Origin of the sequence: Glaciecola sp. XM2 (assembly GCF_018595715.1) — a bacterium.
In the GTDB taxonomy this organism is placed as follows: domain Bacteria; phylum Pseudomonadota; class Gammaproteobacteria; order Enterobacterales; family Alteromonadaceae; genus Glaciecola.
The window spans coordinates 1-57,671 of the sequence record NZ_JAHEOJ010000018.1 but is presented as its reverse complement, the minus strand read 5'-3'; the positions used below and the strand labels follow the sequence as shown (position 1 = coordinate 57,671).

The 57,671-nt window shown below is 44.5% G+C and carries 53 protein-coding genes and 2 pseudogenes; 19 read left to right on the top strand and 36 right to left on the bottom strand.

Annotated elements, in window-relative coordinates:
* Window positions 1-71: 71 nt before the first annotated feature.
* Window positions 72-1,034, top strand: a pseudogene (locus KJ365_RS03835) (cisplatin damage response ATP-dependent DNA ligase); the annotation flags it as partial.
* Window positions 1,035-1,108: 74 nt separating this feature from the next.
* Entirely contained in the window at window positions 1,109-2,269 is a 1,161-nt protein-coding gene (locus KJ365_RS03830; RefSeq protein ID WP_214450312.1) for an alanine racemase, read from the top strand.
* Window positions 2,270-2,355: 86 nt separating this feature from the next.
* Here KJ365_RS03830 and KJ365_RS03825 read toward each other — a convergent pair whose 3' ends face one another.
* On the bottom strand, window positions 2,356-3,213 hold the full coding sequence (locus tag KJ365_RS03825; protein ID WP_214450311.1) for an N-acetylmuramoyl-L-alanine amidase family protein: 858 nt from the start codon (window positions 3,211-3,213) through the stop codon (window positions 2,356-2,358).
* 473 nt (window positions 3,214-3,686) lie between these two features.
* Here KJ365_RS03825 and KJ365_RS03820 point away from each other — a divergent pair, with 473 nt between their 5' ends.
* Complete coding sequence (locus tag KJ365_RS03820; protein WP_214450310.1) at window positions 3,687-5,786, top strand: tetratricopeptide repeat protein; 2,100 nt, start codon at window positions 3,687-3,689, stop codon at window positions 5,784-5,786.
* A 65-nt stretch (window positions 5,787-5,851) separates the two neighbouring features.
* On the opposite strand, the gene KJ365_RS03815 is transcribed toward KJ365_RS03820, so the two are convergent.
* A complete protein-coding gene (locus KJ365_RS03815; protein ID WP_214450309.1) occupies window positions 5,852-6,241 on the bottom strand; it encodes a RidA family protein in 390 nt (129 codons plus the stop codon).
* Between the two features lie 157 nt (window positions 6,242-6,398).
* Between KJ365_RS03815 and KJ365_RS03810 the strand changes: the two are divergent.
* Window positions 6,399-6,698, top strand: a pseudogene (locus KJ365_RS03810) (ketopantoate reductase family protein); the annotation flags it as partial.
* Window positions 6,699-6,938: 240 nt separating this feature from the next.
* On the opposite strand, the gene KJ365_RS03805 reads toward KJ365_RS03810, so the two are convergent.
* The 4 genes from KJ365_RS03805 to KJ365_RS03790 form a co-directional block, all read right to left on the bottom strand.
* Window positions 6,939-7,673 carry a hypothetical protein gene (locus KJ365_RS03805; protein WP_214450308.1) on the bottom strand — a complete coding sequence of 245 codons (735 nt, stop codon included), beginning with the start codon at window positions 7,671-7,673 and terminating at the stop codon, window positions 6,939-6,941.
* A gap of 103 nt (window positions 7,674-7,776) precedes the next feature.
* Window positions 7,777-8,265, bottom strand: coding sequence for a hypothetical protein (locus tag KJ365_RS03800; protein WP_214450307.1), 489 nt, complete (start codon window positions 8,263-8,265; stop codon window positions 7,777-7,779).
* Between the two features lie 75 nt (window positions 8,266-8,340).
* A complete protein-coding gene (locus tag KJ365_RS03795) occupies window positions 8,341-9,081 on the bottom strand; it encodes a hypothetical protein (RefSeq protein WP_214450306.1) in 741 nt (246 codons plus the stop codon).
* Window positions 9,082-9,187: 106 nt separating this feature from the next.
* Window positions 9,188-9,910: a hypothetical protein gene (locus KJ365_RS03790; RefSeq protein ID WP_214450305.1), complete on the bottom strand. Its 723-nt coding sequence runs from the start codon at window positions 9,908-9,910 to the stop codon at window positions 9,188-9,190.
* Window positions 9,911-10,362: 452 nt separating this feature from the next.
* On the opposite strand from KJ365_RS03790, the gene KJ365_RS03785 reads away from it, so the two are divergent.
* Together KJ365_RS03785 and KJ365_RS03780 are read left to right on the top strand one after the other, a co-directional pair.
* Window positions 10,363-11,688, top strand: a complete 1,326-nt coding sequence (locus KJ365_RS03785; RefSeq protein WP_214450304.1) for a metal-dependent hydrolase family protein — start codon at window positions 10,363-10,365, stop codon at window positions 11,686-11,688.
* Between the two features lie 56 nt (window positions 11,689-11,744).
* Window positions 11,745-12,995, top strand: coding sequence for a DUF418 domain-containing protein (locus KJ365_RS03780; protein WP_214450303.1), 1,251 nt, complete (start codon window positions 11,745-11,747; stop codon window positions 12,993-12,995).
* Between the two features lie 80 nt (window positions 12,996-13,075).
* On the opposite strand, the gene KJ365_RS03775 is transcribed toward KJ365_RS03780, so the two are convergent.
* Together KJ365_RS03775 and KJ365_RS03770 are read right to left on the bottom strand one after the other, a co-directional pair.
* A complete protein-coding gene (locus tag KJ365_RS03775) occupies window positions 13,076-13,318 on the bottom strand; it encodes an EF-hand domain-containing protein (protein WP_214450302.1) in 243 nt (80 codons plus the stop codon).
* 703 nt (window positions 13,319-14,021) lie between these two features.
* A complete protein-coding gene (locus KJ365_RS03770) occupies window positions 14,022-15,995 on the bottom strand; it encodes a hypothetical protein (RefSeq protein WP_214450301.1) in 1,974 nt (657 codons plus the stop codon).
* 245 nt (window positions 15,996-16,240) lie between these two features.
* Between KJ365_RS03770 and KJ365_RS03765 the strand changes: the two genes are divergently transcribed.
* Window positions 16,241-16,414, top strand: a complete 174-nt coding sequence (locus KJ365_RS03765; protein ID WP_214450300.1) for a VOC family protein — start codon at window positions 16,241-16,243, stop codon at window positions 16,412-16,414.
* Window positions 16,415-16,419: 5 nt separating this feature from the next.
* Here KJ365_RS03765 and KJ365_RS03760 read toward each other — a convergent pair whose 3' ends face one another.
* Window positions 16,420-17,028 (bottom strand): glutathione S-transferase family protein, encoded by a 609-nt coding sequence (locus tag KJ365_RS03760; protein ID WP_214450299.1) that lies wholly within the window; start codon window positions 17,026-17,028, stop codon window positions 16,420-16,422.
* Between the two features lie 9 nt (window positions 17,029-17,037).
* Complete coding sequence (gene ubiG / locus KJ365_RS03755; RefSeq protein ID WP_214450298.1) at window positions 17,038-17,814, bottom strand: bifunctional 2-polyprenyl-6-hydroxyphenol methylase/3-demethylubiquinol 3-O-methyltransferase UbiG; 777 nt, start codon at window positions 17,812-17,814, stop codon at window positions 17,038-17,040.
* 50 nt (window positions 17,815-17,864) lie between these two features.
* Between ubiG and KJ365_RS03750 the strand changes: the two genes are divergently transcribed.
* Window positions 17,865-18,227 carry a DUF2237 family protein gene (locus tag KJ365_RS03750; RefSeq protein WP_214450297.1) on the top strand — a complete coding sequence of 121 codons (363 nt, stop codon included), beginning with the start codon at window positions 17,865-17,867 and terminating at the stop codon, window positions 18,225-18,227.
* On the opposite strand, the gene KJ365_RS03745 is transcribed toward KJ365_RS03750, so the two are convergent.
* The 12 genes from KJ365_RS03745 to KJ365_RS03690 all read right to left on the bottom strand — a co-directional run bounded on the left by KJ365_RS03745 (window position 18,215) and on the right by KJ365_RS03690 (window position 31,470).
* Window positions 18,215-18,691 (bottom strand): DUF4112 domain-containing protein, encoded by a 477-nt coding sequence (locus tag KJ365_RS03745; protein ID WP_214450296.1) that lies wholly within the window; start codon window positions 18,689-18,691, stop codon window positions 18,215-18,217. The genes KJ365_RS03750 and KJ365_RS03745 overlap by 13 nt on opposite strands.
* Complete coding sequence (hemH, locus tag KJ365_RS03740; RefSeq protein ID WP_214450295.1) at window positions 18,688-19,767, bottom strand: ferrochelatase; 1,080 nt, start codon at window positions 19,765-19,767, stop codon at window positions 18,688-18,690. The genes KJ365_RS03745 and hemH overlap by 4 nt, the downstream gene beginning before the upstream one ends.
* Before the next feature lie 80 nt (window positions 19,768-19,847).
* Window positions 19,848-21,458: an AbgT family transporter gene (locus KJ365_RS03735; protein WP_250884005.1), complete on the bottom strand. Its 1,611-nt coding sequence runs from the start codon at window positions 21,456-21,458 to the stop codon at window positions 19,848-19,850.
* A 204-nt stretch (window positions 21,459-21,662) separates the two neighbouring features.
* Window positions 21,663-22,544, bottom strand: a complete 882-nt coding sequence (hflC, locus tag KJ365_RS03730) for a protease modulator HflC (protein ID WP_214450294.1) — start codon at window positions 22,542-22,544, stop codon at window positions 21,663-21,665.
* Window positions 22,545-23,708, bottom strand: a complete 1,164-nt coding sequence (gene hflK / locus KJ365_RS03725) for an FtsH protease activity modulator HflK (RefSeq protein ID WP_214450293.1) — start codon at window positions 23,706-23,708, stop codon at window positions 22,545-22,547. It lies immediately after the preceding gene.
* A gap of 90 nt (window positions 23,709-23,798) precedes the next feature.
* Window positions 23,799-25,085: a ribosome rescue GTPase HflX gene (hflX, locus tag KJ365_RS03720; protein ID WP_214450292.1), complete on the bottom strand. Its 1,287-nt coding sequence runs from the start codon at window positions 25,083-25,085 to the stop codon at window positions 23,799-23,801.
* Window positions 25,086-25,099: 14 nt separating this feature from the next.
* Complete coding sequence (gene hfq / locus KJ365_RS03715; protein ID WP_214450291.1) at window positions 25,100-25,345, bottom strand: RNA chaperone Hfq; 246 nt, start codon at window positions 25,343-25,345, stop codon at window positions 25,100-25,102.
* A gap of 64 nt (window positions 25,346-25,409) precedes the next feature.
* The gene (gene miaA / locus KJ365_RS03710) at window positions 25,410-26,348 is read right to left on the bottom strand and encodes a tRNA (adenosine(37)-N6)-dimethylallyltransferase MiaA (protein WP_214450290.1); all 939 of its coding nucleotides are present in this window, start codon (window positions 26,346-26,348) and stop codon (window positions 25,410-25,412) included.
* Window positions 26,349-28,139 carry a DNA mismatch repair endonuclease MutL gene (mutL, locus tag KJ365_RS03705; RefSeq protein ID WP_214450289.1) on the bottom strand — a complete coding sequence of 597 codons (1,791 nt, stop codon included), beginning with the start codon at window positions 28,137-28,139 and terminating at the stop codon, window positions 26,349-26,351.
* 1 nt (window position 28,140) lies between these two features.
* Window positions 28,141-29,469 carry an N-acetylmuramoyl-L-alanine amidase gene (locus KJ365_RS03700; protein ID WP_502793479.1) on the bottom strand — a complete coding sequence of 443 codons (1,329 nt, stop codon included), beginning with the start codon at window positions 29,467-29,469 and terminating at the stop codon, window positions 28,141-28,143.
* A 34-nt stretch (window positions 29,470-29,503) separates the two neighbouring features.
* Entirely contained in the window at window positions 29,504-29,974 is a 471-nt protein-coding gene (tsaE, locus tag KJ365_RS03695) for a tRNA (adenosine(37)-N6)-threonylcarbamoyltransferase complex ATPase subunit type 1 TsaE (RefSeq protein WP_214450288.1), read from the bottom strand.
* On the bottom strand, window positions 29,971-31,470 hold the full coding sequence (locus KJ365_RS03690; protein WP_214450287.1) for an NAD(P)H-hydrate dehydratase: 1,500 nt from the start codon (window positions 31,468-31,470) through the stop codon (window positions 29,971-29,973). Before KJ365_RS03690 ends, tsaE begins: the two co-directional genes overlap by 4 nt.
* Window positions 31,471-31,476: 6 nt before the next feature.
* Here KJ365_RS03690 and queG point away from each other — a divergent pair, with 6 nt between their 5' ends.
* Window positions 31,477-32,643 (top strand): tRNA epoxyqueuosine(34) reductase QueG, encoded by a 1,167-nt coding sequence (queG, locus tag KJ365_RS03685; protein WP_214450286.1) that lies wholly within the window; start codon window positions 31,477-31,479, stop codon window positions 32,641-32,643.
* A gap of 23 nt (window positions 32,644-32,666) precedes the next feature.
* On the opposite strand, the gene hemE is transcribed toward queG, so the two are convergent.
* Together hemE and nudC are read right to left on the bottom strand one after the other, a co-directional pair.
* Window positions 32,667-33,731: a uroporphyrinogen decarboxylase gene (gene hemE / locus KJ365_RS03680; RefSeq protein WP_214450285.1), complete on the bottom strand. Its 1,065-nt coding sequence runs from the start codon at window positions 33,729-33,731 to the stop codon at window positions 32,667-32,669.
* 59 nt (window positions 33,732-33,790) lie between these two features.
* A complete protein-coding gene (gene nudC / locus KJ365_RS03675; RefSeq protein ID WP_214450284.1) occupies window positions 33,791-34,585 on the bottom strand; it encodes an NAD(+) diphosphatase in 795 nt (264 codons plus the stop codon).
* 161 nt (window positions 34,586-34,746) lie between these two features.
* Here nudC and KJ365_RS03670 point away from each other — a divergent pair, with 161 nt between their 5' ends.
* The 3 genes from KJ365_RS03670 (at window position 34,747) to KJ365_RS03660 (ending at window position 36,940) form a co-directional block, all read left to right on the top strand.
* Entirely contained in the window at window positions 34,747-35,202 is a 456-nt protein-coding gene (locus KJ365_RS03670) for a transcriptional repressor (protein ID WP_352109318.1), read from the top strand.
* Window positions 35,203-35,204: 2 nt separating this feature from the next.
* The gene (locus KJ365_RS03665) at window positions 35,205-35,669 is read left to right on the top strand and encodes a chemotaxis protein CheX (RefSeq protein WP_214450283.1); all 465 of its coding nucleotides are present in this window, start codon (window positions 35,205-35,207) and stop codon (window positions 35,667-35,669) included.
* A gap of 62 nt (window positions 35,670-35,731) precedes the next feature.
* Window positions 35,732-36,940 (top strand): OmpA family protein, encoded by a 1,209-nt coding sequence (locus tag KJ365_RS03660; RefSeq protein WP_214450282.1) that lies wholly within the window; start codon window positions 35,732-35,734, stop codon window positions 36,938-36,940.
* A 94-nt stretch (window positions 36,941-37,034) separates the two neighbouring features.
* Here KJ365_RS03660 and KJ365_RS03655 read toward each other — a convergent pair whose 3' ends face one another.
* From KJ365_RS03655 to KJ365_RS03635, 5 genes are all read right to left on the bottom strand, one after another.
* Window positions 37,035-38,390 (bottom strand): amidohydrolase, encoded by a 1,356-nt coding sequence (locus tag KJ365_RS03655; RefSeq protein WP_214450281.1) that lies wholly within the window; start codon window positions 38,388-38,390, stop codon window positions 37,035-37,037.
* 98 nt (window positions 38,391-38,488) lie between these two features.
* Window positions 38,489-39,868: a replicative DNA helicase gene (gene dnaB / locus KJ365_RS03650; protein ID WP_214450280.1), complete on the bottom strand. Its 1,380-nt coding sequence runs from the start codon at window positions 39,866-39,868 to the stop codon at window positions 38,489-38,491.
* Between the two features lie 199 nt (window positions 39,869-40,067).
* Window positions 40,068-41,030 carry a DUF4097 family beta strand repeat-containing protein gene (locus tag KJ365_RS03645; protein WP_214450279.1) on the bottom strand — a complete coding sequence of 321 codons (963 nt, stop codon included), beginning with the start codon at window positions 41,028-41,030 and terminating at the stop codon, window positions 40,068-40,070.
* Window positions 41,031-41,042: 12 nt separating this feature from the next.
* Window positions 41,043-41,537 (bottom strand): hypothetical protein, encoded by a 495-nt coding sequence (locus KJ365_RS03640; RefSeq protein ID WP_214450278.1) that lies wholly within the window; start codon window positions 41,535-41,537, stop codon window positions 41,043-41,045.
* Window positions 41,530-42,090 carry an RNA polymerase sigma factor gene (locus tag KJ365_RS03635; protein ID WP_214450277.1) on the bottom strand — a complete coding sequence of 187 codons (561 nt, stop codon included), beginning with the start codon at window positions 42,088-42,090 and terminating at the stop codon, window positions 41,530-41,532. The genes KJ365_RS03640 and KJ365_RS03635 overlap by 8 nt, the downstream gene beginning before the upstream one ends.
* Window positions 42,091-42,294: 204 nt before the next feature.
* Between KJ365_RS03635 and KJ365_RS03630 the strand changes: the two genes are divergently transcribed.
* A complete protein-coding gene (locus KJ365_RS03630; RefSeq protein ID WP_214450276.1) occupies window positions 42,295-42,948 on the top strand; it encodes an MOSC domain-containing protein in 654 nt (217 codons plus the stop codon).
* A 77-nt stretch (window positions 42,949-43,025) separates the two neighbouring features.
* Here the strand turns inward: KJ365_RS03630 and KJ365_RS03625 are convergent, their stop codons facing one another.
* Window positions 43,026-43,769, bottom strand: coding sequence for a fibro-slime domain-containing protein (locus tag KJ365_RS03625; RefSeq protein ID WP_214450275.1), 744 nt, complete (start codon window positions 43,767-43,769; stop codon window positions 43,026-43,028).
* 225 nt (window positions 43,770-43,994) lie between these two features.
* Between KJ365_RS03625 and KJ365_RS03620 the strand changes: the two genes are divergently transcribed.
* A complete protein-coding gene (locus KJ365_RS03620; protein WP_214450274.1) occupies window positions 43,995-44,348 on the top strand; it encodes a VOC family protein in 354 nt (117 codons plus the stop codon).
* Here the strand turns inward: KJ365_RS03620 and KJ365_RS03615 are convergent.
* The 3 genes from KJ365_RS03615 to KJ365_RS03605 form a co-directional block, all read right to left on the bottom strand.
* Complete coding sequence (locus tag KJ365_RS03615; protein WP_214450273.1) at window positions 44,345-46,057, bottom strand: putative bifunctional diguanylate cyclase/phosphodiesterase; 1,713 nt, start codon at window positions 46,055-46,057, stop codon at window positions 44,345-44,347. The genes KJ365_RS03620 and KJ365_RS03615 overlap by 4 nt on opposite strands.
* A gap of 81 nt (window positions 46,058-46,138) precedes the next feature.
* Window positions 46,139-47,728: a sensor histidine kinase gene (locus KJ365_RS03610; RefSeq protein WP_214450272.1), complete on the bottom strand. Its 1,590-nt coding sequence runs from the start codon at window positions 47,726-47,728 to the stop codon at window positions 46,139-46,141.
* 90 nt (window positions 47,729-47,818) lie between these two features.
* Complete coding sequence (locus KJ365_RS03605; RefSeq protein ID WP_214450271.1) at window positions 47,819-49,003, bottom strand: acetyl-CoA C-acyltransferase; 1,185 nt, start codon at window positions 49,001-49,003, stop codon at window positions 47,819-47,821.
* A 217-nt stretch (window positions 49,004-49,220) separates the two neighbouring features.
* Between KJ365_RS03605 and KJ365_RS03600 the strand changes: the two genes are divergently transcribed.
* Together KJ365_RS03600 and KJ365_RS03595 are read left to right on the top strand one after the other, a co-directional pair.
* Complete coding sequence (locus KJ365_RS03600; RefSeq protein WP_214450270.1) at window positions 49,221-50,756, top strand: sensor histidine kinase; 1,536 nt, start codon at window positions 49,221-49,223, stop codon at window positions 50,754-50,756.
* Window positions 50,753-51,172, top strand: coding sequence for a response regulator (locus tag KJ365_RS03595; RefSeq protein ID WP_214450269.1), 420 nt, complete (start codon window positions 50,753-50,755; stop codon window positions 51,170-51,172). The genes KJ365_RS03600 and KJ365_RS03595 overlap by 4 nt, the downstream gene beginning before the upstream one ends.
* 69 nt (window positions 51,173-51,241) lie before the next feature.
* Here KJ365_RS03595 and rplI read toward each other — a convergent pair whose 3' ends face one another.
* Genes rplI through rpsF form a run of 3 tightly spaced genes read right to left on the bottom strand, consistent with a single transcriptional unit; the run spans window position 51,242 to window position 52,360 of the window.
* Window positions 51,242-51,694, bottom strand: a complete 453-nt coding sequence (gene rplI / locus KJ365_RS03590) for a 50S ribosomal protein L9 (protein WP_214450268.1) — start codon at window positions 51,692-51,694, stop codon at window positions 51,242-51,244.
* A gap of 25 nt (window positions 51,695-51,719) precedes the next feature.
* Entirely contained in the window at window positions 51,720-51,947 is a 228-nt protein-coding gene (gene rpsR, locus KJ365_RS03585) for a 30S ribosomal protein S18 (RefSeq protein WP_214450267.1), read from the bottom strand.
* Window positions 51,947-52,360 (bottom strand): 30S ribosomal protein S6, encoded by a 414-nt coding sequence (gene rpsF, locus KJ365_RS03580; protein ID WP_214450266.1) that lies wholly within the window; start codon window positions 52,358-52,360, stop codon window positions 51,947-51,949. Before rpsF ends, rpsR begins: the two co-directional genes overlap by 1 nt.
* Window positions 52,361-52,622: 262 nt before the next feature.
* Between rpsF and KJ365_RS03575 the strand changes: the two genes are divergently transcribed.
* The 3 genes from KJ365_RS03575 to KJ365_RS03565 are packed head-to-tail and all read left to right on the top strand — an operon-like array spanning window position 52,623 to window position 57,537.
* On the top strand, window positions 52,623-53,771 hold the full coding sequence (locus KJ365_RS03575; RefSeq protein ID WP_214450265.1) for an efflux RND transporter periplasmic adaptor subunit: 1,149 nt from the start codon (window positions 52,623-52,625) through the stop codon (window positions 53,769-53,771).
* Window positions 53,772-53,779: 8 nt separating this feature from the next.
* Window positions 53,780-56,875: an efflux RND transporter permease subunit gene (locus KJ365_RS03570; protein ID WP_214450264.1), complete on the top strand. Its 3,096-nt coding sequence runs from the start codon at window positions 53,780-53,782 to the stop codon at window positions 56,873-56,875.
* A complete protein-coding gene (locus tag KJ365_RS03565; RefSeq protein WP_214450263.1) occupies window positions 56,872-57,537 on the top strand; it encodes a CerR family C-terminal domain-containing protein in 666 nt (221 codons plus the stop codon). The genes KJ365_RS03570 and KJ365_RS03565 overlap by 4 nt, the downstream gene beginning before the upstream one ends.
* Window positions 57,538-57,671: the final 134 nt, after the last annotated feature.

The window sequence follows — 57,671 nt, the reverse complement described above, 5'->3', positions numbered from 1 at the left end:
TAAACTAAAACAACACCAATAAATTAGGCGCTTTCCCATACGTCTATTTTTACGTCCATCGTGGTTAACTCGATGGCATTCGTGTGCAGCTCGTTGTCAATAATGCAGGTAAAGCGCTGTTTAGCCGAACCGGCGACGACATAAGCGCTTCATTTCCTGAAGTGTTAGAAGCCTTGTCACTTGATAAGATACATGGCGTGTTTGATGGCGAATTAGTCGCGCTTTACCAAACAAAAGAAGATGAAGCACCTATCGCAGGCGTATTGAGTGCAAATAAGCAGCGCGAAACACATTGGCATATTGGCGCATTCAACCAGCTTCAGCAGCGCTTAAACAAAAAACGGCCAAGTAAAAAACTGATTAGCGAAAACCCCGCTGGCATTATCTTATACGACGCATTAAACATCGCAAATGAAGATATGCGCGCAACTCCATTGCTCCAAAGAGTGGAAAATCTGCACGAGTGGTTCTCCACTCAGCCTTATCAGCATTTATTTGTATCTTCACCCTTAACGTTTGATGACAGTGAAACGCTAAGCTCGCTTCGAGACAGCGCCGCCGATATGGAGCAAGGTTACATCGAAGGGCTCATGCTCAAACGTAAAAACACCACCTATGTAGCAGGAAGGCCAAAAGGCCAATGGTATAAATGGAAGCGCGATCCAAGGCTCATTGATGCAGTAATCATGTACGCCCAAAGAGGCCACGGCAAACGATCCTCATTTTACTCTGACTACACTTTTGGTTGCTGGCAAGACGGAAAATTACTTCCCATAGGCAAAGCCTATTCTGGATTTACCGATGCCGAGCTCAAGCGGCTCGATAATTGGGTGCGCAAACATACTATTGGCCGTTTTGGGCCGGTCAAAGAGGTGAAAAAAGAATTGGTCTTTGAAGTTGCCTTTGACTCGGTGCATCCATCAAATCGACATAAGTCAGGGGTTGCTTTGCGCTTCCCGCGTATTCACCGCATAAGATGGGATAAACCAGCAGACGAAGCCGACCAGCTAGAAACATTAAAGATGATGATTTAATGCGCGTTTAAACAAACCGCAAAGGCTTATTTCGTGCTAATCTTTTAGGCAGTTTAATCTCCTTTATGATAGTTATGCTACCAAGTTCTATTTCTCAGTTACCTACACCATGTTTGCTTATTGAGCAGGCTACGCTACAGCGCAATATTGAACGGTTGTCATCACATATAGGCGCGCTTGGATGCACAATACGCCCCCATGTTAAAACCCATAAATCGGTAGACATCACCAAAGAAATCGTAAACGGCGGGCACACAAAAGGCATTACCGTATCGACCTTAAAAGAGGCACAACACTTTTTTAGCGCCGGTTATACCGATATTTTATATGCCGTCGGACTCGTGCCTAACAAGTTTGAACAGGTGAAGTACCTAATCTCTCAAGGCTGCGATATTAAAGTCATATTAGACAGTGTTGAGGCGGCAAGGTTATTACAAGACTTTACGCAACTGAACCAAACAGTATTTAAAGTCATGATAGAGCTTGATGTTGATCATCATCGTGCCGGGGTAGACCCACATGGTGATACCTTACTGGAAATAGCGACCATACTAAGCGACGCACAATTTTGTGAGTTGCACGGCGTCATGACGCACGCAGGAGGCTCATACGAATGCTTTGACCATGAGTCACAACTGGCCCTTGCAAGGCAAGAACGAGACTTTTCGGTTGCTGCTGCCAAGCGCATTCGCGAAAAAGGCATGCCTTGCCCCAACGTCTCAATAGGCTCCACCCCCACCGCCTTTGCTATTGATGATTTAACCGGTATAACCGAAGTACGCGCTGGCGTGTACGTGTTGTTTGATTTGGTCATGGCGGGTTTGGGAGTGTGCGATATTGATGATATCGCAGTAAGTGTGCAAGGCAGCATTATTGGCTTTCAACATGATAAACATATTGCCCTAACCGACGCGGGTTGGATGGCAATGTCACGGGATCGAGGCACCGCAGGACATAAAATTGACCAAGGATATGGCGTGGTATGTGACGCTAAGGGCGCAGCCTACTCACACTTGATTATGCAAAGCGCCAACCAAGAACATGGCATTATTGGCGTGCGCGATAATAACCCTGAAAACGAACAGCAGTTATCGCCTGATATACTTTTCAGTATTGGCGACCTCATCCGCGTTTTACCTAATCATGCTTGCTCAACAGCTGCGCAGTACGGCGAGTTTTATTTAGTAGACGGTGATCGCGTAATCGCAAACCTACCGTCTATTTCTGGATGGTGAAGCGCACAACAGAGCTACTGCAACGTCACTTGCATACCCTCTAAAAATAAGATGGTGTTAACAATGGTACAAGTTGTGCCACTATTCTAATTATTCGCCTCTAAATCATCGATGATTGCTTCTGCCATTGACCTTGCGAGGTCTTTGCGAACTGTTTTTGCCGTTGGCCCGGTATTCAGTAACGAGTCTACTGCTGGAACGTCAATGAATTCGAGTTCAGCTAAACATGCTCGCGTTTTTGAGTTGGTATTAGGATTTTGTAGGTGCACATCTTTGAGTACGCCAAGACGCTGGTGATCCTTTACTTTGCGATCAAAAGCGGCTGGATCGTGGCGTTTTAGCGTGGTAACCATGGCAGTTTGTATTCGTTGAGCGAGAGCACGATCTTGCTCAACATTAACGTTCCCATTTTGCTTGGAAATAATCAGCGTTTCAGTACCACGCACCGCGCCATTAAAACCATTGCAATGGATACTTAAAAATACATTTGCTTTTTTGGCTTTAGCGACGCGAGCTCTATCTGCTAAACCAATGTTTTCATCACTCGTGCGAGTTAGGTGAACCTTGAGATTGGAGCCAGGGCGTTGCGTCGCTAGCTGATTGAGCTCTTTACGAATAAGTTTAGCCATGTCTAATGTAATGGTTTTTTCGAGAACGCCGCTTGGACTAGTGGCATTGTTAGGTGATGAACCACCAACCTTCTGTGTTCCGCCATGCCCAGGGTCAAGCACCACTACTCCTTTTACAGGCCCGATGGTCGCATCTTCATCAAGTGCGCCCTCCTCCCCAAGTTGTTGTCCACCTTCGCTTAAATGCGACATGTAATCGGCATAGGCATTATTTGAACCCGAGTCCCAAAGGCCGTCTATATTGCCACTATAAAATCCTTTATCCCTTAAAGTAATTTGTGCTAGTTTTTTTATGTCTTCAATTGATGCCGCCATTTTTCTCTCCATAAAGTTAGGCTTTAGAAACAATCTCATTATTGCGGCAAACAACTTATACAAAGAAGACAACAGATACACCGCTTTAGCTACGCTTGAGAGTATCTTTATTTTTTAACCAACGCCATAGTTTACTTTTTAACCACCGCCATAGATTTCTATTGTTCTCTCAAGATAACTGAACGACAAATGTAAGTAGCGTTTGCGACCAATCACTTGACCCTTGTCACTTGCAAAAATAGTAAATCCGCTAATTATAGAGAGATTCTTTGAAAGTTAATCTTATTGGTGTAGCTCCTAGCGGTAATTTTAGTCAGCCCGTATGGTAATTGAATACGCATCAAACATAGAATATATTAAGACTTATACTTAAGCGTTGTAGGCATAGTATTGGCTCAGCTTTGCGTCTTAATCACGTCAGGTAATCACTAACCCATGCCGGTCTTTGTTCTCTGTATCTGGACACCAACACGATGAACTCTGTTTCAAATTCATGTATGCACTCATGGAAGCCAATAAAAGTACAACTATTTGGTCGTTTCCGTGTTACGGCAGCAAACGGCGATGAGGTTGTTATAAATGGTAAGCGAGTTCGAGCGCTGCTGGCGATTTTGTGTTTACAACCGGGTGAGGCTATTGAGCGAGAACACATTAGTCAGTTGTTGTGGCCGGGTAAGTTTAGAGCACAAGCCCGTGCTAGCCTGCGCCAGACCTTACTTGAGTTAAAGCAGCAGCTTGCTGAGGTTTGCGACGACCCGTTTTCAGTCGGTCGTGAGCAGGTTACGATTCGAGCCGAGCTTGTAAATTCTGACCTGATAGACTTGCACAAAGCACTGGTGAGCGGCCATTACGAGTCAGCAGGTTTACAACTGCAAACCATCGGAACACAAACACTTCTTGAGGGGCTTGATAACGGACAAGACTTAGGGCTAGACTTTGCTGAGTATCTCGATACGAAAAGAGCTCAATGTGAATCACGGTTGCTTCAATCAGTTGAAAAAGTATTCACCGAGACGAGCGCACGTGATCTCGACTACGCCCGCAGTTGCTTACGAGAAGCGGTGCAACTCAGAGGTCAAGATAGCAAAGCACACGAAGCCTTAATTAGAATTGCAGTATTGCCTTTTGCTTTGCAGCCATCAGACGAATCGTTGCAACTCTTCGCCAATGGTTTATTTGAAGAGCTAATCACCACGTTAGCACAGATTCCTCAACTGCGGGTGGCCGGTCGCGGCTCAGCGCGCCAGTTCGCTTCTTGCATATCCGCAATTGATACTGCCGCCAAATTAAAGGTCTCTAATCTAATTGAAGGCACGGTTCGCCGCCAAGGCAACACTATTATCGTGCACGCTGCTTTACTCGATGGTGGCGACGGCTGTCAGAGCTGGTCTGGTCGCTTTGAGGGGCACAGTGATGATCTGTTTTCTCTTCAGCAAACACTTGCCGTAACCCTTACCGAAGAGCTCGGGCGAGCGCTTAAACGCCAGATTAAACCGCCGCCAGCACGCCGGCGCAGCACCATAAACAAAGAAGCATACTCGTTGTACCTGCAGGGGCGCGCCTTAACCGTAAGAGCGATTGGTGACGGTGTACTGGCCAAGGCCATTGAACTACTTGAGGCCGCCCTTGCTATCGACCCAAAATTCGCCGCGTGCTGGACGGCATTGGCCGAAGCGCATGTTTACACCGCAGTCTACACGCCTTGTCTAGACCGGCTAGGACAATCACAAAAAATGGCTGAATGCGCTAAGCGGGCAATTGAGTTAGACCCAAAACAGGGTCATGCGCGGTCTATGCTGGGCATTCACCGCTGGACAGAGAACGATCCGCTTGGCGCACTCGACTTAGCTTTTGAGGCCTATCGTCTAGAACCAAACAATCCAGATGTATTACTACGCCTAGGTTCGTTTTTACTTTACATCGGCCGCACCAGCGAAGCTTTGCCTTATATTCAAGCCGCGGTCGATCAAGATCCAGTCAATGGGCGTAATTACGCGATGCTATCAGTGGCTCATCTGAACTTGGGCAATATCGACTTAGCCATAGACGCAGGGCAGCGAATGGTCGACTTAGGCTTGCCATCTATGTGGCTCGGTGTGGCTATTTCAGCAACAGGTAATCGCAAGCGCGCAATCAATGAATATCGCCAAACTATGAAGCTAATGAATAAGACCATGTTTCCACCAGCCGGCGCCAAACCGCTCAGCGGCCCAGCCCTTTTCGCGTTTTGGGAAGTGGCTGCTCGCGGTGTCTGTAGCGGTAAAACCCTACACCGAAAGCTTTACTGCGCTGTGCTTGACCGCCTCCACGGAACACTCCACGACCCATGTGACACCAGTATTGTGCAACCGGCAATTTGGATGGGATATTCAGGCATGGTTTTTAAGACTTTAGGCACTCAAGTCACGCCCGCCAATATGTTTTGCATGATGTCGCTTTGGGCTGATTTGGAGCCAATCAAGCAAGTTCGCTTACATCAGGATTTTCTATCCTTTGCAGAGAGGATCGGACTAGTGGCGGCGTGGGAGCGATATGGCTGGCCAGACTTGTTATCGCCTCCCCAGCAGAAATGACGCTACTTTGGCGCTAGCGATTGAAAAGCTAAAGCCTTGATTGTCCCATACTGTTTTATCTAACGCTACAGATGAGCAATGCATTTAATTTCAATTAGTAGTTCGGGCTGAACGAGCGCAACTACCTGCACAACAGTTTGGCTAACCTCGGGCATACTTCCGTATGCAGATTCTCTTTCCCCATATACGGCTTCGACGTTATCCATCAAGGCATTCATATCTGTGACGAAAAAGGTTTCATCAACAATATTTTCCATAGTTGCACCAAATTGCGATAGAACATGTTTCATATTTGAGTAAGCAATGGCGGTTTGTTCAGCAATGCTATCTGGTGTTATTCCGTTATCGTCAATCCCTACTTGCCCTGCCATATAAAGCACGTTTCCTACTTGAGTACCTTGTGCTATAAAATCTTTAAAAGGTCCATTTCGATAGGTTTTTTTGTGGAGTGTCATTATTGAATCTTCCTTTGATAGCTGGCTAGCTTTTGTCATCAAAAAAGATATGAGAAAGTTATTGAGACTACAATAGCGCAAGCGTCAAAGTAGCGTCAAAGTAGCGTCATTTTGATTCAAACCTGTAGATATCCAGAATTAAAGCTATGGCGAACTTCTTGAAAACACCCACTCCAGAGAACTTATTGTTGGCTTGGCAGACGAGACCTTGGCAGCCTTTGCAAGTGCATACAATTACAAACCAGCTGAAAACGGGCAGCAATACGTAGACAAAGTGCTTAGCCCGTTCATCTTTCCGCGCGCGCAAAGGCATCACTCGTCGATGTATCAGGATCTACAAGCAGGGCGTAAAAGTGAAATTGACTTTTTTAAACGGCGCTATTGCCAAATTATCAATACATCAAGGTTTGAGAGCGATAAGACACGAGAGCGTAATCCAGCTTATAAAGGCATGTGAAGCAGCCTAGGTTCATGGAGCTAATGTCCCACGCAGCGTAATATCGCTTGCTTTATTCCCAGAGTAAAAATGACGCTACTTTGACGCTTGCAATATTGAACCTCAGCTCACTATTGACTTGCAACGCTAACAGAATACCTATCATTACTAATGCTATCTCGCCAATGGTATATTTAAGATATTTTCTGGTCTTGTTTTCGCTTAAGAGACGTAGTCATATTTTTCTAAAAAATCTAATCATTACTGCACCTCCTTCTCAAGCCGCGCGACCAAAGCCTCAATGTCGCTTAATAATATGCTCATTTCAACGCGCGCAGTTAAGTACCAAGAGTTAGTTTCGGCTATGGCGTTGCGCATCGCCTTGCTGTTTGGATACTCAAAACTCCCTTTTGCCGGAATTTCTGCCTTAGCACCAGATGAATACAGCAGTTCAATATACTCAACGTCGTCTTGATATAAGGCTCGTAAATCACTTTTCTCTATAAGTAATGGCAGAGCCAAGGCTTTGTAAGCCGATCTAGCTTCAAGCTCTTCGTCCAATGCATCTTCAAATTCGGATTTGATTCCAGCGAGACCTGAACGAAGTACCGGATCATCGATTTTAGCCATGCGTCCAGACGATACCAAAGCATCGAGCGCACCGAATGACGCATCTAAAGTAGGTGACGGCGCTGTGCCTAGCCAGGCGAGTGAGGCAGGGACAGTAACATAGGCGTCCTTCTCGCTGGCTTGCATTGCATCCAGCAATGACTGTCTTGCAAGGGTGATTCTGCCTAGCACAGCGATTTCTAATTCTACCAGTGCTTGGTTTTCTCGAAGCTCGTCAAGGACACTAGTGAGCTCCATGTTTAGACTCTTTTGGGATTCTCGATTGTCCCACCAAGCATCAATTGCAAATGCCATCAGTATGCTGGCGACTATCGCAGAACTTTCTACCAAGAGGCGTTTCCATTTGAATACCTTTTGTTCTCTCATACAATACACTCTCCGGCTGTGCTGATAAATTAGACCCGTTCAAATTCCAAGCTTGGGAAGCCATTTGTTCTTACAACGAGGGGCTTTGTCACTACCTTGCCAACTATTTGATGTCTGCCAATCGGTCCCACAGATCGGTTGTATCGACATTTGCGAGCATGCCTTCAACCATCTCGACGAATTCAGGATTAAAGTAAACCGCGCAAATCCCCCACAAGGCTCGAGCCCGATCTGTTCCTAGCACGAAATGGATCACATCGCGGTACGTTTCCCACGAGCTTTGATCCATAACGCCGCTCTTGTACTGCAACCATTCATATTCTCTGGCGCGCATCTGTCCAATCATCCAAAAAAATAATTGCGTTTTCTCTGAAAACGTTGGCGTTTCTTCTTGAGAGAAAATTCGCCCCAGTTCCGGAAACTCGACGAATTTGTAGACACCTGTTTGGTCATTTTCGAGTTGCGTTTGACGAGTCTCAGAACGAAGCTGCGCAGCACCCTGTTTGATTTGAATCGTCAGGTAAATCAGGGTTATGGCTACGATAATCACACCCACTATCTGCGCAATTTGCGCTATTTGATCCAGTGTCATATAAACCTCCTCTGTGGCTTTGATATTAATGAATATCTTAGACTATCCCGTTAATTCCTCTGCTTAGATTTGTAACTAAGACGAGAGTCCTTCCGCCTCTAATTGTTCTAAAATCTTGATGGTTTCTTCAAGTAGTTGTTCAGCATAAAATGCGCAAGCCATTGTATTGCCTAGCCTCAATACCAGAAGATTATCCAACTGGCGATTGCCCACTATCATCTCTGCTGTGTTTTGAGATGGCCCTGTTGGGGTTTTATCGTCTAAAAATAAAAAATACGGCGCTATTGCCCCAAAAGAAAGGTCGGACACTAAATACGGTATAAGATTAAAATCCCGTTGTTCTATAGTGTCTCTTTCACCTCTCAACAGCCGTTTGTAAGCGTTATTCCAATTTACCAAGCGCGTTCTTAAATCGGAACTCGACAACTCACGAAACCCACCACTTTGCTCAATCTCAACAAACGTGGTTCTGTTTACCGTAAAAGGTGGAACACTCGTTACGTTCATAAGCATACGGTTGACATCTACTGCATTAAATTCAATATCAGGCTCAACAATTATTCTTCTCAGGCTGGCAATATCATCAGCCTGTTCGTTGAGTTTGCTTATATAGGCTTCAAATAGCGAAACGTTCTCAACAAATTCAGCATGAAGGCCAACTAGCTGTTCAGCTCGCTCTTGATGAGCCACCCTGTCTTCATTCCAATTGGCTACTTGAATACCAATGACGACGCCAATTACCACAATAACGAAATCCAAGGCTACTGCGGTCCAATTTTGCGCTTTGATATGTAGGCTTATTCTTCGTAAAAGCATGATTTTTGACCTTATTGGCAGTACTTAACTGAGTTGAATATCAGTTATTTAATAAAAAATGTTTATGACTCGTATGCAACTATCAACCATCACTTGCAGGCCGCGATTATTCAAGCACATCTTCAAGCGCTAAACGCAGATCGTTTAAGCTGGATTGAAGGGAGCGAATAGCATTAAGGTGTTGATTATATCCTGCTCGCATAAACTGAAGCCGGCTACGAAATTCCAGATTACTTCTCATTTTTATTGTGTCACAAATAAAGGCATCGACATCAACTGCTTCCGGCGATGCGTTCTCGGAAATTCTTAATAATTCCGGATAGCGTGGCATCAAGCCTGAAGTTGTAGCGTTGCGAAAAACTGCCTCGTTAATGTCTCGTGCACGTGCGGCTTGCAAGAGATAACTGCGAATTAATAATTTTAGCTTTTCGTCCTGCACCAAATATAAACGCCCTGTTGTTTGCAGTTCGTTTAAAATGGCAAGATCGCTTGTTGGATTGGAAAGTATTGATAAATAACCCAAACCGAAGCATTCTTCCTTGGTGAGCGTTCGATCATCTAAACCTAATACAACCGGAGCGGCTGAAGTGGCGCTTGCATACACGTTGTCGCGAAATTCTATTAGGCGTGTACGAGTCGCCTGTAGTGCAAGCACCTCATCATAAAGACGAGATAAGTAGGCCGCTTCTGTTTGCCTGTCTGCGCGATCTTGCGCCCATTGCTGTACTTGCAACGCAAGAACAACACCGATGACCACTATCATGATTTCAATCAGAACAGTAAACCAATCCTGACGACGGATGGCGCCTGCTAAACGGCGTAAAATCATTATGAAGCTTCCTTTATGTTCGCGATATCGGCGGCTATTAGGTTACTGCAACCCTAATGAAACGGCAAAGTGTTTCACATTGCATTGTGGTTAAGAGCAGCGTAATCAAGCGCACAGTTAACATAAAGTTTGGTGCCCGGTTTCCCGCCGTTTAGCAAGTCTACTAAACCGCTGTGGGCAATTTAGTGCATTGACCGCTTTATCACTCATGGCAGATTGTATTTCCCCATATTGGGATTCAAGGTTGTTCATCAACGAACTCATGTTTGTAGCAAAAGATATTAGAGAGTTATAGGGCTTACAACACCGTTAGCGTAAAAATGACGATACTTTGACGCTAGCAATATTGAGAACCCGCTCACTTTCTTCTAGATTATTGATTTCGTTATGTGTTGTACCTGCAAGCACAGGGCTAACCGGACTTCACCAGTGTTGTAAATAAGGACGTTTCCATGACATCTTTTAAAATCATTACCCTCCTATGCCTACTCACAAGCCTAACGCAAGTTCACGCTGCACAATGGGACATTATTCACGCAGGCAAACTGCTAGCGGTGCCGGGCGAGGCCGTCGCTGAAGAGCAAAGCGTCATCTTAAAAGACGGTAAAGTCTACGGTATTGAAAATGGCTACATCGATGCTGATGACTTGGCGTTCGGCAATAGCGATTCCCTTGAAATTCACAATTTAAAAAACCACTTTGTTATGCCAGGTTTTATTGATGGCCATGTGCACTTAACCTTAGCATTAGCGCCCGGTGCGGCCTTAAGCTGGGTGCAAATGTCAGACGCTGATACCGCGATGCTAGGCGCTAAACATGCCCGCGATACCCTGATGGCGGGTTTTACAAGCGTGCGAGATATGGGCGCATTCACTGATGATGCCATCTTTGCAGTGAGAGACGGCATCAATGCTGGTTACATTATTGGTCCAAGAACTTTTGTTGCCGGCAATCCTATTGCCATTAACGGCGGTCATGGCGATTTTACTCACAGCTTTAAAGAACCTGTGGCTGATGTATTGCGCACATCAGGAGTATGCGACGGGGTTGCAGAGTGTCGCAAAGCAGTGAGGGATCAAATTAGGCGTAAAGCTGACCATATCAAATTAACGGCCACCGCAGGGGTCATGTCTGACAGTAATGCAGGTTTAGAGCAGCAGTTTTTTGAAGATGAGTTAACTGCCATTATGGACACAGCCAAACTCATGGGGCGCAGGATAGCTGCTCACGCACATGGTGCAGAAGGCATAAATGCGGCACTCAAGGCAGGGGCAAACACCATTGAACACGGTACTTTTTTAGATGAAGAAAGCATTCGTTTATTTATTGCTAACGATGCCTATTTATCGCCAACGCTTTCAGCCTTTTCATCCCTCGAACCTGCACTTAACGATCCCAATAGTTTTTTAACCGACAACCAACGCGTAAAAGCAGAGCAAGCGATGACCGTAGTCAGAACGTATGTTGAAAAAGCCCATAAAGCGGGGGTTAAAATTGCGTTGTCCACCGATGCAGGCGTGGGGCCTCATGGTGATAATGCCAAGGAATTTGAACTACTGGTTAAATACGGTGGCATGACTCCAATGGAGGCGATAATTGCCGGGACGCTCTCAGGGGCTGAGAATTTAGGCAAACTCAATGAGTTAGGCAGCTTAGAAGCCGGTAAATGGGGTGATATTGTCGCAGTAAACGGCAATCCACTTGACGATATCACTATTTTGCAAAACATCAGCTTTGTTATGAAAGAAGGCGTCGTATATAAAAAAATAGCAGACTGATCTTCTAAATTGGCGCTGATTAAAGTAGCTGCAAAATAAATAGGAAGCATGAAACGATGAATGGACCCAATCCGGCCGCTGCCGATGCCGTCCCAATACCGGCAAGCACACGTTATGATATTTTAGATGCCCTACGCGGGCTTGCTTTATTCGGCATTTTTTTTGCGAATGTGCAATATTTTGCTGGATGGCTGTTCCTAGATTCACAAGCAAAGTCGGCCATAGGGGGCGCATATATTTACGACGCCTTTATCCTGATGGTTATTGATGGTCGCTTTTATACTATTTTCTCCTTTTTATTCGGCTTGGGCTTCGCATTACAATTATCGCGCTTAGAGAACAAGGTCGCTGCCAAAGCTAATAGCTTATATCTTCGCAGACTTAGTATCTTGTTGCTTATTAGCTTGATGCATATGTGTTTATTTTGGGTTGGCGACATTCTTTTTCTTTATGCATTACTAGGCTTCGTGCTGTTCTTTATGCGCAAATGTGCTGACCGGAGTCTGTTACTCATTGCTGCGATTTTGTTTATAGTGCCTATTCCCGGATATTACTTATTTTGGAAGCTCGGTATCGATCCATCTTTAGGTTTGTATCAAGTTGCGAGTTATTTAGTGGATGGTAGCGATGATATAAGTGGTTTTTTTGCAGGCTTCTACGAAGTAGTCCATACCAACAGTATTGTTCGTTATTTTGAATTAAACATGGAAATTTCCATTGGCAGGGTTGGATATTATTTTGATACTTGGCGTATACCAAAAGTATTAGGCATTATGTTGATTGGCATGTGGGCGGGACGTCAGCTGATTGCCGGTAAGTTACTAGAAAACACGGCGCTATTAAAAAAGACTATTTTATTTGGCTTAATTGTTGGCTTACCCTCAACTGTTGCATACGCCAATCTATCTGGGCTCAACTCATTTCAACCACATTCCTTAGATGGGTTTTTATCGGTGATTGCTTATATGCTTGCGGTCTTTCCCCTCGCCTTTGCATATATCGCCGTATTTACGTTGTTGTGGCGTAAGTACCCATCGATATTAAGCGTGTTTACGGCGCCCGGGCGGATGGCTTTGTCTAATTATCTATTGCAAACATTCTTAGGCATTAGCATATTTTATGGCATTGGCTTTGGCTTACACTTAAAGGGTGGGCCCTTGAGTTTAGCCGCCATCGCCATTGTAGTTTTTGTTTTACAAATTACTGTATCTAACCTGTGGTTTGCACGCTTCGCATATGGACCTGTAGAATGGATTTGGCGAATGTTATCTTATGGAAGAGGCCTACCTATTAGAAGGGAGCAGTGAATAAGTCTCGTATAAGCAAAATATGGGGCGCCTAGAAGTAAAGAGCGAGAGCCCTTATCGAAGAGCCCTCACGGAAAATACTACTCGTCTAAACCTGCAGCGGTAAACTCATCGTAACTGATTTCGCCATCGCCGTTTGCATCAACTTCACTAAAGATTTTAGTTAAATCTGAATGTGCGTTTGCTTCAGTTTTAGAGATACTGCCACTTTGATCAACGTCTAATGTATTAAAGAGTGTTTCTGACGCTAACGCTTGGGTAGTTAGGCAAGCAACGAAAAGGCCTGATAGAGTAAATGCAGTTAATTTTCTTGATAATGACATGGTAGTCTCCTTTCATTCATCATTTTGTTATGGCATCAACATTGATGCTTCAGGATCGACATATCACTTATCGTGCCACAAACATATTCATCATAAAATTCAATGACATAAGGAAGATATTTTGGCGTTCCTAAAGAATAGACATCGGAATATGTCTGCTTGAACAGACTCAATATACCTTCTAAAGAGATGTCATCACCTATATCATTGATATTTATATCATTTATTTTTTTAGTGACAGTAAGCAAAATAGCACTAATGACACCGCGTGCACCTGTCGCTATTTTTCTTCACTATTTGTTATTTGCCAGTAATTCAGCAGATGTTTAGGAAGACAACCCTTTACGTATCAACAATATAGGATTATTTTTTGTGCTGTCTTTAGCAACAGCCGCTTACTTTGGACACTTTCTTTGCGAAGCAACTTGAAAGCGAGTAAAACGCAACCGGCTGTTCAAAGATTACTTTCCTCGATGGAAGGTCAGGCTCGTTAAAAGTTGTAAGCACTTAGTTGTGTGCAATTGGAAAACCCATCAATTTCATGGTTTCGATTTAAGGGCGGATAGGTCAAGAAGTATTCAAATAAAAGCCTAAACCCAGCCAAACAATCCCAAAATCAAAGTATCGATTAAGAGTGCGGCTAGCCTCCTCCAAAACGGAAGACCATTTCTTTTGTTACTTTTTCATCTTATTAATCACTCACCTACTCACAAATAACGTCAAAATAATCATGCATATAGGGAATAGCTAGCTCTGGAAAATGTTTGATTAGAGCCTCATAATCATACTTGTTCTTCAATTTCTTTTTGTATGCCACGCGCTTATGATGTTGTAAGACGTTGATTCCTTGTTGCCTAAAATATTCGATGAAGCTTTTGTTTTTATCTTGCCCGTTTGTTAATTTAAGCGTATCAGAAGAGCTTAACGAAATTTGAATCGAGCGATACCCTTTTATAAAATAGTAAAACGGGTCATAAAGACTATGTTCTTCAAAATCGAGTTTTGACTTTATCTTTGAAAACCCTTCAAAATCTCCCTTTTCGGCAAGCTTATTAAGTAGTTGGTAATTATTTGCGTCGCTTCCATATTCGACCTCATCAATCCAAATACCGTTTGTATCGATTTCAACCAGAGCTTGTTTGACCAAAATACTTTTAGGGTTTGGAGCCCAATTTTCGGCGATTAGTTTACTGCGTATTGCTTCCTTGCTGAGTTTACCTGTTTGAAAAATTTCATTAGAGACCACTAGGCTAACGATTACCTGCGCATCTGAATCAAGATCTGTGATATCAAGCTGGCTAAAATCGATATCTCTAAGCGCTACTTTTTGCTTTGTTACAAAGTTACGGACTCTTGAAATTCCCTGTCTTGCAGAATCTCTGACTTGCTTTACATTTTTTTGTGAAAATGGCATTGCCGAGCATGTTGCATATTCAAACGAATCAACCACTGATTCCGTAAAGTTGTCTTGTTTGAGTGTGTTCCACTCATCTGGCGATTTTTCTCTGGATGCCACCCAATCCTCAACGGCATAACAAGTTTCTTGTTCATTGAGTAGCTCATCGGGAAAATATTCTTTAGTGGCTAGCATTATCTGAGATTCAGGAGGTTCAAGTTCATTGGCTATTTTGTATGTTATGTCAAATCCAAGAGCATTAAGCTTTTCTATTCCTTTTCTTTGATTTGGCTGCGCAAAAAAACCCGGCAATTCATATATCACAATGGACGCTGAGCCCAAGCCAGTTTTTTCAATGATTTTCGAAAGGCGCGTTTTATCTATTTGATCATTCAAACTCGGATATAGAGCGGCAGCAACCTCTTTTTGAAATGCTGTACTAAACTCGCTAGTCACTTCATTTAAAGATGGATATTTTTCAAGTAAGTTCAAAGCAACATCTGGTTTGTTCGCTAAAATGAGACCAACGATGAAAGGTTTAACTATCGATATTCTTGGGTTATTTAAAACAGTCTGTGGAATTGCTGACAATACATTGTCTATTTGCGTTAAAACAACCTCATCAGACTCAAACGCCGTTAAAGAGTCATTGATGCTCGTCAAATCAATTGGGGACCATATGTTCTCCTCTTCCCTAGAGAGTTCATCAAATATTCCTTTATATTCGTCGTTATTTCTTCTAACTTCGATCTCTGCGAGCGCAGATTGAAGCTTGCTCGTCTGATTAAAAGTTTCAAAGTCTGCAACATGACGTTTTATGGCTTCGTAAAGAGTGACATTGACATACCAGTCCTTAGCATTCCACCATCCAAGTTCAGACCAGATAGCATGTGCAATAACATCTTTTTTTTCTCCAGCAAAAAACAATTTGTTTGCAGTGGCTAACACATCATCTATCAAATCATCTTGATTTTGTTGAATCGCTAAATCAACTTCTTTACATCGCTCTTCATTGGAAATAACTTGTGGGAACGGCGCTAACTCAAATATGGCCTTTTCGCCTTTTTTATCTCCGAGCTTGTTTTCAGACGTTAAATCATCGATGCCTTTTTTTTCAACTTGCTCAATAAAAACTTCATTTCTTTTTTCAACTTGTTCACTAACAACTTCATTTCCAAGTTGTTTTGAGGCGCTATCATCTATATTGAAAAATAAAATTGTGGCAATGGCACTTAGCGCCACAAGAACTGTAAGAACAAGTATCCTTTTATAGTCTTGCATCATTCATCCATAAACTTTACTAATATTTATTTGGCTTGATTTAAACACAAATGTCAGTCAACACATCATCAGAAAATAATGCGCCGTGGCAATCATTATTCAACGCAACTACCATAATAAACTATTGCCGCCTCATCAATAGCCTGTTTACTTTTTAATAGTCGCAGTCGCTTAATAGCCCCGGAAACAAGCATTTTGCAAAGGAGTAATAACGTTTATGTTGCATTGAAGCGAGAGGGAATGAAATGATTGGATATATTCCCTTAGGTGTACGCGATGTTTCTGAGTCAGGAGATTTCTACGAAGACTTATCTTGTATGCTTGGAGCAAAGCGCGTTTTTGAGAAAGCATCCTGTCTTGCAAGTTTGCCAACAGGAGCGAAGTCGCTGTCACCAGAAATTAATACTATTTTGTTGTAAGTAATCTAAGCCCTAGCACTTTTTCGAGCATTTATTTGCTCATACCACCGTGCAAGATTCACTTGTTCGTCGCTAAGCTTGATTTTCACCACTCGTGCAAAATCGATGGCACAAAGTGTCGTGATATCTGCGATGCTGAATTTGTCACCGGCAATGAATTCACTCTCGCCCAAACGACGCTCAAGCACTGATAAGAACTTGCTGGCGTTAATGCCCGCTTCTTTGCCATATTCAGGCACTGGATTCATTCGGTCTTTGAAATATCCGGTACTATGTTGAAAGCACATGCCAATTTGCATGAACAAGCAAAACTCCACCTGGCGCTGCCACATCATGACTTGGCCTTTTTCTAAGGCAGTTTCACCAAACAAGAAGGGCTCTGGTTGAAGTGCTTCAAAGTAAGTGCATATTGCGTCGCTTTCACTAATACAAGTGCCGTCATCAAGCTCTAAAATAGGGACTTTACCGATCGGGTTTTTTGCCCGCATTTCTTTTGATAAGTTTTCACCGCCTTGAATATCCACTTGCACATAGTCCATATCAATCCCCTTTTCCGCTAAAAACATGCGAACGCGGCGAGGGGTGGGAGCGGTTTTAGTATCATAAATTTTCATGCATGTTCCTCAAAGCGGGGGGAGTTTCTTATAAACTTGAATGTAATTGACACCTAAACCTCTGCTTAAGCGCCACTGCTTGGTAAATGGATTATATGCCATGCCCTTTTCTTCAATCAGCTTTAAACGGTTGATAGAGGCCCAGCTGTTTAGCTCCAGCGGCTTAATGAACATATGCCAATTGTGCGTGCCAATCGGCAAATAACGCATAACATACTCAGCGCCCACTATGCCTATAATAAACGACTTTAAAGTGCGGTTTAGTGTTGCCAATACAACACAGCCATTTTCGTTGGTCATTTGGCTGCATTCTCTCACTAACTCTTTTGGCATTGGCACATGCTCCAATACCTCTGCATTGATCACCACGTCGTATTGTTTACCGGTTTTTAGCATATCTTCGGCAAGCATATGCTGATAGTCGATATCGAGCTTACTTTTTTGCGCATGACGCCTAGCTACCTGCACGCTCATTTCACTTGCATCAATGCCGGTAACAATGCCGCCCGCTTTGGCTAGTGCCTCGCTCACCAATCCACCTCCGGAGCCTACATCTAAGATAGTTAAGCCCTTTAAACAATCTATGGAGTGATGGTTGCGACCAAAATGCGTAGCTATTTGCTCAATAAAATACTCAGTGCGCGCTTTATTGAAAATTAAAGCCGTCTTATACTTACCGTTAGGATCCCACCAAGTTTCAGCAAGCTTATCGAACTTGGCGATTTCCTCGGGCGAAATATTTTCTTTATCTTGGGTCACTGAAGTAAGCTGACTTTTATCTAACATCGTATACCCTTGTATCTATCATATTGACTAAAAATGTAAGGCGCTTGGCTATGGCAAATGCAAAAAACGTTTTAGGCGGCACACTTCAATTGTGCTGTGGCAACACCGGCTATACTCGCGAGGGCTTTTGTTATGTCCCCACAGGCGACGTTGGCAACCATAGCGTGTGCGCTATCATGACCGATGAGTTCTTAGCCTATTCCAAGTCACTCGGCAATGACCTTATCACCCCAAACTCTATGTATGACTTTCCCGGCTTAAAACACGGTGACCGTTGGTGCCTATGTGCCTCGCGCTGGTATCAAGCGTTGGCAATAAATGCCGCACCGCCTGTAGTACTCGAGGCAACTAACGTCAAGGCCTTAGACATCATTCCATTAGAAACGCTACAAGCACATGCTTACGAATCTTGAGATTTATCGGCTAGCTGCTGCGCTTCCCACTGCTTGAGCATTTTTGCCTGCATGGCATCTATCTCAGCTTTGTTTTCTGACACCCACCATTGCTCCATTATTCTCACGTTGCGTTGGTTGGCCTTGAAAAAGATATCCACGATATCTCCTAAAATTGGCACAAAGCCCAATAAATAGTCGAATAAAGCATTGCGCACCATTTTGTATTTAAGCGCATCTGGCAGGCCAAGTTTATGCCCTAAATAGACAATTCTAAATGACGATAGCAACATAATGCTATCGCCAATAATGGGGATTAGACCCACCAAAAAATCCAGACCGACACGTATACCAATAAACGGAATCTTGACTGCTGAGTCGAGCAAATTTGCCAGCTCCTGCGCCTTTAAAAGGGCATCTGGAGCTCTAAACGCTGCATCCCCTTGAGTGTCAGATTGATTAGTTGGCTCTAAATCGTCATTCATTTTGCCGAGCCCATTGCCTTGGCTAGCTGGTCGCGCTGCTGATAATCATCCCCAACACGCCAACCTTGCATATTACTTTCGAGCAAATTAAACAGCATGTCTAAATGAGCATCATCGCTATTTAAGCAGGTAATATACTCATATCGCTCGCCGCCTGATTCCATAAAGTATTCACGATTTTCTTCACCAATTTCTTCGATGGTTTCCAAACAATCTGATGAAAACCCAGGACACACTACTTGTAGCGACTTTACGCCCTGATCTGGCAGCGCCTTAAGCGTTTCATCGGTGTATGGCTTCAACCACTCTTCTCTACCAAAACGAGATTGGAATGTGGTCATATATTCTTCACCCGTTATCCCTAAAGCTTGCGCGATTAAGCGTGAAGTTTTATGACACTCACAGTGATAGGGGTCACCGTTTGTTAGGTAGCGTTTTGGAATCCCATGATAAGAAAACACAAGCTTATCGGCGCGTCCATGAGCATCCCAATGCTGCTGAATTTTGTCAGCCATACACTTGATAAATTCAGGATGGTCGTGATAGTGACTCACAAACCTAAAGTCGGGTAACCATCTGCGCTTTGTAAAGTCATGCGCTAAAGCATCGAAGGTAGAACCGGTGGTTGACGCGCAATATTGTGGATACAGCGGTAACAGAATAATTTTTCGGGCACCTTGAGCAAGTAAGTTTTCTACCGCCGTGGAGACAGACGGTTCACCATAGCGCATCGAAAAATCTACAATTACGTTATCGCCATGCGCTTCTTCAAAGCGCTTTGCGAGCCCTTCTGCTTGATGCTTGGTATGAGTTAATAGAGGTGAACCCTCTTCGGTCCAAACTGTCTTATAGGCTTGTGCAGAACGCTTGGGACGAATGTTCAGAATGATGCCATTTAAAATGAACCACCAAATAGCCTTAGGTACTTCGACTACTCTCGGATCAGATAAAAATTGCTTCAAATAAGGACGAAGCGCCTGTTTAGTAGGCGCTTCTGGCGTACCTAGATTACTGATCAGTACGCCAACTTTATCGGCTTGTGCGTGTGTAAATGCTTCTTGAGAACGATACTTCATATCAACTTTTTAGTAATATCATTTGTATATGAGCATACGCACATATCAGCGCTTTGGACTTCCATTAAACAAAATTACTGTTATGGAACGGGCGAGTAATAGGTCGCCGCCCCAGGCCCCACCGGTAATCCGAATAAAAATACCCAGGCATAGAACAAAATACTCCAACCAACAATAAAAGTGAGGGTATACGGGAGCATGGTCGCTATAAGCGTACCCATCCCCAAATCCTTTTTATATTTTGCGGCAATCGCTAGGATTAACCCAAAATAACTCATCATCGGAGATATAACGTTAGTGACTGAGTCACCAATACGGTAAGCCGCCTGAATGACCTCTGGTGCAAAACCAATCAGCATTAACATAGGTACAAAAATTGGCGCTGTTACAGCCCACTGTGCAGACGCGCTGCCCAGTGATAAATTGACGATACCGCACATAAGAATGAATAGAAGAAACACCTCAGGACCATCAAACCCGGTGGCTTGTAAAAATGCTGCTCCTTTCACCGCTAATACCGTGCCTAAATTTGTCCATTTGAAAAAGGCCACAAATTGAGCGGCAAAGAACACTAGGGTGATATACAACCCCATAGAGCTCATACTCTTTGCCATCGCATCTATTACGTCGCGATCGTTTTTCATCGTTCCGGCAATGCGACCGTAGACAAAACCAGGAATTGCGAAGGTAACAAAAATAAACGCTACAATCCCCTTAAGAAATGGCGAGCCTGCCACTAAGCCTGTATCAGGATGACGCAATATGCCATCTTCAGGGACGATAGTAAAAGCCAGCAATGCACACATTAAGACAAAACTCACGCCAGCCCACTTCATTGCTTTTATTTCGAGGGGAGTAGGCGCATCCATTTGTTGCTGCTTGCCTAAGTCAATAGAGGCTTCTGAAGGGTCATATACGCCAAGCCTTGGTTCAACCACCTTTTCGGTGACAATAGCTCCCATGATGGCCACCACAAACGTACTGATAAACATGAAGTACCAGTTCACCTCTGGGCCCACAACATATTCTGGGTCAATCATTCTTGAAGCATCTTGAGTAATACCCGAAAGCAATGGGTCGACCGTACCGAGAAGTAAGTTAGCACTATAGCCTGCGGAAACACCCGCAAAAGCGGCAGCTAATCCTGCCAGAGGATGCCTACCAAGCGAGTGAAAGATCATCGCTGCAAGTGGTATCAACACGACATAGCCCAACTCAGAGGCAGTATTAGAGACAATACCCGCAAACACAATGACCACGGTAACCACTTGCTTTGATGCATTCATGACCATTGAGCGCATAACGGTGCTCAGTAATCCAGAATGCTCCGCAACTGAAACACCTAGTAACGCCACCAAAACAGTGCCCAGAGGTGCAAAACCTGTAAAGTTGGTCACCAGTCCTGTGACAATACGCTGCAAACCTTCAGCATTCATCAGTGAAATAACTTCGATTATGCCGTCTGCTTCACGCCCATTTGCGCCAACAGGACGCGGGTCAAGCACACTCACGTCGAAGTATCCAAGCACGCCACTGAGCAAGACGATAAACAAAGCAAGAGATGCAAACAACGTAATTGGATGAGGTAACAAGTTACCTAACCATTCAACACCCGCGAGGAAGCGAGAAAACCATCCTGATTGAGCTATTTCATTTGTAGGAGTCGGAGATGACGGGGTGTTTGACGACAAAACTGCGCTCTCTTATAGTTGTTATTATCCTGTAAATACTACCTAAATTATCCTGATTATTCATGTTTAATTACATATTTGATGCAATTAAACACCATAAAAACGGCAATTATTGATGATTTTAGAAACAAAAAAGCCGCTAAATGGGAAAAGGTTTTTACCTACATTCCAATTAGCGGCTTAGTATCTTAACTAACCTAGGTGTTATCTAACACCAGACTGGTTGTTTAAATATCTGAAGAAATCGCTGTCAGGCTCAACCACGATGACATCTTGTTTGCTGTTAAAGCTAGCTCGGTATGCATCCATACTTCTTAGGAAACTGAAAAACTCAGGGTCTTTAGAGTAGGTTTGTGCATAAATTTGAGCTGCTTGAGCATCACCTTCACCGCGCAGCTGCCTTGCATTACGTTCGGCATCTGCGAGCATTACAGTGACTTTAGCATCAACGTTTGCGCGAATGATTTCAGCTTGCTCCTGACCTTCTGAGCGATACTCACGGGCTGCAGCAGCACGTTCAGCGCGCATACGGTTGAAGATGGAGTTACTGATCTCTGGTGGTAAGTTGATTTGCTTAACACGCACATCGATAATTGAAATGCCAAGCTCATCTGAACTACCAGACGCTTGAGTCATCGCGTCATCCATCAACTCGCTACGCTCACCCGAAACAATCTGTTGAATAGTACGCGTACCAAACTCTGAACGAAGTCCGTTGTTCACTTTTTGCTTGAGCAGAATTTCAGCATTTTCTTTAATGCCACCGGTAGATAACCAGTAACGCCCAAAATCTTCAATTCTCCACTTCACGTATGAATCAACGATCAAATCTTCTTTCTCAACGGTTACAAAACGATCCGCTCTCTCATCAAGTGTTTGAATACGAGAATCTAAACGCTCTACTCTGTCGAAAAAGGGTATTTTTAAGTGAATACCCGGCTCATGCACCGAGGTTTCGCCTTCGCTCGTTTGCTCGACCTTACCAAAGGTAATAACAATCGCACGGGTACCTTCAGCAACAACAAAGAACGAGTTAAACGCAAGTACACCAATAACTACGACTACTATAGCTAGTACGTTTTTCATTTAGTTTCTCCCTTGTCTGCCGCTTGTGTCTCGCGGATTATTATTAATGATCGGTGCCGCATTCGGGCTGTTGTTAACACTGTCTCTGAGCTCTTCAAAGCTGGTTGAGTTCATGTTATTTGCACGGCCAGTGCTGCCCGCACGCTGCTCCATCATCTTATCTAGCGGTAAATACATCAAATTACCGCCACCATCAGTATCTACCATAATCTTACTGGTATTGCTGAACACGCTTTCTAAGGTTTCTAGATAAATGCGCTGACGCGTTACTTCTGGTGCTGCAATATACTGTGGTAAGAGCTCTTCAAAACGAGCGACTTCACCCTGCGCTTCAAGGATAGCGCGCTCTTTATATGCCTGCGCTTCTTCGTTCATACGGTTAACGCGTCCACGAGCTTCTGGCTCGATTGCACGTTGATACGCTTCTGCTTCTCGAATGAAACGCTCTTCATCTTCCTGCGCGGCAATGGCATCGTCAAACGCTGCACGTACCTGCTCAGGCGGACGAGCATTGGTAAAGTTAAGGTCGATAATATCAACGCCCATGTTGTATGGCCCAATAATACCTTGCAACTCTTCTAACACTCTTTGACGCGCTACTTCACGGCCTTCTGTGAGCACTTCATCCATTTCAGAATGACCCACTACGTAGCGAATGGCACTATCGAACGCTTGACTTAAACTTTGCTCAGGATTGACCACTGCAAACACCCATCTTTCTGGGTCAAATACGCGGTACTGAACTTCCATCTCTACACTCACCATATTTTCATCTTCGGTGAGCATTGAGCCAGAAGACGCTTGGTTACGAATAGACTGAACGTTCACTGGGATTACTGTGTCGACGAATGTCAAACGCCACTGCAGACCAGGCTGTGCAAGCGAATGGAATTCACCAAAACGCAATATAACGCCACGTTCCGCTTCTTTGATCGTGTAAAACCCGCTCAGTGCATAAATAACAATGGCAAGAATCACTACGATACCGATACCTTTGCCGCTCAAATTAGCGCCCGAGCCACCGGAACCATTGCCACCTTTACCGAATTTACCGAAAAGGTTTTTCAGCACATCATCAAGATCTGGTGGTCCTTGATCCTTACCACCACGATTTTTCCACGGGTCATTATTGTTGCCATTATTACCCGGCTCATTCCAAGCCATACTAATACTCCGAATTTATGTATACCCAATAGTATACTAGTTCTATCAATGAATAGTTTTGCGGTTCTTTAAAATTAATTACGACTACTGTCAATGGACAACAAACTGACTGAGTTTGTTCTCTACTTTCTTATCTATTTTATGCCAATCTGAACTCAACATTTTCACGTCTACTACCCAATCACCCTGCTCTGAATAACTTTGTTCAGTAATACAGTTAAGTTGATAAAGCATGCCTCTAAGCCGTCCTTCATCAGGCGGGATCTTAAGAGTATAGCTTACCATAGACTTTCTTAAACATTCAGTGAGGGCTTTTTTCAATAAATCAATGCCTTGGCCTTTTTGTGCGGACACCCAAACTCTGATTGGTCGCCCATCTTGGTCTCGATCGATTTTAGGCTCTACATCTTCTAGTAAGTCGATTTTATTACACACAATAAGTTGCGGTACTTCGTCGGCACCTATTTCTGCTAGTACCTCGTTGACTTGGTCAACGTTCTCAAGGTATTGCGCGTCTGCGTAGTCAACAACGTGCAAAAGCAAATCTGCTTCTTGAGTTTCTTGCAAGGTTGCCTTAAATGCCGCCACGAGATCGTGGGGAAGGTGGCGTATAAAACCTACCGTATCGGCTAGTATAGTAGAACCAACCTCTGCCAACTCTACTTTACGCAAGGTAGGATCTAATGTCGCGAAGAGCTGGTCCGCGGCATAAACATCCGCATCCGTTATGGTGTTAAACAAGGTGGATTTACCGGCGTTGGTGTAGCCGACCAAAGATGCGGTAGGAATTTCAGCACGCTTTCTAGAGCGACGCCCTTGTTCGCGTTGCTTTTGTACACGCTCTAAACGCTTTAAAATTGCTTTGATGCGGCCGCGCAATAAACGTCTATCTGTCTCGAGCTGAGTTTCGCCCGGACCGCGCAATCCAATACCACCTTTTTGACGCTCCAAGTGCGTCCAGCCGCGTATTAGTCGAGTAGAGATATGTCGCAGTTGCGCTAACTCCACTTGAAGCTTACCTTCGTGGGTGCGAGCTCGCTGGGCAAAAATATCTAAAATAAGGCTAGTACGGTCCAACACTCGACACTTAATCAGCGCTTCGAGGTTGCGTTCTTGCGAGGGGGAGAGACTATGATTGAAAATGACAACGTCGGCGTCTAAGCTTTTAACGGTTGACGCAATTTCTTCGGCTTTACCGGAACCAACAAAATATTTGGCCTGAGGTGAGTTACGAGAGGCCGTGACGATTGCAACTTGATTAACACCAGCGGATGACACTAGCATTTGCAATTCGTGTAAATCTTCCTTGTTTTGCTCGTTTGAAAAGTCTACGTGTACCAATACGGCGTTTTCACCCGCCTCAAACCTATCAAACAATTAAGCACTCCAATTTAGTCTTGTGAATCGCCTTCACCATTGTTGGTCGGCATTGTAAAAGCACGTGATGGTACCACGGTAGAAATAGCGTGTTTGTATACCATTTGACTGACCGTGTTTTTCAGTAGTACAACAAACTGGTCAAAAGACTCCACCTGCCCCTGAAGCTTTATACCGTTCACCAAGTAAATAGAAACGGGAATGCGTTCTCTTCTAAGCGCGTTTAAAAATGGGTCTTGCAAAGACTGACCTTTAGCCATTAGACATCCTTAATTATTATTATGCGAGCCGTTCACTATGCCTGTTGGATTAGTGTACAACATATTATCGGTTAATTGCACATACTTTTTGAACCACTATATCAAGATTATCAGGCGCATGCGTGTCTAATTCAAAGATATTTTCCCATCCTCTTAACCATGTGATTTGGCGCTTTGCCAACTGCCGCGTGGCAATGATGCCGCGTTCTTCTAAGTCTTTTAAATCATACTCTCCACTGAGGTACTGTAAAGTTTGACGATAGCCAACACTGCGCATAGAGGGCATATCGGGCGTCAGCGTGTAGCTTTGTTGCAGTTGCTTAACTTCATCGACAAGGCCATTTGACAACATTTGTGTAAAACGAGTCGCGATGCGCTGGTGAAGATCGCTGCGTAATGAAGGCATAATCGAAAAATTAATAAAGCGATAAGGCTTGATGTTTTGCTTTTTCTTTTGCCACTGTGACAATGGGATTCGGGTGCTTTGATACACCTCCATGGCGCGAGTCAGGCGCTGCGGATCATTTTGATGGATTTTGTTTGCACTTATCGGGTCGACTTGCATCAACGCTTGGTGGAGCCAAACGCTCCCTTTAAGCGCTAGCTCGGCGGTAATTGCCTCACGTATTTTAGGATCTGACGACGGAATTTCAGATATACCATTTAATAAGGCGTTGAAATACATCATTGTCCCGCCGGCAAGAATAGCTACCTTGCCTCGAGATTGAATATCATCGATGCACTGGGCAGCATCTTTTACAAAATCGGCAACTGAATATGCTTGCTCTGGTGTGCGTATATCGATAAGCCAGTGTTTGACGCCCTGCTGTTCAGCGGCATCAGGCTTTGCGGTGCCAATGTCCATTTCACGATAAATAAGCGCCGAATCGACACTAATCACTTCGCCGTTAATGTGTTTTGCTAACTCAATCGCCAGCCCAGTTTTGCCTGATGCAGTGGGCCCCATTATGCATACAACCGGTGTTTCGATAACATCGCCCATCTATGAGCTCACGCCATGAGAAGGTTTGCTCAGTCGCTCAAGCGCCTCAGCAGAAATCTCAATGCCTTCGTTGCTAAGCATTTCATCTATTGCAGATTGTTCAAGCTGACGTAGTTTCACGTTGATTTCAGCCCTTGTGGGCATGTTTAGCTCAATACAATATGAGCCAAGCGCTCTAAGCAACGTTCTTTTGTTCACGTCTTTGGGCGTTCTCTCCACCAATTTGGTAAACAGCGGCGTCCACGGAAGAGCGCGCAGCGCGCTAGGCACTTCCTTAAGACGCAACTTTTTGGCCGTGCGCTCAACCACAAAACCGGCTTGCCCAAGGACTTGGACTAGATTAGGCTCCAAAACATCCGGTAGGGCGACAGACACCGGCATTAAAAGCGGCTGAGGCGTGCTGCTGTGATTTAACTGCTGCTCAAAGGCATAAGCATAAAGAGCAACAAGGGGTAACAGGGTTAAGTTATCTTGCAACTGAACAATGAGGTATTCACCTTGATTAACAAATGTTAGCGCGTTTTCGCTATTGCTCGGTGTCATCAATTGTTGATATGCAAACCCAGACTCTGCAACATTGACGCGACTGTTAGGAGGCGAGTAGGCGCTTTTAGTGCGCGCTTGACTGGTACTTTGCATCGCTGGGCTATGATCACTTACCCGAGGGGGACTAGCCTGTTGCAGTGGACGAATATAGTCATGCGCTGGCTGGATATCGTCAATGCTGGTGGTATGCTTCGACTTTGAGCGCTCATCTCCGCTATGTTCTATCTGCTGTTGGTGTTGCAATATAGCTTGACCAACTGCTTGGAATATCAAGTCGTGCACCTGCCTAGCTTGGTGGAATCTGACTTCATGCTTAGCTGGATGAACATTAATATCCATGTCATGTGCAGGCAGGTTTAAAAACAGGACGTACGCGGGATAGGTATTATCTTCTAACATGCCCTCGTAAGCCTGACGAATAGCGTGCATCACTAATTTGTCTCTGATCACCCGTTGATTCACAAAAACATACTGATGCTCTGTGGTAATTTGACCATCGCCAATACCGCAACACCATCCGTGTAGCGAAATATCTTGATAGCGATACTCAAGAGGAGCGGCGCTCTGTAAAAATGCACTCCCACACAATGCGGATATTCTATTTTCGATAGTCCCAGCGGGAAGTTTATGCACTATTTTACCATTGTGTTTAAGGCTAAATGCAATAGCAGGATAAGCTAAGGCAATGCGCCTAACCGTTTGCTCGATATGCTGAAATTCTGTTTTGTGGGCGCGCAGAAACTTGCGTCTAGCAGGCGTATTAAAAAACAGGTCCACTACCTCAATTGACGTACCTTTAGGGTGTGCAGCGGGAGATAAGGTCACCGCCATATCTAAACCTTCGGCTTTTGCCTGCCATGCAGTCGCTTGAGCATCAGGCTTTGACGTCAGCGTTAAGCGACTCACCGAGCTAATACTGGCAAGCGCCTCTCCCCTAAACCCCATACTGCTGATGTTTTCGAGATCATCGATGTTTTGGATTTTACTTGTAGCATGGCGGCTTAGCGCTAGCTCCAACTGTTCTTTTGCAATGCCAGAACCATTGTCTCTTACTAAAATGCGTTTATGACCGCCCTGCTCAATCTCAATTTGAATCTCGTTAGCATTTGCATCAAGGCAGTTTTCAACCAGCTCTTTTACCACAGACGCCGGGCGTTCGACTACCTCGCCCGCGGCAATTTGGTTAGCAAGCTGGGCCGGTAGTATATGAATAGTGGAGGGGGTTTGTGCAGCACTTTCTGGCATGTTAAGAACTTGGGATAGTGAGTACCTGCCCAATGCGTACCATGTCAGTAGAGAGGTTGTTTTCGGCTTTTAAGCTCTTCACTGTCACCCCGTAGCGCTGCGCTAACAGCGACAATGACTCGCCACTGGTCACTCTATGCTGTTGTGGCTCGCTTTGTTTCCACTGAGCCCATAAGGTACCGTCAGGTGGCGTTTTTTTGAAAAATGATTTTACCGATTGGAACATCGCATCAGCTAAACGCTCTCGATGTTTCTGCCAATTCAGGTTTTTTTCTTCCTGTGGATTAGATATAAAACCAACTTCAACCAAAATTGAAGGCGTTTCTGGCGCAGTAAGTACTGCAAGGCTTGCACTTTGCGGCGTACTTTTGTGCATGCGCGTCACGCCTTTCATTTCTCTTATCACTTTGTTACTCAACTCATAGCTACTGGCACGAGATAAATCCATCGACATATTGAAAATCGTTTCGGCAAAGTAGCGTTCCGTTTCACGATCGCCAATCACCTCTGCTGCCGGACCAAGCAGTTCTGAGCTTCGTTCCGTTTGTTCTAACAATCGGCCTAACTCACTGTCGGCTCGACCTTTTGATAGTACCCATACCGAACCACCTCTCGGTTGCGGCGAGGTAAAAGCATCTGCGTGAATAGACACGAGCAAGTCAGCGTTTTCTCTCGCTGCGATTTTAGGTCTATCGTTGGGAGAAATATAATAGTCACCGCTGCGCGTCATAACGGCTTTCATACCGGGCTCTGAATCCACTAGGCGTTGTAACATTTTACCAATGCTCAAGGTGATGTGTTTTTCGTAGGTGCCAGCAGGACCAATGGAGCCAGGATCTACGCCGCCGTGGCCTGGGTCAATCACGATAACAATATTACGGTCACGATCTGGACCATCTGTATTCACAATCGATTGTTGTGGCTCTGGGTTGGGATCAACTAGCTCGATGACTAAACGATGCGGGAACTCATCGGTAGGCGTCAACATAAAAAGGTTAGGCTCTAACTTTTTACTACTCTCAATGACTAGACGAGTATCGCTAGGCGATTTTGGCGTAGAATGACGCACACGCTCGATAACGTTTGATTTTAAGTTGAGTCGACTGAGTGAAAAAGAATTATCAACGCCAGAAAGGTCAACAACAAGGCGATTAGGATTACTCAAAGTGAAGTATGTAAAGCTTGGCGCTTGAGAAAGCTCTAATACCAATCGGCTAGTATCTTCGACTTGCGCAAAACGAACATCGGTGACATCGTTATTGGCCTGCGATATCGCGCTAAAAAAAAGTAACAAAAACAGCAAAACCGTCGGTTTGCTGTGATGCATCATCGGTGTGTTTCTTATCAAACTTCACACTCCTGAGTTAGATAATGTCTGTTAACCATTTTTCAGCTCTCGCCGTTTTCGCATTAAAACGAAACTTTCGACCAGATTGTTCATAATCAATGTTAATTTGTACATCAGCCTGAGGCAGGATCGCACCGCCTTTTTCAGGCCACTCTACTAAGCATAGCGTATTATGCTTAAAATAATCGCGAATGCCCATAAATTCTAGCTCTTCTGGGTCATTGAGCCGATACAAGTCAAAGTGAAAAACATCCATATCATTTATACAATACGGCTCAACAAGCGTATAGGTAGGGCTTTTGACGCTACCAACATGCCCTAAACTCTGCAGAAAGTCACGGCTAAAAGTCGTTTTCCCAGCTCCTAAATCACCTTTCAGGTAGATTACCGCACCTGCCATGTCATTCGCTTTGAGCGATTTTGCAAACGCAATTGCAAGGGCCTGCGTATCGGATTCTAACTCACAATATCGTTCTAATTGCGTCATTCGTTAATTAATACTCTTACGGTTTCAAATAAATCACTGGCCAACAACCCTCTTTGACCATACTGCTGGGCGACAAGATCACCCGCTTTGGCGTGCAAGGATACACCAAATTGGCAAGCCATATCAGTGTTCAAGCCCTGCGCTACCAGCGCGCCTAAAATTCCTGCCAACACGTCTCCCATACCTGCTGTTGCCATCCCCGGGTTACCGTGTCGACATACCCAAGAATGCTTTTGATTATCAACGATACTGCCAGCACCTTTTAATACACATGTTGCATCATATCGCTGCGCGCATTGCCGTGCATAGTTGAATCGATTTGACTCAACATCTTCTATGGCAACATTCAGTAACCGAGCGGCCTCTCCTGAATGTGGCGTAATAATGCAATCTGACAGGGCCACAAAACTCGTGTTTACCGCCTTTAAATTTAGTGCATCTGCATCAAACACAATAGGTTTGGGATGATGTTGGCAATAATCCATCACCGTATCAAAAATCTCTTTTGCCCACTGGTCAGTACCTAAACCCGGACCAATAACGACGCATGTTGCCCATTCTAACGCTTCTTGAAGACCTGTGCTGATGACCATAAGTTCCGGGCGGCCACCACAAATTTGCACAATAGAGTCTTGATGGGCAAATACTTTAACCATCCCCGCACCGCTTCTCAGCGCCGCCTCAGATGTCAAACGGATAGCACCTGACATCCCTTTGTTACCACCAATGCATAGCAACCGACCGTGGTTACCCTTATGACTGTTCACTGGGCGCGGAGCAAGGCCTCTAAAATGTTTAATATCAAGTGCGGTTGCGTCGCTTCTAGCAATACTTGCAAAGGTTTTTCCAACCCCTAAATCTTCAAAGACCAATGTCCCACATGATTGTTTACCTGCACCCGTGGTTAGGCCCATTTTAATACCAATGAAGGTAACGGTGACATCAGCCTGCACGCAGCGTCCGAGGGACTCTCCAGTATCGGCACATAAGCCGCTTGGCACATCCACACTTATTACGGGCGTGATTGACGCGTTAAGCATATCGATGACATCTGCAAACTCGTTGCGCACTGTGCCATTAATGCCGGTTCCTAATAACGCATCGATGACGATATCGGCTTTTAACAGCAGTTTTTCGCTGAAATGCTCCACCTTCCCGCCAATATCGAGCCACGCTTGGCGCGCTCGTGCAACATCACCTGTGACTTCTCGGTCAGGCTCAATGGCGCATAGCTTCACATTTTTACCTGCATTGGCTGCACTGACCGCGGCAATATATCCGTCACCCGCGTTATGCCCAATGCCGACCAATACAAGATAATGGTCGCTGTTAGGTAATAGCAACATAGCTTGCTTGAATACCGCGTCGCCGGCTCGTTGCATGAGGGCGTACATATCAATACCCATGACTTCAGCAGCGCGTTTTTCATTGTTTCGGACTTGGTCTGCTCGGTAAAGTTTCTGTGTTAAACTGGGGCTATTGTCTTTTTCAAGCATGTATTTATGTCCTTAGAACCATCGTTGGATTACTCATCATTAGCAAACAATATCAAGGCTTGGGGGAAATCGCTAGGATTTCAACAAGTTGGCATCACTGACGTTGATGTGAGTCAACATCATCAAGCCTTTCTTGATTGGCTTGAAAAAGGATACCACGGGCAGATGTCATTTTTTGAGCGAAATATTGAAAAACGACTGCACCCTGAGCAATTAGTTGAAAACACCCTACGCGTGATCAGTGTGCGCATGAATTACTTACCCGAAGATGCACACTTTGCCTCGAATCTTGAACAAAGTGATAGCGCTTATATTAGTCGCTATGCCCTCGGCAGAGACTATCACAAGCTCATGCGAAAGCGACTTAAGCAACTTGGCGAAAAAATTCTTAGCCATTGCGACACACTTGAATTTCGACCTTTTGTTGATTCTGCGCCAGTGCTTGAACACGCATTTGCGGAAAAAGCAGGGATTGGATGGACAGGTAAGCACTCACTTACAATTAACAAGGATGCGGGCTCATGGTTTTTCTTAGGGGAGTTGTTTGTCAATATTCCCTTGCCAACGGATGAGCCCATTGAGGAAGGCTGTGGAACTTGCGCAGCATGCATTTCTATTTGCCCAACCCAAGCCATTATCGAACCCTATAAGATTGATGCCAACAGGTGTATTTCTTACTTAACCATTGAACACCAAGGCGCCATTCCTGAAGAGTTTAGAGAGCCTATGGGTAATCGAATTTATGGGTGCGATGATTGCCAACTGATATGCCCATATAATCGCCAAGCGCCTACTACACAAGAGCAAGACTTTTCCCCACGCGCTGCTCTTAAAAACCTATCTCTGATAGATGCATTTAATTGGACCTCTGACATGTTCTTAAAGGCAACTGAAGGAACAGCCATAAGACGCATTGGCATAGAAAGATGGCGCAGAAATGTGTCGGTAGCAATGGGTAACGCACCTTATTCGAATGAGATCATTGCATGCTTAAAAGCCGCCCTGGAGCAAGAGCACAGTCCGGTATTAAAAGAGCATTATCAGTGGGCGTTGAGGCAACAAGAACAAAAAGGCGCTAGCATGCCAGGCGATGCTATTCCCATTATTGATATCAGTCGCCAGCAAGCTCGCTTAATTCGCAGTATTAAAAAAGGATTGCCAAGGGACGCTTAACGCCCCTTGAATTAAGCGCTCGCTTATTTGTGATACTGCTTAGAAAACTTGTGCACCGCTTCAACAAAGTGACCGGCATTTTCTGGTGGTACATCTAAGTGAATGCCATGGCCGAGGTTGAAAACGTGACCTTCTCCGGTACCAAAGCCAGCAAGAATGTCGGAAACCTCTTGCTCAATGCGCTCTTTTGGCGCATACAAAACAGATGGGTCCATATTGCCTTGAAGCGCTACTTTATCACCCACTCGCGCTTTCGCGTCGGCAATATTAATGGTCCAATCAAGACCAATCGCATCGCAACCTGTTGCCGCGATTGCTTCTAACCACTGCCCACCATTTTTAGTAAATAAAGTTACCGGGATTTTTTGACCATCGTACTCACGAGTAAGTCCCGCGACAATTTTTTCCATATATTGAAGTGAAAACAGCTGATAATCTCTTGGTGACAATACGCCGCCCCACGTATCAAAAATCATGACTGACTGTGCACCGGCAGCAATTTGCGCATTAAGATATAAAATCACTGCATCAGCCAGTTTATCTAACAACAAGTGGAGTGTTTCTGGGGCGCTAAACGCCATCTTTTTGATTTTCGTAAACGCCTTAGATGAACCACCTTCAACCATATAAGTCGCTAATGTCCAAGGACTGCCTGAAAAACCAATCAACGGCACAGAGCCCGCTAATGCTTTACGAATAGTGCGCACAGCATCCATTACGTATCGTAAACTTTGTTCTGGATCGCTTACTGGGAGCTTTTCAACGTCTGCATGGCAGGTAATGGGGCGCTCAAACTTTGGGCCTTCACCGGTTTCAAAATAGAGGCCTAGTCCCATAGCATCTGGGATCGTAAGAATGTCAGAAAATAAAATAGCCGCATCTAAATCAAAACGACGTAAAGGTTGCAGGGTCACTTCACATGCCAATTCTGGATTTGTGCACAATGCCATAAAATCGCCCGCTTGCGCGCGAGTGGCTTTGTATTCAGGCAAATAGCGGCCTGCTTGACGCATCATCCATACAGGGGTTACATCGACTGGTTGTCGCATCAGGGCACGCAAATAGCGATCGTTTTTCAGACTACTCATTACTTCACATTCTCTCTAAATATATTAATAACTTACCCCACTAGAATACGTGAAATCGATTAACTTTTCTTTATTCTTTTTACGGTTTCTTCAATCAAACGTCCGGCAATAGACAGGGTAGGCGGTATGTTTGGCAAATTATCTACATCAAAATAATCAGCTTCTAGTATTTCATTTTTATCAAGGACCAAATCACCTCCAGCATAGTCTGCTAAAAAGCCTACCATTATGGAATGAGGAAATGGCCATGCTTGGCTACCAAAATACTCAATGTTAGTAACCTCTACCCCAACCTCTTCCTTAATTTCACGGTGCACGGCGTGTTCTAGGGTCTCTCCACTTTCTACAAACCCCGCCAAGGTCGAGAAAAAGCCGCTGGTTTGATGACGCACACCCTTGGCCAGTAATATTTTATCATCACGGCGAACCGCAACAATAATACAGGGCGATACACGTGGGTAGCATCGATGCTGACAGCGGTGACAGTGCATCGCCATTTCCCACTGCACTTTATGCATCTGGGCACCGCATTGCCCACAGTATTTGTGGTGGCGCAAAAACGTCGCGTATTGCCAAGCTTGTGCCAGATGCTGAAAGTCCGGCGGCGGCAACACACCAAGCGCCTCTCGTAAAGACAACAGTTCATAGTCAGCATGTTCCACCTGCTCTTTATACAGGTCAATCAGAACATGTTCGCCGTAGCCCGAGTGAGTGATGTGCACGGCATCTTCAATTTGGGCATTAAATGCGCCAAGCGAAATATGACTTAGCGCATCCAAACCACTAACTGACAGAGCATTTGTTGGCACCAACCAACGATTGTCTGAAAATATAAAATGTAGCTTTTTACTCATACCTAGAATGTCTTTACGATTTGTGTTCGAAAATTGCCTCGGCACTTTACGCGTTTTGCTTCTTGTTCACAAATAAAGCAGTGTTATACTCCGCTATAGAAACGGACCGTTCGTGTTTTAGCACAACATTAAATGCACACAACAATGAGAGAATTACCATTGTGACGCTAAGTAAACCTAAACAGGTAATTTTTAACAAAGCGCAAGAGTACTGTGAACAAAAAGGCGTTCGCTTCACTCCTTTGCGTGCCAGTGTTTATCGAATACTACTTCAAGAAGATGCCTCTATAGGCGCATATGATTTGCTCGATAAACTCCGCAATACGGAAGATAATGCCAAGCCACCCACAGTATACCGTGCACTTGATTTCTTCTTAGAGCTTGGGCTTGTTCACAAAGTAGAATCGAATAATACATTTAAGGCGTGTCATCACTTTGGATGCTCACACCCTGTTCAATTCTTGATTTGTGATGAATGTGGCGACGTGCAAGAAATCCAGTCGCAAGGCGTGAAAGAAACTCTAGAAGCGCAAGCAAAAGAAAACGCATTCACAATTTTAACGCAAACCATTGAAGCACACGGCATTTGCAAAAATTGTCAGGATAAAGCTGCGTAATTATGAATGCTACTTTTATCGAACCTTTCGCCGAAGCAGTAAAATCGACCCTTGCCATGATGGCGAGTATCGAACTGACGCAACAACCCCAGCAAGATAAAGCCGACTCGGTCGCCCGAGGCGAGCTTTCTAGTGTAATTGGTATGGTCAGCCCTCAGCTTTGTGGCTCTATGGCAATTACCTTCGACAAGCCACTCTCTTTGGCTATGATGCAAAATATGCTTGGGGAAACTCATGGCGAGATTAATGCTGACGTAGCTGACATGATTGGTGAAATGACCAACATTATTTGTGGCAGTGCAAAAGCGGCTCTTTCCGAGCAGGGATATGAGTTTAATATGGCCACTCCTGTGGTGATTACGGGCGAAAACCACGTGATTCATCACCATGTTGAAGGTCCAAGCACTATCACCACATTTATTAGTCCAAAAGGCAATGCTTACTTAGAAGTTTGTTTCGATAAGTAGTATAATCGTACGTTGCTTCAAACTCATTTTATCTCAATCATTTTGTAAAAGGACCTCACTGTATGAAAAAAATCGCACTGACACTTGCGTTTGCAACCACATGTTTTGCAAATGCAACCTTGGCACAAGACTCTGCTGAGAAGCCTCCCTATGAAAATTGGGTAGGCGTTTTCGGTCAGTACCATCAAGCCGACTCGGATAAACCCGATCCAGTAGGCGGGCTTGACGACGGTAGAGGTCTTGGTGGTGAACTTGGCTTTCGTTTTGACCCAACATGGGCGGTACGTTTTGAGTTAACCAGACTGCTTATTGATAATGATTCAAGCGTAGCTGCTTCACTGGCAGACGACGGCACCATGCTAGGTGCTGACTTAATGTACTTTTTAGAAGATGATGCAGCTTACTTGTTTGGTGGTGTGCGTGAGCAGTCTTTGCGCGATAGTTACCGAATGGTGAGCCTCGGTGTAGGTAAGCACTGGGCAGTAAGTGAGGATTGGCGCGTGATTACAGAAGCCGCGGCATATCATGATATTGGCCAAAACTATCAAGACTTTAGCTTAAAACTTGGTTTGGCTTACATCTTTGGTGAACGTTCTACAGGCACCATTGAGCGCCCTGATAGCGATGGCGACGGTGTTTATGATGCTGTTGACCGTTGTCCGAATACACCTCCTGGTACGCAAGTTGATGCCACTGGTTGTAATATCGACTTAGACGGTGACGGCGTGATTAACGCAATGGATGAATGCCCAAGAACACCTGTAGGTGTAGCAGTTAACGAACGTGGTTGCCCGTTAAAAGACTCTGATGGTGATGGCGTAACCGATGATATGGACGAGTGTCCAGATACACCTGCAACAGATCGTGTAGATGAGGTGGGTTGCAGCGTATTTGAGCAAGTAGAAGTATTTGTAGAAATTGACATTCTGTTCGAAAACGATAGCAGTGAAGTAACCAATCCAAGAAGTGAGCTCATTCTAGAGTTTGTTGATTTTATGAATCGCTTCCCAAATACCTCTGCGGTTATCGAAGGTCATACTTCAGCGGTAGGTGATACTGATTACAATCAGGCATTATCTCAACGTCGTGCAGATGCTATTCGTCAGTTGCTGATTGATGAATATAGTATCGACGCTAGCCGATTAGACGCAGTAGGATTTGGCGAGTCACGCTTGAAGTTCAACGACGATACGGAAGAAGCGCATCGTTTAAACCGTCGCACAGAAGCTCGTGTAACGGCTACAGTTGAAGAGAAAGTTACTCGAGACTAAGCGTTTAGATGTGAACGTAAAGTAATAAAAAAACCCGATACTGCTTAGCATTATCGGGTTTTTTATTACCTGTGTTTAGCACTAGTATTTAGCGCTAGGTTTTTGGCATTAATTCCATTAGCGCATAAACCGTACTTTCGACCCCTACTTTAACAGACTCAGGTTCAACCTTAAAAAACGGGCTATGATGCGAAGGAATAGGTGCACCGCCATTTTGTGCTTCAGCCCACACCTTCGGATTTGTGCCGCCTACTGCCCAATACACACTTTCAATTTGTGGCGTGGTAGTGAAATATGGAAAGTCTTCTGCGCCCATGCCTGTTGGCATAAAACTTAGTACTAACTCTTCACCCATTTTATCTGCCCATACCGATTTCAAACGCGAGGCTAAGGTTGCATCATTTACCGTGGGAGGTGTACTTGAAACGACTTTCATTTCTGGCAGTTTATCTTCTGGCATGCCTGCAACGCGTCCCATATTCTCAGCAATACGCTCAATACCGGTGAGAAGCTTTTCACGGGTTTCTAAATTGGTGTTTCTCACCGTAAGCTCTAACTCTGCGCGATCAGAAATGATGTTATGGGTAGTACCACTGCGAAAAGATCCCACAGTCACCACCCCCGCTTCACGAGGGCTGAGCTCTCTAGAAACTAAGGTTTGTAAGGCCAAGACAATTTGTGAGCCTAGTACAATTGGATCTTTACCCGCGTGCGGTGAAGCGCCGTGCGCGCCTACCCCATGAATCGTGATATCAACGGTATCAGCACCAGCATAAGGCGCCCCTTCAATAACATTCACTACGCCAGTGGGTAATGCTGAGCCAACATGAAACGCTAATGCATAATCTGGCTTGCCAAACGTACTCCAAATGTCGGCATCCATCATCTGTTTAGCGCCAATCAACCGCTCTTCAGCGGGCTGGCCAATCAGCATCAGCGTACCCGACCACTGGTCTTTATTCTCTGCCATGTAGCGAGCAGTACCTACCAAACTTGTTATGTGAACATCGTGACCACAGGCGTGCATCACAGGCACATTCTCACCGTTAATCGGTGATATCTGCATGGCTTGTGAGGCATATTCAAGACCTGAGTCTTCTTTTACAGGCAACCCATCCATATCTGCGCGCATCATCACTAATGGCCCAGGCCCATTTTCCATCATCGCCACAATACCCGTTGCTGGAAATCCGTCTACTGCAACGCCAACACCTTCGGTGACCTCAAAGCCTGCTAGTCTAAGCTCTTGCGCTAATCGTGCAGCAGTTTGCGTCTCAACAAGCGATAATTCAGGGTTTTGATGGAAGTGAATGAACAAGTCTTTTAGATAACTATCGTAATCTTGTTGAATAGCGGCTTTAAGTTCACTGTCGGCGCTGAAAGCCGGCGATGAACATGCAAACATCAAGCTAACACCTAATGCAATGGATTTGAGTAGAGGTTTATTCATAATGATGTGGATTCCCTTTGTGTGTAAATCAGTCTACCTAGCGCGCATCAAAAGATGCTCACACGCAAAGCATGCACGTCATTAAGCATCAGTGCATGCTAGTAGTCGTCAGTAAATTCTGGCCCAGCGTAATTATCGAAACGCGAGAACTGCCCCTGAAAGGTTAGCCTAGATGTGCCAATTGGGCCATTTCTTTGTTTGCCGATGATAATCTCGGCAATGCCTTTGTATTCGCTATTTTCGTGATAAACCTCATCACGGTAAATAAACATGATCAAATCGGCATCTTGCTCGATAGAGCCCGATTCACGCAAGTCAGAGTTGATGGGCCGCTTGTCTGAACGTTGCTCCAATCCACGATTTAACTGAGATAGGGCCACAACCGGCACTTCTAATTCTTTCGCTAAGGCTTTGAGTGATCGGGAGATTTCTGCAATTTCGAGGGTACGGTTATCGGATAAGCTCGGTACACGCATCAATTGCAAATAATCTACCATAATCATCGAAATTCCGCCTTTTTCTCGAGCGAGTTTGCGCGCTCTCGTGCGCAACTCCATAGGTGTCAAGCCAGAGCTATCATCAATAAATAGGTTGTCTTTTTCATGCAGGCGCTGCATCGTTTGCTGCAATTTTACCCAGTCTGTGTCATCGAGTTTCGCGGTTCTGATTTTAGTTTGATTGACCCGCGAGAGCGACGCTAGCATCCTCATCATGATTTGCTCAGCAGGCATCTCTAAGCTAAATACCAGCACTGGCTTGTCTTGCATCATCATTGCGTTTTCACACAAGTTCATCGCAAAAGTGGTTTTACCCATTGACGGTCTTGCAGCAACAATAATCAAATCAGAACGTTGTAGACCGCTTGTTTTAGCGTCAAGATCATCAAATCCTGTTGATACACCTGTTACTTCAGAGTCTTGCTTTACCAGCTCATCTAGGCGATCAACGGTCTTTTTAAGCACACTTTTTACATCAACGGGGCCTTCGCCCGCTGCTGTGCGTTTTTCTGCTATTTCAAATACTTTTGTTTCAGCAAGGTCGAGTACTTCTTTGCTGTCGCGACCCTCTGGGTTAAACCCCACCTCGGCAATATCATGCGCAACGCCAATCAGCTCCCGAACGACTGCTTTTTCGCGAATGCTGTGCGCATATGCGCCCACGTTAGCCGCACTTGGTGTGTTTTTCGCTAGCTCAATTAAATATGGAAATCCGCCAGCGTCGTCGAGTTGATTGTGACGACTGAGCTCTTCTTTGACCGTTACCGTGTCTACGGAGCGATTAGCGTTAATAAGGCGAAGAATGGATGCATAAATGATGCGGTGCGAACGGTTATAAAAGTCTCCTTCAATCAATAGGTCTGCCACTTTGTCCCATGCATCGGGAGAAATCATTAAGCTACCAAGAACCGATTGCTCTGCTTCTATGCTATGCGGGGGAATATTGAGCTTGTCTCTGGAGTCCGTTTGAGTTTGCGCCACGTGTCTAAATTTGATTGATAAAACAGAAAAGTATTATGGAACATGTAGACACTTTTGTCTCGACTGATTTTGAATTCTTGTGGTTTTTATCGACTCATTCTAGCTAAGCCTTTGCTATCAAAGCGCATTAAAGTGTAGGTATAAATGAAAAGAACTGCGCCAATAAAATAAGCGCAGTTCAATACACATTAGGTGAAACTTACTGTTTGGATAAGGTGATGGTGCCACTGACGGTATCGATCTCTACGGTAGCGGTTGGATTGGGCGTCGAAATATTCAATCGACTTCCCGGTCCATATTCGTCCTTTTTCGCTTTATGGTCTGTAAACCTATTGCGAATGCGTCCACCTGCAAAGGTTTCTACTTCAAAGCGCGCTGAGGCATCACTTGGTAGCGCTAGTTCAATACTGCCGCCAACCGAACTCGCTTTTACGACCGCAGAAGGCGCCAAGCGCATATTCATCTCAATACTGCCATTAACGGTTTCGGTAGTCACATATGAAACTTCTTCCATATTCAGTTCAATATCGCCGTTGACTGTTTCGCCGCGCACTTCTTTGGCAGATGATACAACTGAAATATCCCCGTTTACGGCACTTGCATAAATGGTTTCACCAATTGCACCTGTAGCACTAATATCGCCGTTCACCGATTCTATGGTCAAGGTGCCCGTTAAGTCTTGCGCGGTAATATCGCCATTAACCGATTCAAGTTTGACTGCGCTTTGAAGGTTTTTGGCGGTTATATCTCCATTGACCACCTCAGCGTCAACGCCTCCTAATATCTGCTCGATGTTCACATCAGCGTTGACTGACTCGTATTTAACTCGGCTTCCCATCGGCACATATATCGTTAGATTATCATTGTTATCGCCTTTAGAGCCTGAGTTACCCCACCAAGACTCTTGCTCTACTTCTACGATGATATCTACAGAATTACCATTGCGCTCAAAGATAAACTCTTTTGTATTTTCACCCAGTTCACCCTCTACCTTTACTTGGGAGTTCTCCCAACCGATTATCTTTGCCTTCCCAGAGACATGCTCCACTCTCACGACACCTTGGGGATCTGCATCGAGCGTTTCATTAACGGTTTGTTTAGCCTGCACACTAATACTCACCATCAGTAATGCAGATAGACATAGCTTGCTAATTGTATTCATAAATGTCCTTGTTTAAATAGATTGCCATGCAGGTGCATGGACACGTTCAATAATCGCTAATTCTTGTTGATAAACATGTTTTAACATGCCAATTAAGGCCGGATTGTTAGGCGCATCTTCTAGCGCTTTTTTTATCGCCGCCTCAGCCTGCGCTAAATCCTCAAGCTGTTGTTGCCAGTTGTTGGTGCTACTGGGCATATCTTTGAAGCTCACCAGCAGCCCTTGCTTTTGAATTGAATGCTGCTCGCTGAGCTGTTCAACTAACAACATGGATTGTGTTTGTTGGCCAGTGTAAAAGCTACCGTAGGCCAACAACGCTATCGCAAGAAATGATGCAGCGATGGCCAAGCTGCTTCTGCGCCAAGCCCCTTTGCTCGTTTCACGCACCGCATTGTCTTGCTCATTAACGATGGCTTGCTCAATGCCTCGCCATAAATCTCGTTGCGGGGCTTTACCACGCGCTAGCGCATCAATCTTGCTTTGAAGGTCTTGCTTAGATTCATTCATTTATCCATTCCTCCATCATTTTTCGCGCTCTATGAAACTGTACTTTGCTCGTTGCCGGGGCCATATTAAGCATCTTGGCTATCTCTTCGTGCCTGTATCCTTCTAGTGCGTGCAATACAAACACCCATCTTGCTCGCTCGGGGAGGCGATAGATATATGCCTCAAATTCAGTGTCGGCGATGCTACCTAAATCCGCCTGCTGGTGCTCGGTGCTATCCACGATGGAAACCACCTTTTGCCACCACCCCTTTTGCTTGCGAATATACGAAATGCAAATATTGCTCGCTACGCTGTGTAGCCACGTCGAAAATTTACTCTTACCATCGAAATTATCGAGCTTTTGCCACAGCTGAATAAACACTTCTTGTGTCGCATCCTCTGCAAGAGATTTATCTGCACACAAGCGAAGACACAAGCCATACACCATATTGACATGTAAGTGATACAGCTCCTTAAACGCGCCTGTTTCTTTGCGCCTGGCACCCGTAATCAGATCAGCTAATGCTTGCTGACTGGTTTGATGGGTCACTAAGGTTTGTATGTTATTTGTCATACTGATTTTGTTTTTTCCCTTATTCCATGTCACTTTTCAAAACCAATGATTTTGCCAATTGGGTGTTTGTGTATGCTCTATCTAATCAGTCGCGACTACTTTTAGAAAGGTTTACATCAGCATAAATAAAAATGTAATTTTTGACGCTTCCCTTTTATAGTGGGATGTAATGTAACCTATAACGTCAATAGAAAGAGTATTTGTATGAAAGTCTCAGCCTTGTTTGCCGGTAAACCAGTACCTTTTGGCCCTCGAAACTCTCCTAGTAGCATCGTCAAACAACCCTTTAGCTCACTCAACGTTGTGACCGATGGCGCCATTGAAGACGAACAGGGCAACAAAAAGCTTCACGGTGGGCCGTATATGGCGCTTCACCAATTCGCACAGTCTAGCTATCCGCGCTTGCAAGCTGCGTTTCCTGATGTCGCCGAAAAGATGCTGATGGGAAGTATTGGCGAAAATATTTCTGCACCCGACATGAATGACGACAATGTGTATATTGGCGATGTCTATCGCATTGGCGAGGTAGTGGTGCAAGTGTGCTCACCACGCGCGCCATGCTCAAAAATAAATCAGCGATATGGCAAACGTAAAATTGACCTCTTCATATTAGAAAATGGCATCACCGGTTGGTATTTTCGCGTACTTGAGCAAGGTAAAATGCATGTCAATGATGCCATTGTGCTAGAAAAAAGAAACGAAACACCAGTATCTATTAAAACCTTAATGCATATGAGTAAGCCTTTAGAAGGAATGAGCTTTAGTAAAACGGAGCTTCTTAACGCTATGCAGAGCGAGGGCTTATCGCCTGAGTGGCAAGAAAAACTTCAGCGCCAAATAAAAAAAGCCAATGACTAATCATTGGCTTTCATTTACTGCCTCAATGTTGTTTCTAACTATCAGCACATCACTCGACGCGACGCGCTCATTAGCAATTAAGACTTACGTTTTCTAGTATATGCCACGCCTGCAATGGAGAGTAAAACAAGAAGCAAGGTAGATGGCGCGGAAACTTGAGCCGAGCGCAAAACCGCTGATGTGGTAAAGTTAAAGTTAGAACCCACTGTTCGTCTCTCTGCATGAAAAATATCAAGCGTATAGTCAGTACCCGCTACTAAACCGAGTGTGTCTAAGTTAACGCTGCGGGTTGCTGGGCCGTGTATACCGCCTAAGTCAACGACGAGTTCTCCATTGATAAATACCCACACATCGTCATCTCCGGTAAACGAAAAAGATTGACCTGCAACATAGGTAAATAGGCTGTTTATCTCTGTTGTAAAGTGGTAGTTATTTGAGCGACCTTCATTGCCAAATCCCATGCCGTTAATAGGGAAATACGAGGAGTTGCTGTAAGTATAAATACCACTACCTGGGGCTGTTTCAGCCGCGTCTAACGTGATTGAGATAGATTGATTAACGCCGGCAACATCGTTATACCATTGGTTAAAACTAGCAGCCGTTGAGAGCGATGGACCACCTACATAAACAGGCTTACCATCTGGGCCAAGCTGAGACCCAACTAAACCAGTTTGCAATCCGAATATAGGACCCTGTTCAAAGTCAGGGTGGGTGTCTCTAAAGTCTCGCACCGTAGCATCAAGAGTAATGACAGAAGCTAAAGAAAAGGTACTTAGCATGAGCATCGATGCGCCTAGCATAGTTTTGTATAGTTTGTTCATAGATAATCCGTTATTTGTTGGGTGTAATACGCCTGTCTATTGCAGGAAACATATAATTTTAAGGTTCATAGCAATTTACAAGCCAACCAATAAATAACTGAAATATATAAATAAAATTTAGATGCTTCTCAAGAGTTGTAAAAAATACCGACACATTAATCATATTGCTAGGTGCTATACATTGATGCTAAGTTTGTGAGTCGAGCATCAAAACTGGGGCAGCAAATGACAGATACTATTCACCACCAAATCCATTATCTTGAAATCCCTACAAAGGATATAGACGCAAGCAAAGTGTTTTTTGCAGAAGTGTTTGGCTGGGAGTTTGTGGATTATGGTCCCGAGTACACTTGCTTTACTGGGCAACAAATCGAAGGCGGATTCTTTTTATCTTCCCATAGTATGCACAGCGAGTCAGGTAGCGCATTGGTCGTTATTTATTCAGATGATCTAGAAGCGAGCTTACAACAAGTGGAAAGCGCCGGTGGCGTCATTGTTAAACCAATCTTTAGCTTTCCAGGCGGCAGTCGTTTTCACTTTGTCGACACCGCAGGAAACGAATTTGCCGTATGGCATTAAGCGCTTTCTAACCAGGTCGATTCAATTTGCTGAGCCGCAACAGGCTCAGCAAAGAAATATCCCTGACCGTGGTCAATGTTTAGCCTCTGACAAAACTTAAACTGCTCTTCCGACTCAATCCCTTCAGCTACTACAGTCATGTTCAAACGCTTAAGCATGCCGGCGAGCGCCTCAAAAATAGACAAACGCTTCTCTTCACTTTCGTCCATTTTAAACAGCGACTTGTCGAGCTTAACAATATTGATGGGGTAGTTTATCAAATGGGATATAGATGAATAGCCCACACCAAAATCATCCAACGAAATTTTAAAGCCATAGGCCGATAACGACTCTATAGAGCGCTTGATGATCTGATGATGTTCAAACAATGCTGTTTCGGTAATTTCCAGGACTATGTTTTCAGGCTTCACATGATAATACTCAGCCCGCTCGATGATGTAGTCTGTTACCTTCTCACTTTGCAACTGAATTGGCGAGATGTTGATGGCAATAAACTGGTCAAAATCAATCCGCTTTTGCCATGTCGCAAGTTGCGCAATAGCATGATTGATCACCCATTCTCCAATAGCATGTATATCGTTGTTTTTTTCTGCTACCGGAATAAATTCATCAGGCACAAAATGCTGCGCGATATCGGGCCATCTTAATAAGGCTTCGTAGCCAATTTGCTTGCCGCTATGCAGTTCAACCACCGGCTGAAAGTGCATGCCAAATGCTGCGTCTTGCAAATGCTGTTTAAGACCCACTTGAATATCATACTGACGACTGAAGTCTTTGTGCATCATCTCGTCATACACGCGAATTTGACCTTTCCCAGCGCGCTTTGCTGCATACATGGCAACGTCGGCGAATTTGACCAAGTCTTCTTTTGTTTTGGCGTGCAAAGGATACATTGCCGCACCTACGCTGGCATTACACGAAAGCTCTGTTTCGCCTAGCGCAATGGGAGCTAACAGTGCAGTATGTATACGCTGAGCAACCATTGCCGCCTGCTCAGCTGTCTTGATACCCGTTAAGATCACTGCAAACTCATCACCGCCTAAACGTGCGAACCCTTCATGACGTCGCAGTTGATTTTTAATACGGGTAGAGAACTCAATAAGTAAGCGATCACCTGCATCATGCCCTAAGGTATCGTTGATGAACTTAAAATTGTCTAAATCAAGCAGTACTAGGGCAATATCGCCACTCGCAGAACCGTCTTTAGGGATAAGTACCGACATAAGCTGATTGAAATGATGACGATTAGAAAGGCCTGTAAGTGGGTCTTTTTCCGCAATATGTTTTACATCTAAATAGTTTTGATGAAGCTTATGCTCAAGCTCAAAACGTTTTTGAGCATGCACAATAGCACGCTCTAAATTAAGCTTTTGTAGTTCCGATTTCAAAATGAAATCTTGCGCGCCAGCTTCTAAACAAGCCACCGCAAGCTCTTCACTCTCCGAAGCGCTCATCATAACAATCGCAACGCTACCTAAGCCCGCCCTTGCCCGCAAACGTTGTACCATCTCTATACCATTTACGTTTGGCATCTTATAGTCAAGCAGGATCACATCAAAGCGCTGTTCTCGAAGTTTCTCCAAGCCATCATCTACCGATGTAGCCTCGACTACATTGACGTTGAGTGCTTTTTCAGCAATCGTACGACGAATAATTTTACGATCGGCAAAATCATCATCTACCACTAAAACTTCTAAGCGTCTTCTCATTTGTATACTGCCTACTCTGTAATTAGAGATTTTGTTAAAGTATTTTACGTCGCCAAAGCTTGGCCCGCGATACTTTTATTATTATTGTAGTTGTTTTAACACTTTTCGCGCGATGTTTTCAAATGGCCAGTAAACAATAAACTTTGTGCCGCGCGGTTTGTTGTCTTCGACCTTAATGTTACCACCATAGTGTTCTACTAATCGTTTTACAACACTTAATCCCATACCCGACCCTTCGACTTCATCTCGCGGTTTCAAGGTTTCGAAGAGATCAAAGATACGTTCGCGACTTTCAGGCTCAATTCCTGGTCCATTGTCGATTACTGTGACAACGTTGGCTTTTTGCGTTCTACGCACTTTAATTTGTATTTTAGCATTGCCCGAGTCGTGATGTTTAATGGCATTTGCAATTAAGTTGAGTAATACCACGCCAAATGGCACCTCTGGCACAAGTATTTCATTATCATCGCATTTCATTGAAAACCCCATGGGTAAATCAATCAGCGATAGTAGCTCGACCACCTTCGTTTTTACATTAAGCTCTTTTGGCTCTAAGTAGTCTTTGCCTATTTTTGAATACGCTAATAAGTCTTGTAAAAGCTGCTCCATGCGATTAGCGCGATTCATCACTAACTCTAAATTTTCAAAGCAGTCTTGGGGCATTGCCTCGCCACAGTCCTCCATTACCCAAGACACTAGGCGCTTAATCACATTTAATGGGGCTTTTAAATCATGCGAGGCGATGTAAGCGAAATGATTTAGGTCTTTGTTTGAACGCCTCAAGTCATTAATGATGACTTCTCTTTCGGTAACGTCGGTAAATGTAACTAAGGTGTAGGTCACATCACCGCGCAATGAAAAGCTTTGTTGGTCGCGTTGCAACATCTTTGGTTGCTCGTCTTTGAATTCCAACGTAAAGACATTATTGGTCGCTTCTTTTTCAACTTGAGCAGTCTCAAAGGTAGCCATTACTTTTTCCGTTAGGGGGCGAGCGTCGTCATCTGTTAATGCAGACATGCAGCGATTGTTGGCAAAAATTACATCGCCATTAGCGTCTTTAACATAGACATAATCATCATTGAGCGCTGCAATCTCACCAAACAGCGCGCGATTTTCCAAAGCCTTACAGGTCTCCTGATGCATCAGCGTTGTTTGTTTAACGCTTTGCAGCAAACTAGAAAGCGCTGGGGAGTTTTCGGGTGTTAATGAAAACTCAGCTTCACATACGCTGGCTAAGACTAGCGCTTGATGTGAGCCATTAGCGTGCTCAACGAGAATATAAGCGTAGTGCCCCTGATATTGAGCCGGTAATTCTGAAGCTTGCAGTGTGTAAAGGCTGAACTCATTATGTTGACAAAGGCTTACATGAGAGGTCTTATCGACACTCTCGATATCAAATTCATGTATCCACTTACCAAATGGCTGTTGCGCTTGAGGATGTAAAAACGTCGCAGTTTCATCTCTTGCTAATATGCATACGTTGAACGATTGCACAATGCAGCTGAACATCGACAGTAAAGGTGATAGGAGTGTCTGCAAGGTAAATGAAGGCGTCAGTTTGGATGTTTGTAGCAAGCTTTGATTGCTCACACTGCTGCTTTTTGTAGTGGGTGTAACGCCGGTTTGATTGGCAGCCATATTAGTTGATTTTGGTTCTGGTGCAGTGCCCATTATGGCCGTTCATCTCGCCTACTACTATTGGCGTTATACTAAGGCAATCCCTGAGCTGACTCAAGCCCAGGGATTCACAAATACGGCTTTTTATGCGATTTCAAATAAACCTGCTGCGCCCATGCCACCGCCAATACACATCGAAACAACGACGTATTTAGCACCTCTACGCTTGCCTTCGATTAACGCGTGACCAGTAGTTCGCGCTCCTGTCATACCGTATGGGTGACCAATACTTATAGCCCCACCGTTAACGTTGTATAACTCTGGGTCAATACCGAGCTTGTCGCGACAATACAAAGCCTGACAAGCAAAGGCTTCGTTTAACTCCCACAAGCCAATATCGTTTATCGACAAGCCATGCAGCTTTAACAATTTAGGGATAGCATAGATTGGACCAATACCCATCTCTTCAGGCGCATTACCTGCAACGGCCATACCGCGATAAATACCAAGAGGAGATAATCCGCGCTGCTCAGCAAGTTTACTTTCCATCACGACACATGCCGACGCACCATCTGACAATTGCGAGGCATTACCTGCGGTAATTACGCCACCGTCAATAACAGGCTTCAAAGCTTGTAAATCAGCTAGTACCGTCGATGGGCGATTACCTTCATCTTTGGTAAGCGTCACTTCTTCAAAGCTGATTTCTTTTGTCTCTTTGTTCATGATCCCTTTAGTAGTGGTAAACGGGACAATTTCATCATCAAACTTGCCAGCAGCTTGAGCGGCAGCGGTTCGTTGCTGTGAGCTCAATGCATATTCATCTTGCGATTCGCGGCTAATATTATATGTTTTTGCAACGTGCTCGGCAGTCAACAACATTGGCATGTATGCATGTTTCTCATGGGCTAGGACGTTGTCATCCATACTCTTGCTGGCCCATTCAAAATACTTCTGCTGTACTTCGGTAATGTTATCTTGGCCACCTGCGACCACAACATTCATACCATCGCACATGACTTGCTTGGCGGCTGTTGCAATAGCCATAAGACCTGAGGAGCATTGACGGTCTATGGTTTGACCTGAAACGGTATTTGGTAAACCCGCTGCTAGGGTCGACAAGCGGGCGATATTTCCCCCTGCACTTCCGGCACTTAGTACAGAGCCGATGATCACATCATCTATCTCGGCACCATCAACGCCACTGCGTTCAACGGCATGCTTGATGGCATGGGCGGTGAGTGTGGGTGATTTCGTATTATTGAACGCGCCTTTGTAAGCTCGGGCAATTGGAGTACGAGCGGTTGAAACAATAACAGCTTCTTTCATGGGTCTTCCTTAAAATCGTTGTATATGAGATGCATCATGATAATCTTTCTTGCAGCGCCTGACGCATTTTTAATTTTTATCTATGCACATGCCCTTGCATGATAGTTCGATATGTATTTACGACGCACTCATATTTACCCGTGTACAAGGACCTTGCTTGTACATGCGTTTATCGTTACTTTACAAAGCCTCAAGTCAATGATACTGGTTGGTACCTATGCCAAAAGCTGAACGGGAACAATACCTAGGGAAGCCAGATATTATTGACGGCCTGCCAAGCTTTACTTTGTCGTCTCACTTAGAAGAAAATCTTTCAGACTTATGCTCACTGGTGCTTGAGGTGTTTGGAGCCCAGCGCTGCGACATCGCCGCTATCTATGAACAGAATTTTATCGGTTTGCATAGCGCCGCAAAGGATTGCCAGGCTGCATACAGCAATATTTTCAGCGCGCTAGAAGCGACTAAATTCAAAGACTTTGTTTATATTACGCATCGCTTCAAACACCAATCCGCTGACTCGTTGATGGTTGCCGTTCCCATCAACCTTGCACACAATGTGTGCCTAGGTTGCTTGGTTTTTGCTAAACAAAACCTAGAGCCCTTAACCAACAAAGAAAAACGCATACTAAAAATGATGACCAGGGACACCTTGAACTTTTTCATACAAGCCAAGGAGACCTTTGCCGCAGAAAAGTTTAGCGAACTACAATCTTTAGTGCTTGAGACCAACCAAGATTGGATTTTTGTTAAAGATCGAGACTTTAAGATAGTCTATGCCAACGAGGCTTTTCTTAACGTCTACCCTGAAGATATGCGTGACAGAGTGATCGGTTACACAACTATCGAAGAATACAACGAAGAAGAAGCCGCTGTTTTTTTACGAGACGATAAAATTGCGTTTGCTGAGGGCTCGAGCAATAACATTGAAGACATTCATTTGCCAGATGGCTCGCATACCATTGTCGCAACCACCAAAACTCGGTTTGAAGATAAGCTTGGTACGCCATATATTTTGTGCGTGTGCCGAGACATCACGGAAAAAGAAACACTTATAAGAGATCTTAAAAAAGCAAACCAAGAGCTTGATGATTTCACCAGCATTGCCTCTCACGATCTTAAAGCGCCTTTAAACGCCATCCGACGATTGCTTACTTGGATTGAAGATGAGAGTGGGGACTCACTATCTGAAAATGCACGAGAAAATATCAGATTTGTCGTCAGTAGAACAGAAAGAATGCATACATTGCTAAACGACCTATTACGTTTTGCAAAAATTGGACGCGAGACCCCTAATAACGTTCAGTTGTCTTTAAAAAGCGCGGTTGATGAAATGCGCTTACTGATTGATGTACCAGAGCATTGCGTCTTTACTTCAGAAGAATTGCTAATGTATGTGCCATTAGTGCCAATGCATACGGTTCTATTGAATCTGATCTCAAATGCATTTAAGCATAACGATAAAAGCACACCTAAGGTTAACATTGAGGCTTTCGTATCTAAGCATTACTATGTTATAAAAATCATTGATAACGGCCCGGGGATTGCACCAAGATATCAAGAAAAGGTATTTAAGCTTTTCCAAACGCTGCGCCCGAGGGATGAAGTAGAGGGAAGCGGTATGGGGCTGTCGGTTGTGAAGAAATACGTCGACTACTATGGCGGAAGGGTAACACTCGAATCAGATGGTCAACACGGCACTACATTTACCGTTTATTGGCCTGTAGGAAAGTTAACTGAAAGGATACAAGGATGAACAACACGATAACACCGACCTTATTCGTAATTGATGATGATGATGTTGATTTTAAATTGCTCAAATATGAATTTGAGAAACGTAAAATCATAAACAATATCGTCAGAGCGAAAGATGGTATCGATGCGCTCGAAAAATTAGCCAACAACGAGGTAAGTAAGCCGTTTCTTATCTTGTTAGACCTAAACATGCCGCGCATGGGCGGGATGGAGTTTTTAGATGAACTTCGTAAACAAGAAGAGTATGCGAGCAGTGTGGTCTTTATATTATCAACATCTTCTGATTCCAAAGATATTCGCGACGGATATGAGAAACACGTGGCCGGATACTTTCTGAAAGATGATGCCACCGAAAGCATTGAGCGAGTGGTAGATGTGCTCGGAGGATATTTTCAAATCGTCATGTTACCAGATTAAAAAAAGGCCGCTGTGATAGCGGCCTTCTCATATGCTTAAACGATTCAATGTTCATGAATCTATTTGCGCTTACGCTTCTGCAATAATTTGTACTTTTACAGTTGCGGTTACGTCAGAGTGAACCTGAACGTCGATGTCGTATTCACCTGTTTCACGAAGTGTACCGGTAGGTAGCTTCACTTCAGATTTTACAACTTCAACGCCGGCAGCGGTGATCGCATCGGCAATGTCTTTTGTTCCAACAGAACCAAATAATTTACCTTCATCGCCAGCAGGAGCAGCAATAACAATAGCTTCTAAGCCATTGAGCTTCTCACCACGTGCTTCAGCAGCACTTAGCTCTGATGCAATTTTCGCTTCAAGTTCAGCACGACGTGCTTCAAACTTTTCAACGTTTACTTTTGTGGCTGGCACTGCTTTTCCTTGTGGGAACAAGAAATTACGTGCATAGCCTGATTTTACTGTGACTTGGTCACCTAGTCCGCCTAAGTTGGCGATTTTATCTAGTAGAATGATATTCATCTTTGCTACCTCTTAATAGCCAAACTTACTTATGAGAATCGGTGTAAGGTAACAAGGCTAAGAAGCGAGCACGCTTGATTGCCGTTGATAACTGACGCTGATACTTTGCACTGGTGCCGGTGATACGGCTAGGGACAATTTTGCCACTTTCAGTGATGTAGTTTTTCAATAAAGAGATATCTTTATAATCAATCTCAGCAACACCTTCTGCAGAAAAACGGCAGAACTTACGACGTCTGAAAAAACGAGCCATTATTCTTCTCCCTCTTCACTTGCTTCACTAGATTCATTCGCTTCGGCTGTAGATGCAGCAGAAGGAGCAGGTCTTTCTTTACGCTCTTCTCTACGCTCTTCTTTAGCCATAGGCGACTGTTCAGTAACGGCAGCTTTAGTACGCATAACAAGGTTACGCAATACAATGTCGTTGAAACGGAAAGCAGTTTCTAACTCTTCAACCGCTTCAGCAGTTGCTTCAACGTTGATGAGTACATAGTGTGCTTTATGAAGTTTTTCGATTGGATAAGCCAATTGACGGCGACCCCAATCTTCTAAACGATGGATAGTTCCGCCGTCAGCTTGAAGGATACCTTTGTATTTTTCAATCATACTAGGTACTTGTTCACTCTGATCGGGGTGAACCATAAATACGATTTCGTAATGACGCATTACTGCTCCCTACGGTTATAGTCTCGGATAGTGCAGTCGTCTATATAGAGACAAGGAACTTAGGATGTTGACTGCAAGGGCGCGCATACTACAGCACAAGTTACCGCGAGGCAAGTCATTTTCGCCTTCAGGCCCGTAAAATCGCCATCTTGAAGCAAAAATCAATATTTCCAAACAGAAATAAATCAAATGATTTAATCTTTTGATTTAATTCTCTCGTAGTGTAATCTTATCATCTGCTTTTTATTTGGGAATTATGATTGTGCCTAATTTGCAATTGTCGTTAAGTCGATACTGTGTAAGACGCTTGTTTGTTTACCTAGTTGCGCTCGCAACGCTGTCGGCGTGCTCACAAGCACCTGAACACAGCCCCATTACTAAGTCTGTATTAGCAACAACGCCGGTAGCGGCAAACGCAAATACCCAGCGCACATTATCTGGCGTGTTACAAAGTGCCGATCAAAGCACCATCAGTTTTGAAATTCCCGGCGTTATCGAAAGCGTTGACGTCAACCTTGGAGACAAAATCACACGCGGGCAACTACTGGCATCCATTGACGATAAAGTCTTCAAGCTTGCGGTAGAGCAAAGAAAAGGACAGTTATCAGAGGCGAATGCTCGCCTTACCGAAGCGCGCATTGATTTTGAACGAAAGTCGCAATTGTTTGAGCGAAATGCCATTTCTAAAGCAGAAGTGGACGTTGCCAAAGCAAGGTTTGACTCACTGCAAGACCAAGTCAATATTGCGCGAACGCAAGTAGAAATTGCCCAAGAAGACTTAGCTGACACTCGCTTGATAGCGCCATTTTCAGGCAGTGTGGCACAACGCCATGTGGAACCTTCACAACAGGTAACCCCTTCTACTGGAGTACTTACCATACATGGCTCAAATAGTTTAGAAGCGGCGCTATTTGTGCCTGAGTCATTAATAAACGATATTCAGCCAGGACAAAAAGTAAAGGTTGAAGTGGTAGTTGACCAAAAGCGGCAAGTGTTTGTGGGTAGCGTTTTTGAAAAGGGCAATCAAGCACAGCGCGCAAATGCATTCCCGGTAACCGTCACCCTTGATGCCGGCGAGATGACACAAAGACTTCAACCGGGCATGTCTGCTGAAGTCACTTTTTCATCAACCAATAATAATCTCCCTGCCAACGCAATGCAGGCTCCCCTGTCGGTTATTGGCGCAGATGCAAACGATACGCACTATGTAATGGCATTAGAGCCAAGCCCTGACTCACAGACATTTGTGATTAAAAAGGTCGGTGTTGAGCTTTTAGATATGAACGCGCAATATGCGATTTTCATTCCTTCTCAAAAACTAGGCGATATTGTTCGCACCGGACAAGACTTTTTACGCGACGGGCAGGTAGTATTTGCTTCTAGCGGCCCAATGTTGACCATCAACGAATAAGTATCCGCATGAAAAACATCTCTCACTTAAGTTTTTTACACAACCGACTCATGCTTGCGGTTGTGCTGTCACTCATGCTTTTCGGCATCTATAGCTTTTTTAACTTACCTGCACAAGAAGATCCTAAAGTGACGGTGAGAGAAGCGGTTGTTACCACACATTTAGATGGCTTACCGGCCCAGCGTGTTGAATTATTGATCACCAAAACCCTTGAAGAAGCCATTCGCAAACTCCCAGAGGTGAAAGAAATACGCTCAATTTCGTTAGTTGGGCAATCCATTATTCATGTGCAGTTGCAGGATAGATACTCCGAGCTTGATCAAATTTGGGATGATATGAGGCAAGAAATAGACCTCGTGATCAACGAATTGCCAGAAGGCACTAGCACACCCCGCGTGAACGACACCTTTGGTGACGTTGCTGTACTAACCGTGGCTTTGTTAGCCGATGACAGTATTTCTTGGGGAGAGCGCTTTGATGTTGCACAGCATGTTCGCGACCTCATGTTTACCGTTGAAGGCGCCAAGCGTGTTGACATATTAGGCGTACAAAACGAGCAAGTTGTGGTGGAGGTGGCGAATGCTAAGCTTGCGCAGCTGGGTATTTCTCCCAATTTGATCATAGCCGCTTTGCAAGAGCAAAACGTGATCCAGCCCGGCGGAATAATTGACGCAAACGGCACAAACTTTACCTTACAACCAACGGGTAACTATCGCACCATCGACGATATCGCCAATACCTTAATTGCAGTACCCGGCCTAGAGCAATCCATTCAGCTTAGGGATATCGCGACGGTAAATAGACAGACCATAGACCCGCCGTTTCAAAATGCATATTATCGCGGCGAACCTGCCATCATTTTTGCCATAGCAAAAACCGATGAGTCAGACGTGCTCACCTTCACTCCTAAAATGGAAGCCCTCATTGCGCAACTTGAGCAAGCGATTCCGGCAGGATTTGAGCTTAAAACCGTTACCCGTCAAGCAGATGTGGTTGCAAGTGCCGTTAACGGCGTCAGCATCAATGTATTGCAAACACTGAGCATTGTATTTGCCGTTGTGGTTTTATTTCTAGGATTACGGACTGGATTGATTGTTGGCTCTATCGTGCCGTCAGTTATTTTAATTACGATTTCAGTCATGGCATTTTCAGGCATGGCCCTTGAGAGAATGTCTTTGGCCACATTGATTATTGCGTTAGGTGTGCTTGTCGATAACGGTATCGTGGTTGCCGAGGATTTTAAACGTCGCCTAGAAGAAGGCGAATCACGCGCGCACGCACTCAAACATAGCGGTGAAACATTAGCCATTCCTTTGCTCACCTCATCTTTAACCACTATTCTCGTGTTTTTACCCCTTATGCTGGCGCAAAGTGCATCGGGTGAATATACCCGTTCGGTGTCACTCGTGATTTTAATTGCGCTGCTTATTTCTTGGTTACTCTCGCTAACCGTTACGCCTTTTTTGTGTTACCACTTTATAAAGCGTAAAACAAAAGATGAGCATGGGATTTTACGCACCAAAATCAACGCACTCTTTGAACGCTTAAACCCCGCTTATGAAAAAACACTTCGCGTGACATTGGCTAACCGCACCGTTTTCTTATGTTTGATGCTGATACTTTTTGCATTAGGCGGGTTTGGTATGAGCTTGGTACCAGTGAAGTTTTTTCCAGATTCTGATCGCTCCCAAGTGCTCATTTATATGGACTTACCCGCGGGCAGCTCCATGCGTGAAACAAATGAGGTTATGCAAGCGGTAATGGCCGACTTAGACGATAAAGAACGCTTTGCACATATCGAAAAACACGTCGCCTATGGAGGATTTGGTGGCCCACGTTTTGTTTTATCGCTGACGCCTATTGATAGCGAGCCCAATAAAGCATTCTTCATGCTCGATGTCGGCGATAGAAAAAACACACAGCCCACCATAGATGCCTTAAGGGAAATGTTTGCACAAGACTATCCTCAAGTAATGGCAAGGGTTAACCGGATGTTTTTAGGCCCCTCAGACTCCAGCAAACTCGATATTCAGATTAAAGGGCCAGACCGAGAATATATCTTTAATACCGCATTGGAAATCGAGAAAATTTTGCGCTCAGTTGATGGTATTTACGACGTGCGAAACGATTGGGAAAATCGTATCACGCAAATCAGCATAAAGGTGAATCAACAGCAAGCTAGGCGCGCCGGCGTGAGCTCTTCAGATGTCGCACAATCACTCCAAAGCTACTTTAGCGGCTTGCTAGTAACCGAGTTTAGAGAAGGAGACGACATCTTACCCATATTAGTGCGTGCGCCTGAAGATGAACGCTTTGATTTAGACCGGCTAGAAACAGTGACCGTGTTTTCATCTGGGCTCGAGAGAAACATCCCCCTGATGCAGGTGGCCACCCTAGAGTATGAAACAGGTTTTGCTCGCATCGCACGGGAGAATTTATTTAGAACCGTTACCGTAGAGGCCAAAAATGCATTGATGAATGCTGAGGATATGGTGCCCTTATTAGAGCAACCACTTAATGAATTAAGGGCAACATTACCCTTTGGTTACACCATCGAATATGATGGCGTAATTGAAGACTCGAAAACCTCTCAAGCGTCTTTAAGTAAAAACTTACCGCTGTGTATTGCGGTGATTATCTTATTATTGGTTGCACAGTTCAGGTCATTTAGGCGTACTGGCATCATTTTGATGACCATTCCACTGATAATCATCGGTGCATCCGTTGGTTTATTAATTTTGCGCGGTGACTTTGGGTTTATGGTGATTTTAGGTCTTTATGCACTGGCCGGTATCATTATCAACAACGCTATTGTGTTGATTGACCGCATTGATATAGAACGCAACGCCATCGATGACGAAGACAACATGAGTGCGCATAACGAAGCCCTGATCAGTGCCTGCGTAAGGCGATTGCGTCCTATCATTATGTCCACATCGACTACCATCTTAGGTCTGATGCCTCTCATCATTGGGCAAGATGCTTTGTTTTATGCAATGTCGGGGGCCATTGCGTTTGGTTTGGCTATCGGCACCGTTTTGACACTGGGCGTAGTACCTGTTTTATATTCCGTGTTGTTCAACATAAAAAGAGAGCAAGCATGACCATAAGCTACCATACAAGCGACGATATTCTAAGCAGCACCACCGCGGTTGCCTTGCTCGAAGCCGGGATTGACCAATTTGGGCAATTTGGACTCAAGGCAACAACACGAAACATAGCGGAAAAAGCCCATGCGAATATCGCCGCCATTCCATATTACTTTCGCAGTAAACAGGGCCTTTACTTAGCATGCATGCATTACATTATCGATAATATTTTCAGAGAGATTGGAGAGGTGATGATACCGCTTGAATCTACCTTGTCTGGACTCACTCCAGAACAAGCTAAACATGCATATCTCAATATCATGGATACGTATTGTGGCTTTTTTATTGAAGATCCTCGCACCCACACATGGGCTCAGTTTATTATGCGAGAGCACGCAAACCCGACAGACGCCTATCACATATTTAGCGAGCGCTACTACCAACATATGCGCCGCGTTCAATTGAAATTATTAGGGAAATGTTTTGGCCGTTCTGAGCATGATGCAAAGATAAAAGTGCAAAGCCATACCCTATTTGGTCAAGTTCTGGGATTTTTAGTCGCTAAAGAAAGCTTGCTTGAAAGCCTTAATCAACGTGAGCTTACCGCTGATGATATTACACTTATCAAAGACGTAGTGCGTCAGCACACGAATTCTGTGCTGAGCGCTGATTTATAAACGAATAATACCCGAAAATTAGTAAATAATGGCGCAGCACTGGTAAGAACCTAAACAAATTATTTAACTACCCTTAGGACAATTCGCAGAGCCAATTGTACGACTAACGCCATCGAGTCTCCCAACAACGTAAT

Excerpts from the sequence above, each read along its gene's own strand:
- tsaE (WP_214450288.1), bottom strand. The coding sequence starts at position 29,974 with ATGACGCAATTAGAACGATATTGTGAGTTAGAATCCGATACGCAGGCC.
- ubiG (WP_214450298.1), bottom strand. The coding sequence starts at position 17,814 with ATGTTAGATAAAAGTCAGCTTACTTCAGTGACCCAAGATAAAGAAAAT.
- KJ365_RS03565 (WP_214450263.1), top strand. The coding sequence starts at position 56,872 with ATGACCATAAGCTACCATACAAGCGACGATATTCTAAGCAGCACCACC.
- KJ365_RS03570 (WP_214450264.1), top strand. The coding sequence starts at position 53,780 with ATGAAAAACATCTCTCACTTAAGTTTTTTACACAACCGACTCATGCTT.
- KJ365_RS03595 (WP_214450269.1), top strand. The coding sequence starts at position 50,753 with ATGAACAACACGATAACACCGACCTTATTCGTAATTGATGATGATGAT.
- KJ365_RS03825 (WP_214450311.1), bottom strand. The coding sequence starts at position 3,213 with ATGGCGGCATCAATTGAAGACATAAAAAAACTAGCACAAATTACTTTA.
- KJ365_RS03780 (WP_214450303.1), top strand. The coding sequence starts at position 11,745 with ATGAATGGACCCAATCCGGCCGCTGCCGATGCCGTCCCAATACCGGCA.
- hemE (WP_214450285.1), bottom strand. The coding sequence starts at position 33,731 with ATGAGTAGTCTGAAAAACGATCGCTATTTGCGTGCCCTGATGCGACAA.
- KJ365_RS03625 (WP_214450275.1), bottom strand. The coding sequence starts at position 43,769 with ATGAACAAACTATACAAAACTATGCTAGGCGCATCGATGCTCATGCTA.
- KJ365_RS03790 (WP_214450305.1), bottom strand. The coding sequence starts at position 9,910 with ATGATTTTACGCCGTTTAGCAGGCGCCATCCGTCGTCAGGATTGGTTT.
- hflK (WP_214450293.1), bottom strand. The coding sequence starts at position 23,708 with ATGGCTTGGAATGAGCCGGGTAATAATGGCAACAATAATGACCCGTGG.
- nudC (WP_214450284.1), bottom strand. The coding sequence starts at position 34,585 with ATGAGTAAAAAGCTACATTTTATATTTTCAGACAATCGTTGGTTGGTG.
- hflC (WP_214450294.1), bottom strand. The coding sequence starts at position 22,544 with ATGAAAAACGTACTAGCTATAGTAGTCGTAGTTATTGGTGTACTTGCG.
- rpsR (WP_214450267.1), bottom strand. The coding sequence starts at position 51,947 with ATGGCTCGTTTTTTCAGACGTCGTAAGTTCTGCCGTTTTTCTGCAGAA.
- KJ365_RS03800 (WP_214450307.1), bottom strand. The coding sequence starts at position 8,265 with ATGACACTGGATCAAATAGCGCAAATTGCGCAGATAGTGGGTGTGATT.
- KJ365_RS03665 (WP_214450283.1), top strand. The coding sequence starts at position 35,205 with ATGAATGCTACTTTTATCGAACCTTTCGCCGAAGCAGTAAAATCGACC.
- KJ365_RS03655 (WP_214450281.1), bottom strand. The coding sequence starts at position 38,390 with ATGAATAAACCTCTACTCAAATCCATTGCATTAGGTGTTAGCTTGATG.
- KJ365_RS03785 (WP_214450304.1), top strand. The coding sequence starts at position 10,363 with ATGACATCTTTTAAAATCATTACCCTCCTATGCCTACTCACAAGCCTA.
- KJ365_RS03760 (WP_214450299.1), bottom strand. The coding sequence starts at position 17,028 with ATGAAAATTTATGATACTAAAACCGCTCCCACCCCTCGCCGCGTTCGC.
- KJ365_RS03700 (WP_502793479.1), bottom strand. The coding sequence starts at position 29,469 with ATGATGCATCACAGCAAACCGACGGTTTTGCTGTTTTTGTTACTTTTT.
- KJ365_RS03775 (WP_214450302.1), bottom strand. The coding sequence starts at position 13,318 with ATGTCATTATCAAGAAAATTAACTGCATTTACTCTATCAGGCCTTTTC.
- rplI (WP_214450268.1), bottom strand. The coding sequence starts at position 51,694 with ATGAATATCATTCTACTAGATAAAATCGCCAACTTAGGCGGACTAGGT.
- KJ365_RS03830 (WP_214450312.1), top strand. The coding sequence starts at position 1,109 with ATGCTACCAAGTTCTATTTCTCAGTTACCTACACCATGTTTGCTTATT.
- rpsF (WP_214450266.1), bottom strand. The coding sequence starts at position 52,360 with ATGCGTCATTACGAAATCGTATTTATGGTTCACCCCGATCAGAGTGAA.
- mutL (WP_214450289.1), bottom strand. The coding sequence starts at position 28,139 with ATGCCAGAAAGTGCTGCACAAACCCCCTCCACTATTCATATACTACCG.
- KJ365_RS03795 (WP_214450306.1), bottom strand. The coding sequence starts at position 9,081 with ATGCTTTTACGAAGAATAAGCCTACATATCAAAGCGCAAAATTGGACC.
- KJ365_RS03630 (WP_214450276.1), top strand. The coding sequence starts at position 42,295 with ATGAAAGTCTCAGCCTTGTTTGCCGGTAAACCAGTACCTTTTGGCCCT.
- KJ365_RS03820 (WP_214450310.1), top strand. The coding sequence starts at position 3,687 with ATGAACTCTGTTTCAAATTCATGTATGCACTCATGGAAGCCAATAAAA.
- KJ365_RS03690 (WP_214450287.1), bottom strand. The coding sequence starts at position 31,470 with ATGCTTGAAAAAGACAATAGCCCCAGTTTAACACAGAAACTTTACCGA.
- hfq (WP_214450291.1), bottom strand. The coding sequence starts at position 25,345 with ATGGCTAAAGGTCAGTCTTTGCAAGACCCATTTTTAAACGCGCTTAGA.
- miaA (WP_214450290.1), bottom strand. The coding sequence starts at position 26,348 with ATGGGCGATGTTATCGAAACACCGGTTGTATGCATAATGGGGCCCACT.
- KJ365_RS03620 (WP_214450274.1), top strand. The coding sequence starts at position 43,995 with ATGACAGATACTATTCACCACCAAATCCATTATCTTGAAATCCCTACA.
- KJ365_RS03815 (WP_214450309.1), bottom strand. The coding sequence starts at position 6,241 with ATGACACTCCACAAAAAAACCTATCGAAATGGACCTTTTAAAGATTTT.
- KJ365_RS03645 (WP_214450279.1), bottom strand. The coding sequence starts at position 41,030 with ATGAATACAATTAGCAAGCTATGTCTATCTGCATTACTGATGGTGAGT.
- hemH (WP_214450295.1), bottom strand. The coding sequence starts at position 19,767 with ATGAAGTATCGTTCTCAAGAAGCATTTACACACGCACAAGCCGATAAA.
- KJ365_RS03605 (WP_214450271.1), bottom strand. The coding sequence starts at position 49,003 with ATGAAAGAAGCTGTTATTGTTTCAACCGCTCGTACTCCAATTGCCCGA.
- KJ365_RS03635 (WP_214450277.1), bottom strand. The coding sequence starts at position 42,090 with ATGACAAATAACATACAAACCTTAGTGACCCATCAAACCAGTCAGCAA.
- KJ365_RS03770 (WP_214450301.1), bottom strand. The coding sequence starts at position 15,995 with ATGCAAGACTATAAAAGGATACTTGTTCTTACAGTTCTTGTGGCGCTA.
- KJ365_RS03765 (WP_214450300.1), top strand. The coding sequence starts at position 16,241 with ATGATTGGATATATTCCCTTAGGTGTACGCGATGTTTCTGAGTCAGGA.
- queG (WP_214450286.1), top strand. The coding sequence starts at position 31,477 with ATGTCCTTAGAACCATCGTTGGATTACTCATCATTAGCAAACAATATC.
- KJ365_RS03805 (WP_214450308.1), bottom strand. The coding sequence starts at position 7,673 with ATGAGAGAACAAAAGGTATTCAAATGGAAACGCCTCTTGGTAGAAAGT.
- KJ365_RS03750 (WP_214450297.1), top strand. The coding sequence starts at position 17,865 with ATGGCAAATGCAAAAAACGTTTTAGGCGGCACACTTCAATTGTGCTGT.
- KJ365_RS03640 (WP_214450278.1), bottom strand. The coding sequence starts at position 41,537 with ATGAATGAATCTAAGCAAGACCTTCAAAGCAAGATTGATGCGCTAGCG.
- KJ365_RS03615 (WP_214450273.1), bottom strand. The coding sequence starts at position 46,057 with ATGAGAAGACGCTTAGAAGTTTTAGTGGTAGATGATGATTTTGCCGAT.
- KJ365_RS03745 (WP_214450296.1), bottom strand. The coding sequence starts at position 18,691 with ATGAATGACGATTTAGAGCCAACTAATCAATCTGACACTCAAGGGGAT.
- KJ365_RS03660 (WP_214450282.1), top strand. The coding sequence starts at position 35,732 with ATGAAAAAAATCGCACTGACACTTGCGTTTGCAACCACATGTTTTGCA.
- KJ365_RS03610 (WP_214450272.1), bottom strand. The coding sequence starts at position 47,728 with ATGGGCACTGCACCAGAACCAAAATCAACTAATATGGCTGCCAATCAA.
- KJ365_RS03600 (WP_214450270.1), top strand. The coding sequence starts at position 49,221 with ATGCCAAAAGCTGAACGGGAACAATACCTAGGGAAGCCAGATATTATT.